40 protein-coding genes and 1 tRNA gene (1 of these 41 running past the window's edge) are annotated in these 57,671 nt (G+C 70.7%); 22 read left to right on the forward strand and 19 right to left on the reverse strand.

Going from position 1 to position 57,671, the window contains the following annotated elements:
• Positions 1–551: 551 nt before the first annotated feature.
• The 3 genes from VFZ09_RS51005 to VFZ09_RS51015 all read right to left on the reverse strand — a co-directional run bounded on the left by VFZ09_RS51005 (position 552) and on the right by VFZ09_RS51015 (position 3,629).
• Complete coding sequence (locus tag VFZ09_RS51005) at positions 552–2,558, reverse strand: HEAT repeat domain-containing protein (protein ID WP_329735156.1); 2,007 nt, start codon at positions 2,556–2,558, stop codon at positions 552–554.
• A gap of 97 nt (positions 2,559–2,655) precedes the next feature.
• Positions 2,656–3,180, reverse strand: coding sequence for a DUF3592 domain-containing protein (locus VFZ09_RS51010; protein WP_329735214.1), 525 nt, complete (start codon positions 3,178–3,180; stop codon positions 2,656–2,658).
• Complete coding sequence (locus VFZ09_RS51015) at positions 3,180–3,629, reverse strand: response regulator (RefSeq protein WP_329735157.1); 450 nt, start codon at positions 3,627–3,629, stop codon at positions 3,180–3,182. Before VFZ09_RS51015 ends, VFZ09_RS51010 begins: the two co-directional genes overlap by 1 nt.
• Before the next feature lie 241 nt (positions 3,630–3,870).
• Between VFZ09_RS51015 and VFZ09_RS51020 the strand changes: the two genes are divergently transcribed.
• Positions 3,871–5,082 (forward strand): cytochrome P450, encoded by a 1,212-nt coding sequence (locus VFZ09_RS51020; protein WP_329735158.1) that lies wholly within the window; start codon positions 3,871–3,873, stop codon positions 5,080–5,082.
• Positions 5,083–5,136: 54 nt separating this feature from the next.
• A complete protein-coding gene (locus tag VFZ09_RS51025) occupies positions 5,137–6,006 on the forward strand; it encodes a YIP1 family protein (RefSeq protein ID WP_329735159.1) in 870 nt (289 codons plus the stop codon).
• A gap of 13 nt (positions 6,007–6,019) precedes the next feature.
• Here the strand turns inward: VFZ09_RS51025 and VFZ09_RS51030 are convergent, their stop codons facing one another.
• A complete protein-coding gene (locus VFZ09_RS51030) occupies positions 6,020–7,072 on the reverse strand; it encodes a hypothetical protein (protein ID WP_329735160.1) in 1,053 nt (350 codons plus the stop codon).
• A 208-nt stretch (positions 7,073–7,280) separates the two neighbouring features.
• Here VFZ09_RS51030 and VFZ09_RS51035 point away from each other — a divergent pair, with 208 nt between their 5' ends.
• Positions 7,281–10,985: a patatin-like phospholipase family protein gene (locus tag VFZ09_RS51035; RefSeq protein WP_329735161.1), complete on the forward strand. Its 3,705-nt coding sequence runs from the start codon at positions 7,281–7,283 to the stop codon at positions 10,983–10,985.
• On the opposite strand, the gene VFZ09_RS51040 is transcribed toward VFZ09_RS51035, so the two are convergent.
• Complete coding sequence (locus VFZ09_RS51040; protein ID WP_329735162.1) at positions 10,982–13,732, reverse strand: VWA domain-containing protein; 2,751 nt, start codon at positions 13,730–13,732, stop codon at positions 10,982–10,984. The two genes, VFZ09_RS51035 and VFZ09_RS51040, sit on opposite strands and share 4 nt — an antisense overlap.
• Positions 13,733–14,186: 454 nt before the next feature.
• On the opposite strand from VFZ09_RS51040, the gene VFZ09_RS51045 reads away from it, so the two are divergent.
• A complete protein-coding gene (locus VFZ09_RS51045; protein WP_329735163.1) occupies positions 14,187–18,152 on the forward strand; it encodes a serine/threonine-protein kinase in 3,966 nt (1,321 codons plus the stop codon).
• Here the strand turns inward: VFZ09_RS51045 and VFZ09_RS51050 are convergent.
• The 9 genes from VFZ09_RS51050 to VFZ09_RS51090 all read right to left on the reverse strand — a co-directional run bounded on the left by VFZ09_RS51050 (position 18,149) and on the right by VFZ09_RS51090 (position 28,460).
• Positions 18,149–18,334 carry a hypothetical protein gene (locus tag VFZ09_RS51050; RefSeq protein WP_329735164.1) on the reverse strand — a complete coding sequence of 62 codons (186 nt, stop codon included), beginning with the start codon at positions 18,332–18,334 and terminating at the stop codon, positions 18,149–18,151. The two genes, VFZ09_RS51045 and VFZ09_RS51050, sit on opposite strands and share 4 nt — an antisense overlap.
• A gap of 40 nt (positions 18,335–18,374) precedes the next feature.
• A complete protein-coding gene (locus VFZ09_RS51055) occupies positions 18,375–19,013 on the reverse strand; it encodes a class I SAM-dependent methyltransferase (protein WP_329735165.1) in 639 nt (212 codons plus the stop codon).
• A gap of 118 nt (positions 19,014–19,131) precedes the next feature.
• Positions 19,132–20,865 (reverse strand): BatA and WFA domain-containing protein, encoded by a 1,734-nt coding sequence (locus VFZ09_RS51060; protein ID WP_329735166.1) that lies wholly within the window; start codon positions 20,863–20,865, stop codon positions 19,132–19,134.
• Complete coding sequence (locus tag VFZ09_RS51065; protein WP_329735167.1) at positions 20,862–21,728, reverse strand: DUF58 domain-containing protein; 867 nt, start codon at positions 21,726–21,728, stop codon at positions 20,862–20,864. Before VFZ09_RS51065 ends, VFZ09_RS51060 begins: the two co-directional genes overlap by 4 nt.
• The gene (locus tag VFZ09_RS51070) at positions 21,725–23,233 is read right to left on the reverse strand and encodes an ABC transporter permease (protein ID WP_329735168.1); all 1,509 of its coding nucleotides are present in this window, start codon (positions 23,231–23,233) and stop codon (positions 21,725–21,727) included. The genes VFZ09_RS51065 and VFZ09_RS51070 overlap by 4 nt, the downstream gene beginning before the upstream one ends.
• Positions 23,230–24,210 carry an ABC transporter ATP-binding protein gene (locus VFZ09_RS51075; protein WP_329735169.1) on the reverse strand — a complete coding sequence of 327 codons (981 nt, stop codon included), beginning with the start codon at positions 24,208–24,210 and terminating at the stop codon, positions 23,230–23,232. The genes VFZ09_RS51070 and VFZ09_RS51075 overlap by 4 nt, the downstream gene beginning before the upstream one ends.
• The gene (locus VFZ09_RS51080; protein ID WP_329735170.1) at positions 24,207–26,030 is read right to left on the reverse strand and encodes a hypothetical protein; all 1,824 of its coding nucleotides are present in this window, start codon (positions 26,028–26,030) and stop codon (positions 24,207–24,209) included. The genes VFZ09_RS51075 and VFZ09_RS51080 overlap by 4 nt, the downstream gene beginning before the upstream one ends.
• Positions 26,023–27,018 carry an AAA family ATPase gene (locus tag VFZ09_RS51085; RefSeq protein ID WP_329735171.1) on the reverse strand — a complete coding sequence of 332 codons (996 nt, stop codon included), beginning with the start codon at positions 27,016–27,018 and terminating at the stop codon, positions 26,023–26,025. Before VFZ09_RS51085 ends, VFZ09_RS51080 begins: the two co-directional genes overlap by 8 nt.
• 14 nt (positions 27,019–27,032) lie before the next feature.
• On the reverse strand, positions 27,033–28,460 hold the full coding sequence (locus tag VFZ09_RS51090) for a hypothetical protein (protein WP_329735172.1): 1,428 nt from the start codon (positions 28,458–28,460) through the stop codon (positions 27,033–27,035).
• A gap of 286 nt (positions 28,461–28,746) precedes the next feature.
• Here VFZ09_RS51090 and VFZ09_RS51095 point away from each other — a divergent pair, with 286 nt between their 5' ends.
• From VFZ09_RS51095 to VFZ09_RS51120, 6 genes are all read left to right on the forward strand, one after another.
• Positions 28,747–28,914, forward strand: coding sequence for a hypothetical protein (locus tag VFZ09_RS51095; protein ID WP_329735173.1), 168 nt, complete (start codon positions 28,747–28,749; stop codon positions 28,912–28,914).
• A gap of 4 nt (positions 28,915–28,918) precedes the next feature.
• Positions 28,919–29,476, forward strand: coding sequence for a hypothetical protein (locus tag VFZ09_RS51100; RefSeq protein WP_329735174.1), 558 nt, complete (start codon positions 28,919–28,921; stop codon positions 29,474–29,476).
• A 177-nt stretch (positions 29,477–29,653) separates the two neighbouring features.
• Positions 29,654–31,747, forward strand: a complete 2,094-nt coding sequence (locus VFZ09_RS51105) for a serine/threonine-protein kinase (RefSeq protein ID WP_329735175.1) — start codon at positions 29,654–29,656, stop codon at positions 31,745–31,747.
• A 92-nt stretch (positions 31,748–31,839) separates the two neighbouring features.
• Positions 31,840–32,778, forward strand: coding sequence for a DUF2381 family protein (locus VFZ09_RS51110; RefSeq protein ID WP_329735176.1), 939 nt, complete (start codon positions 31,840–31,842; stop codon positions 32,776–32,778).
• Between the two features lie 362 nt (positions 32,779–33,140).
• On the forward strand, positions 33,141–33,737 hold the full coding sequence (locus VFZ09_RS51115) for a hypothetical protein (RefSeq protein ID WP_329735177.1): 597 nt from the start codon (positions 33,141–33,143) through the stop codon (positions 33,735–33,737).
• 219 nt (positions 33,738–33,956) lie between these two features.
• On the forward strand, positions 33,957–35,123 hold the full coding sequence (locus VFZ09_RS51120) for a serine/threonine protein kinase (RefSeq protein ID WP_329735178.1): 1,167 nt from the start codon (positions 33,957–33,959) through the stop codon (positions 35,121–35,123).
• Between the two features lie 6 nt (positions 35,124–35,129).
• On the opposite strand, the gene VFZ09_RS51125 is transcribed toward VFZ09_RS51120, so the two are convergent.
• Positions 35,130–35,549, reverse strand: coding sequence for a hypothetical protein (locus tag VFZ09_RS51125; protein ID WP_329735179.1), 420 nt, complete (start codon positions 35,547–35,549; stop codon positions 35,130–35,132).
• Positions 35,550–35,640: 91 nt separating this feature from the next.
• Between VFZ09_RS51125 and VFZ09_RS51130 the strand changes: the two genes are divergently transcribed.
• Positions 35,641–35,713: transfer RNA gene (locus VFZ09_RS51130), tRNA-Cys, on the forward strand.
• 80 nt (positions 35,714–35,793) lie between these two features.
• On the opposite strand, the gene VFZ09_RS51135 is transcribed toward VFZ09_RS51130, so the two are convergent.
• Positions 35,794–36,507, reverse strand: a complete 714-nt coding sequence (locus tag VFZ09_RS51135) for a hypothetical protein (RefSeq protein ID WP_329735180.1) — start codon at positions 36,505–36,507, stop codon at positions 35,794–35,796.
• A 191-nt stretch (positions 36,508–36,698) separates the two neighbouring features.
• Between VFZ09_RS51135 and VFZ09_RS51140 the strand changes: the two genes are divergently transcribed.
• The 3 genes from VFZ09_RS51140 to VFZ09_RS51150 all read left to right on the forward strand — a co-directional run bounded on the left by VFZ09_RS51140 (position 36,699) and on the right by VFZ09_RS51150 (position 42,730).
• Positions 36,699–39,704, forward strand: a complete 3,006-nt coding sequence (locus VFZ09_RS51140; RefSeq protein ID WP_329735181.1) for a SusC/RagA family TonB-linked outer membrane protein — start codon at positions 36,699–36,701, stop codon at positions 39,702–39,704.
• Between the two features lie 19 nt (positions 39,705–39,723).
• Positions 39,724–41,109: a RagB/SusD family nutrient uptake outer membrane protein gene (locus VFZ09_RS51145; protein WP_329735182.1), complete on the forward strand. Its 1,386-nt coding sequence runs from the start codon at positions 39,724–39,726 to the stop codon at positions 41,107–41,109.
• Positions 41,110–41,200: 91 nt separating this feature from the next.
• Complete coding sequence (locus tag VFZ09_RS51150) at positions 41,201–42,730, forward strand: Hsp70 family protein (protein WP_329735183.1); 1,530 nt, start codon at positions 41,201–41,203, stop codon at positions 42,728–42,730.
• A 70-nt stretch (positions 42,731–42,800) separates the two neighbouring features.
• Here VFZ09_RS51150 and VFZ09_RS51155 read toward each other — a convergent pair whose 3' ends face one another.
• Positions 42,801–44,573, reverse strand: a complete 1,773-nt coding sequence (locus VFZ09_RS51155; RefSeq protein ID WP_329735184.1) for a M20/M25/M40 family metallo-hydrolase — start codon at positions 44,571–44,573, stop codon at positions 42,801–42,803.
• Positions 44,574–44,836: 263 nt separating this feature from the next.
• On the opposite strand from VFZ09_RS51155, the gene VFZ09_RS51160 reads away from it, so the two are divergent.
• The 8 genes from VFZ09_RS51160 (at position 44,837) to VFZ09_RS51195 (ending at position 56,830) form a co-directional block, all read left to right on the forward strand.
• Complete coding sequence (locus VFZ09_RS51160) at positions 44,837–45,259, forward strand: SET domain-containing protein-lysine N-methyltransferase (protein WP_329735185.1); 423 nt, start codon at positions 44,837–44,839, stop codon at positions 45,257–45,259.
• Positions 45,260–45,326: 67 nt separating this feature from the next.
• Entirely contained in the window at positions 45,327–46,991 is a 1,665-nt protein-coding gene (locus tag VFZ09_RS51165; RefSeq protein ID WP_329735186.1) for an NHL repeat-containing protein, read from the forward strand.
• Between the two features lie 515 nt (positions 46,992–47,506).
• On the forward strand, positions 47,507–50,296 hold the full coding sequence (locus VFZ09_RS51170; protein WP_414640823.1) for a serine/threonine-protein kinase: 2,790 nt from the start codon (positions 47,507–47,509) through the stop codon (positions 50,294–50,296).
• An 8-nt stretch (positions 50,297–50,304) separates the two neighbouring features.
• Positions 50,305–51,576, forward strand: coding sequence for a hypothetical protein (locus VFZ09_RS51175; protein ID WP_329735188.1), 1,272 nt, complete (start codon positions 50,305–50,307; stop codon positions 51,574–51,576).
• 28 nt (positions 51,577–51,604) lie between these two features.
• A complete protein-coding gene (locus VFZ09_RS51180; RefSeq protein WP_329735189.1) occupies positions 51,605–54,538 on the forward strand; it encodes a DUF4215 domain-containing protein in 2,934 nt (977 codons plus the stop codon).
• 323 nt (positions 54,539–54,861) lie between these two features.
• Positions 54,862–55,578 carry a MotA/TolQ/ExbB proton channel family protein gene (locus VFZ09_RS51185; protein WP_329735190.1) on the forward strand — a complete coding sequence of 239 codons (717 nt, stop codon included), beginning with the start codon at positions 54,862–54,864 and terminating at the stop codon, positions 55,576–55,578.
• A gap of 3 nt (positions 55,579–55,581) precedes the next feature.
• Positions 55,582–56,016 (forward strand): biopolymer transporter ExbD, encoded by a 435-nt coding sequence (locus VFZ09_RS51190; RefSeq protein WP_329735191.1) that lies wholly within the window; start codon positions 55,582–55,584, stop codon positions 56,014–56,016.
• 16 nt (positions 56,017–56,032) lie between these two features.
• Complete coding sequence (locus tag VFZ09_RS51195) at positions 56,033–56,830, forward strand: TonB family protein (RefSeq protein ID WP_329735192.1); 798 nt, start codon at positions 56,033–56,035, stop codon at positions 56,828–56,830.
• On the opposite strand, the gene VFZ09_RS51200 is transcribed toward VFZ09_RS51195, so the two are convergent.
• Together VFZ09_RS51200 and VFZ09_RS51205 are read right to left on the reverse strand one after the other, a co-directional pair.
• Complete coding sequence (locus VFZ09_RS51200) at positions 56,831–57,265, reverse strand: hypothetical protein (protein WP_329735193.1); 435 nt, start codon at positions 57,263–57,265, stop codon at positions 56,831–56,833.
• A gap of 311 nt (positions 57,266–57,576) precedes the next feature.
• Positions 57,577–57,671, reverse strand: partial view of a hypothetical protein gene (locus tag VFZ09_RS51205; RefSeq protein ID WP_329735194.1) — the 3' portion only. Its footprint extends 1,129 nt past the window's final position; only the last 95 of its 1,224 coding nucleotides appear in the window; the start codon falls outside the window, past its right edge; it ends in the stop codon at positions 57,577–57,579.

The raw sequence follows: 57,671 nt of genomic DNA on the forward strand, positions 1-57,671 counted from the left end.
CGAGACTTGCGGCGCTTCGGACCGCGCTGAGGCACTAATGGCCTGGAACCCGAGCCCCACGGCTCACACATAAAGAGCTGTGACAAGGAGAGCAGCGTGCGTGGAAGATCAGCATGGGGGTCAGTTGGGCGTAGCTCTCCAGCCCTTCCGCCCCGCCGCCCGGCAACAGCGCCAGCCCGGAAGCCTCCACGCGCGTGAGGGAGTGCCATCCCCCCGCCATGGCGGCAGGGAGCGGTGGCTCCATGGCTCCAGCAGGCGGGTCCTCTGGCCATTCCGCCTGGGAGAGCAGCAACAGCACCAGCAGTGTTGGCGTCATGAGGGCCTCCGGTGGAGACATCCCATGGTACCAGGAGCTTCCCCTCAAACCGGAGAGCCACGACAGAACAGTCAGCAGATGACTTGAGGAGTCGCCGCACCCTACCCACCTCCCAAGCCATATGGGCCGCTCCGGCAATCGCCACTCGGACAGCGCCTGTGGGAGCGGCGAAGTCACCGCCCTGGCGGGGTGCGGAGCCGGCCCCCCGCGGCCTGGGACAGCAGCAGCGGCGGGCTCAGCGGCCCGGGGGCCTCCCCCGCCGCAGGAACTCCAGCCGCTGCCGCGCTCCCCGGTGCTGCGAGTCGAACCGCAGCGCCTCCTCCAGCCGCTCCTTCGCCTTCGGCAGGTCTCCCTGGCGCGCGTACACATCCGCCAGCACCACCAGCATCTCGGCGTTGTACGGCTGCATGTCCAGGGAGCGCTCCAACTCCTGGACACCGGTGGTCAGGTCTCCCCGGCGCAGCGCCAGCTGGCCGAGCATCACGTGCGGCATCGTCAGCCCCTCCGACTCGGGCTGGTGCGCCAGCGCCTCCAGCGCCGCGAGCCCGCGCGAGTCTCCCACGCCCGCGAGCGGAATGGCGGCGGCCTGCCGCACCCACAGCGACTTGTCCTTCAGCAGCGGGGCGAGCACGTCCACCACGTCCCGCGTGCCCGTGGTGGCCAGCGCCTCGGCGATATCCGAGCGCAGCACCGGATCCGTGGCCGTGGCGAGCGCCGCCTTCAGCGCGGGCACCGCCTCCTTGTGGAAGCGCTGGGCCAGCAACTGGGCCGCCACGCCGCGCAGGGCCGGGGCCTCCTTCTTGTCCGCCAGCACCTGCTCCAGCGGCTCGCGGCTGTCCGCGGCCGTCTTCACCGCGATGGCGTCCGCCAGCCGCATGCGCCGTGCCTGCCGCTGCTTCGCGTTGGGCCACCACTTCTCCAGCGACTCCGCCATCGCCTCGGGCGAGGCCTTCTCGTGCGTGTGGCACGCGTTGCACCCGTTGGGGATGTCGTGCTTCACCGTGTTGCGCGGCACCGGCACGTCGATGGCGTGGTCCGCCAGGTGGTCCAGCACGCCCGACACCGTCGGCGGCATGTGGCAGGCCACGCAGTCCTGCGCCTCGACCGAGGTGTGGTGCGTGTGCCTGGAGCCCTCGGCGGCTTCCTTCGCATGGCAGCCCTGGCAGCTCGCCGAGCCCACCGTCACGCCCTTCGCGAGGTGCTTGGGCTGTTTGATCTCATTGTCCCCATGCTCCGCGTGGGGCGCGGTGTGGCAGGTGAGGCACGTGGCGCCGCCCTGCAGGTAGCAGCGGGACTGGGTGAGGGCCTGGTACTCGAAGCTGGATGTCTTCGGGCGCCCGTCCTCGAAGAAGTCGCCGGAGCGCTGGTTGCCCAGCATCACCACCATGGGCTGGTAGTAGTCCTCGTAGCGCTTGCCCGGCTGATACCGGTGCCCCGCGTCCAGCAACGGGAAGAGCGTGCGGTGCGGCCCGTGGCACTGCGCGCACACGGCCAGCGCCTGCTGGGGCGGAAGCTTCGACGGCTGGACGATGTCCTGGGTGAGCTGCGTCTCCACGTGGCGCGCGCCGGGGCCATGGCAGCTCTCGCAGGCCACGCCCGCGTCCGCGAAGCCGGTGCTCCACTTGTGGCTGCCCCGGTCGTAGCGCGTGTTGAGCCCGGTGACGTGGCAGTCCAGACACGAGTGCTGGCTGTTGCGCTGCCAGTTGGCCCAGAAGAAGGGATGGTCCGGCGTCAGCACGCCCTGCTTGGACTCGGAGTAGTCCACCCACTCGCCCTTGCCGGTGACGTGGTAGTAGATGGGCAGCACCTGCCAGCGCCCGTCCGGCATCATCGTGACGGGATCCTGCATCCGCTTGCCGCCCACCACCCAGTCCACCGGGTACACACCGAGCGCGCCGCCCGGCCCCTTCGTGCGCATGGCGTAGTGCGCGTCCTGGGAGATCATCCACGCCTCGCTGGAGTCTCCCTGGTAGTGGGCGTTGCGGAAGTCGCCGACCACGGAGTCCGGGGTGGCCTCCGAGAGCGCACGGGCATGCCAGTCCTTGCGCCACGCGGTGTGCTCGTCGTCATGGCACTCGCCGCACTTCTCCGAGCCGACGTAGCCAAGAGGCGGAGGCAGCAGCTCCGCCGTGGCCTTCCGCGCGGGCGGCATGGCCACGGGCGCAGCGGCTGGAGCAGCGGAGACGGCCGTCCGCGCCGGAGCGGCGGGCGGAGCGTCCGGCGTGGACGGGCGCCGGAGCACGACAGCCCCACCCGCCAACACGAGGAGGACGGCAACCGCGAGGAGGAGCGTACGGGAGCGGGGCATGTGAAAGGGGGGGCTTGGGTGAAACGCCATCTCAACCGCGTGTCGCCTGCGGAGGGGCCGTACCGCTTGGAGGCGACGCCCGCTGACGCCACCGTGCACGAAGGTCGCCGCGCAAAACATCCAGCAGCCCCGAGACGGCGAACAACATCATCGCCGCTCCGGCCGCGGTCACCACGTAGTCCGCCAGGCCCGCCAGTCCGCACTCGATGCAGGCAATCGACGGGTCCGCGGGCGAATAGTGCAGCTCGACGGGAGCGCCCACCGGGAAGCGCCGCACGTACGCGTTCGCCTCCGCCAGGTTGCCCGTGTCCATGGCGGCGAAGGCGATCGTCTCCGCCGTGTAGTGCTCCGCCCCCACCGTGTAGCTGTAGCGCACGTGCGGCCGGAAGCTCACCGAGCGCTTGCTGCGCAGCGTCTCCACCGAGGAGGACAGCACCGAGCCCTTCACCACCGGCCAGTGCTCGCTCGCCTTGGCCCGGTAGAGCATCCGCCCGCCCCCGAGGGCGAACGCGCCTCCGGCCACCAGCATCACCCACCCCAACAAGATTCTCTTCATCACGGCTCCACCTCACTCTTCGGGAGCCCCGGGCCATGGGTCGTGGAAATCTCCCGGCGCACGGTGGCCGTCAGGACCTTCATGTCCACCGGCTTGTCCAGGAAGGCATTCACTCCCAACCGCCGCGCGGCCTCACGCGTCGCGTCATCCGCGAAGGCCGACAGGATGACCACCGGGCAGAAGAGCCCGGCCGCCTGCGCCTGGTTGAGCACGTCCAACCCGGTGGGCCCCGGCATCCGCACATCCGACAGGATGAGATCCGGCGGCAGCAGCGGGCCGCCACACACCTGCGTCAACGACACGTAGTCGGACAGCTCGAAGCCATCCTCCAGCGCGACCACCGCGTAGCCCGCCCGCGCCAACGTCAGCGTGAGGAGCGAGCGCAACTCGGTGTCGTCCTCGGCCAGCAGGATGCGCGGAGGGTGGGGGTCCGAGGGAGGGGAAGACATCACGGCACACCACCCGGGCGGAGAGGGAACTGCCTTCCACAGCATGGCCTGTGCCAACGGGCTCCCCCCCTCACGGAGGGCCGCGTGGCGCCGGGTCATTCTGCCCCACGGGGGGCACTCTGCCCCAGGCCTCCCCACATCGAGAATCCGTCATCTCCGCCACCGCCGCGCACATCACCCGCGCATGGGGCCGCGACAGGCGTTATCCAGGGCCCCCCCTTCTCACCCTGGAGCGTCCATCTTGAGCACGAGCACCAACCGTCACGACCTGTGGGCACAGGAGGCGCGCGCCAACCCCCTGCCCGTCTACGCCCGCATGCGGCAGGAAGCGCCCCTCGTCCGGCTGCTCGACCCCTACTACAAGGTCCCCGTCTGGGTGGCGACCCGCTACAAGGACGCGGTGGAGCTGATGCGCGACCCGCGCTTCACCAAGGACATGCGCAAGCTGCCTGACGACTCACCGTCCAAGCAGCTTCGCTCCGAGGAGAGCGACGTCTTCAACCAGCACATGCTCTCGGCGGATCCGCCGGACCACACGCGCCTGCGCACGCTGGTGTCCAAGGCCTTCACCCCGCGCCGCGTGGAGGAGCTGCGCCCGCGCGTCACCGCCATCGCCCACCGGCTGCTGGACGCCGTGCAGGCGAGCGGCTCCATGGATCTGCTCGACGCCTACGCCTTCCCCCTGCCGGTGACGGTCATCGCCGAGCTGCTCGGCGTGCCCCAGGAGGACCAGGACCAGTTCCGCGAGTGGACGCACATCATCATCAACCCGCCCCTGGATGGAGACATGCAGACCATCCGCAAGGCCGGCATGCAGTTCGCCCAGTACTTCCAGACCCTGATGGCCAGACGCCGGGCCGAGCCGCGGGACGATCTGCTCAGCGCCCTGCTGGCCGTGGAGGAGCAGGGAGACCGGCTCTCGCCCAAGGAGCTCAGCAGCATGCTCTTCCTGCTGCTGGTGGCGGGCCACGAGACGACGGTGAACCTCATCGGCAATGGCGTCTGGGCGCTGCTCCACCACCCGGAGCAGCTGGAGCGGCTGCGCGCCAACCCGGCCCTCATCGAGTCCGCGGTGGAGGAGATGCTGCGCTTCCGCGGCCCGGTGGAGACCAGCACCCAGCGCTGGGCCACGCAGGAGCTCGAGTTCCGCGGCCAGAGGATTCCCGCGGGCGAGAGCGTGGTGGCCTCGCTGCTGGCGGCCGACCATGACCCCGAGCACTTCCCCGAGCCGGAGCGCTTCGACATCACCCGCGAGCCCAACCGGCACATCGCCTTCGGCTTCGGCATCCACTTCTGCCTGGGCGCGCCCCTGGCCCGGCTCGAGGGCACCCTCGCCATCAACCTGCTGCTGGAGCGCATGCCCCGGCTGCGCTTCGCGGAGGACCCGGCCCGGCTGCGCTGGCGCGACGGCATCCTCGTCAACGGCCTGCAGCGCCTGCCCGTGGCCTTCTGAGCCCACGCCTTCCGGAAGCACCGCGCGGGGGGTTCATGCCAGGATGGGTGGCGCATGAACATCCCGTGTCCCTATTGCCAGCATCCCATCACCCCCGGAGCCACGACGTGTCCGGGTTGTGGCACCTCCCTGCTGCGGGAGGCCACGCCGCAGAGCGCCGAGCCCACGTGCGGCTACCACCCCCGGCGCCTGAGCCTGGCCATCTGCGACCGCTGCGGCACCTTCGCCTGCGCCGAGTGCCTGCGGCTCAACTCGCGCCAGGAGGTGGTGTGCCAGCGCTGCCATGCGCTCGAGCAGGACACGCCGCTGCCGTGGGACTTGCGCGAGGAGCTGGGCACCTTCACCGCCTGGTGGAAGACGGTGGTGGCCGTGATGTTCCACCCGGACACCTTCCCCACCTTCCGTCCCGAGGGCAGCGCCGGTGAGTCCCTGCTGTTCGCCGTGCTGTGCGCCGTGCCCACCAGCATCGTGGGGGGCCTCTCCTATATGGGCTTCCTCTCCTTCGTGCCCTACCTGCTCTCCTCGGGGAACCCGTCCAGGGACAGCGTCCCCTCGTGGTTGGGGCCCGCCATGTTCGTGGCCATCATGATCCTCGGCCCGCTGCTCTCCGCGGCCTACACCGTCATCCAGGCGGGGCTCGACCACCTGGTGCTGAAGATGGGCGGCGTCACCCGGGGCTTCCAGGTGACGCTCCGGGCCAACGCCTTCTCCCAGGCGCCCTGGCTGCTCGGCGCGGTGCCGTGCATCGGCCCCTACGTGGCGCCCGTCTGGGGGCTGGTGGCCCGCGTCTTCGCCTACCGCGGGCTGCACCGGACGAGCTGGGGCGTGGCGCTCGCGGGATGCCTGGTCACGCCCCTGCTCTCCTGCTGCCTGTGCGGCGGCATCTACCTCTCGCTGATCCGCACCCTGGGCGGCTTCAACTGAGCCACCGCGTGCCTCAGAGGGCGTAGCTGGCGTAGCAGGTGCCCACCGGGCCGCTGCCCGTGGTGGGCGCGTTCGGCGCCGAGAGCCACGCGCCCTCGGAGCCACACTGGTGCCACTGCAGGTCCCCACTGGACTGCACGCACGTGCGCGCCGGCACCGAGCGGCCCAGGGTGGCGGACGAGCACCACGGCCAGGACGCCGTGCAGGTGGTGGGCTTGGTGGTGGTGCCCGCCGTGAAGGTGCCGTCGGCCTGGCACTGCCGCCAGATGGCGTCCGAGGAGCTCTGCACGCACACGCCCACGGCCACGTTCGCCTCCACCGTGCCCGAGTAGCACGTGACGGTGGAGCCGCCGGTGCCCCAGGCGTACTCGCCCTTGAACTGGTTGTACTTCACCGCCACCAGCGACGAGCCGCCGATGTCCGTGCGGCCGCACTGGATGGCGTACGCGCCCACCCACGGGGTGTACGTGTAGAGCGCCGCGGTGGCTTTGTTGACCGGCTTCACCGAGCACGGGTCCGAGGTGCTCTTCGTCACGCCAGGCTTCCACCCGGAGATGGTGGCCCGGCCCGCGTCCAGGTCCGTGAGGTAGCCGCGCAGCTTCTTCGCCGAGCACTCGATCTGATTGCCGAAGCCCGCGTAGGACACGGTGCACCCGCCGCTGTCCGGGCAGCCACAGCCGGTGGCCTTGGCCAGGTTGGTGGAGGTGCCGCTGGTGATGAGGCTCGACTCCGTCTGGATGCGCGCCAGCATGTACAGCGGGCTGATGGTGTACGCCTTGGAGCGCTCCACGATGAGCGTCGCCGCCGTCTTGTTGCTCCAGGCCGGATCCTTGTAGGTGGCCAGGTACGAGCCCTTCTGCTGCAGGAACGCCTGCACCTGCGCCACCGTGATCCACTGGCCGCCGGTGATGTCCGTGTCCTCCAGCAGCCGGTGCATGTCGTACTCGGTGGTGGCCGGCTCGAGCACCTGGCCCGTGAGCTCGTCCACCACGGCCTCGTCCTCGGACGGGCCGCAGCCCACGGCCCACAGGGCCGGCAACAACCACAGCGCGTATCGCAGCTTCATCGCGTGCCTCGGGGATGGCCGCGCAGCCGGACGGGGGAGGCCCGGCTCCACGGCGGGGGGAGCGCGCGTCTTAGCACCCGCAAAGGCAGCATTTCCTGTTTTTTCCGAATCTTGGAAGAAACCAACACTCGCGTCTGGCCCGGGGGCAATGCCCGCCGCGGGAGGGCGGACCTACCGTGCGAGGGCGGGAACGTGCCCGGAGAGAGCCATGCGCAAGCCATCCAGGCCCACCGGGGAGGAGGGAGCGAGCATCGACAGCCGCCTGCTGGCGCGAGAGCGGCGGTACCTGGACAGGACGCGCGCGAGGCGGCCCCGAGGCGCGAAACAGGGGACGCCGGCGCCGGTGACGCCCCAGCTCGTCAGCGACCGGCGGGACTTGTGCGGCCTGGCGCTCTCGGGCGGAGGCATGCGCAGCGCGACGTTCAACCTGGGACTGTTGCAGGGCCTGCACCAGCTGGGGTTGCTGGAGATGTTCGACTACCTCGCCACCGTCTCGGGCGGGGGGTACATCGGTGGCTTCTGGACGGCGTGGCGGCACTACCACGGCAAGCGGACCCGCCAGGGCCACGCGGCCCGGAGGACGTGGGAGTCCCGGCTCTTTCCCACCACCACCCAGGGCTCTCGCGGGGCGAAGCTCCCCGAGGTCAGCCACCTGCGGGAGTTCAGCAACTTCCTCAATCCCCGGCTGGGCCTGATGAGCCTCGACACGGGGCGGCTGCTCGTCGCGGCCCTGAGCGCCGTCCTCCCCGCGCTCCTCGCGGCCCTCTCGCTCCTCATCCTGGCGCCCCTGCTGTGGCGGCAGCTCGCCCGGTTCCTGCTCGTCGAGTGGTCACCCTGGGACGGGCCGCCGCCCGTGGGGCTGGGCATCTCGTATGCGTTGATGCTCCTGATGACGGGCGGAGGGCTCTTCTTCTTCGAGTGGCTGCTGGCCCGGCAGAACGAGCAGGTGAGGCTCGCCCGGAACATCCCCCCGCCGAGCCAGGAGGACGCCCAGGAGCTCGAGTTCCGGAGGTTCGGCTACTACCTGCCCACCGCCTTGCTGGCGATGGGAGCCGTGTTGCTGCTCTGGTGGGGGCTCGTCCACGGCTACCATGACCGGATCGGCGCGAGGCGCGAGGGCCCCTGGCCGCCGGAGGCGCACACGGGCGACCTGGAGCCGCTCTACGTGTTCCTGCCGCCCCTGGCCTGGGTGGGAAGCATCGTCCTGCTGGTGATGCTCCGGTGGTTCGGCTCGCGCTACGTGACCGAGTGGATGCAGCGGACGAAGCTGGCCGCGGTCGAGCGCGTCATCAGCCGGCTGCTGCTGCTGGCGATCCTCTGGTCCATCTTCGCGGCGCTCTGGGTGGCCGGGGGCAGGTTGCACGGCTTCATCCTCGGGAGCGGAACCCCGGCCCAGGCCTACGCGGGCCTGGCGGGAGCGGTGACCGCGCTCACGGCCCTGCTCGCCAAGGCCCATCAATTCCTCGGGCGGCAGACGAGCAGACCGGTCAGCCCCAGCCTCAAAGAGCGGGTGAAGGCGCACCTGCCCAAGTGGCTGGGGTACGTGACGCTGGCGCTGGTGGCCCTGGGAATGGTGCTGCTCATCCACGCGGCGGAGCACGGGGGCTGGCTCACCGGGCTCCAGGTGGCGGCGGTGACCCTCACCGTGCTCACGCTGCTCCTCTTCGATCCCAACCTCGTGGGCCTGCACGTCTTCTACCGTGGCCGCATCGCGCGGACCTTCATCGGCGCGGCGCACGGAGAGGGACCCGGCCAGACCGAGCCCCACACGAAGGATGACCTGCCCCTGGACGATCTGCGGCCACGGCCCGGGCCGCTCCATCTCATCTGCTGCGCGGCGAACGATCTCTCCTCGGTGGACCCCATGGCCAACCTCTACCGGGGAGCCGACAGCGCGGTGCTCTCGAGCGTGGGCTTCTCCGTGGGCAAGGAGTGGAAGAGCTGGAAGAGGCTGCGCAAGGAGGGAGGCACGGTCCCCACGCTGGCCTCGGCGATGACGGCCTCCGGAGCGGCCTTCAACTCGCACATGGGCGCCGTGTCCATGCGGCTGGGCAAGGCGGTCACCTTCCTGATGACGGCCTTCAACCTCCGGCTCGGCCTCTGGAGTCCCCACCCGACCCGCGCCCACCGGCGCTGGTACGAGCAGCTCTTCGTGGGGCTGCCCTTCTACAAGGAGCTGCTCGGCCGCTCACGGGCGCGCAGCCGGGACGTGCTGCTGTCGGACGGCGGCCACTTCGAGAACCTGGCGCTCTACGAGCTGGTGCGCCGCCACTGCCGGTTCATCCTCGTCTCCGACTGCGGCACGGACTCGGGCACCACCTTCGACGACTTCGCCAATGCCGTGCGGCGCGTGCGCGAGGACTTCGGCGTGGAGCTGCGCATCGACCTCTCGCCCCTGCGCGCCGCGGAGGGAGGACTGTCGCGCCAGCCCATCGTCGTGGGGGACATCGAATACCCGGACGGCGACACCGGGGTGCTGTTGTTGCTCAAACCCACGCTGACGGGGAACGAGCCGCCCGACGTCAGACAGTACAAGGCGCGCAACGTGGACTTCCCGCACGAGACGACGGGGGACCAGTTCTACGACGAGGCGCAGTGGGAGGCGTACCGCCGGCTGGGCGAGCACGCCGCGCTCACGGCCTTCCGGCCCCTGCGGGAGGCCACGGAGCGGAGCAAGGAGCGGGCCGCGCAGCTCTTCGCCCGGGCCCGCTCCGATTGGATGCCCGTGCCCGAGGGCTACCAGGAGCGATTCTCGCGCTTCGTGGCGCGCGCCGCCGAGCTCGACGCCATGCTGCAACAGCAGACGTCCGGAAGGCTGTTCCGCGAGGTCTTCAAGGAGATCAACGAGCTGGACCGGGAGGCCAAGGAGCAGGCCCCGATGCACGGGGGCACGCTGCGCAAGAGGTGGACGCGGCACAAGACGGGGGATGGAGACGGCCACCCGGAGGAGTTCAACCCCACGCCCCAGGAGCTGTCCGAGGCGCTCCACATCCTGCGGCTCGCGCTGCTCTTCATGGAGGAGGTGTTCCTCTCCGAGGATCTCGCCACCCACTACAACCATCCGGCCTACCTGGGCCTGATGAACTACTTCGCGCGGTGGGCCTACTCGTCGCTCTTCCGGGCCTGGTGGCCGCTGCTGAAGACGCAGTACTCCCCGCGCTTCACCTACTTCCTGGAGAAGCGCTTCTACCTGCCGCCCATGGACAGGAAGGACATCGGGCGGCTGTCGCGGGAGGAGCATGGCTTCGCGATGTCCTGCTGGAGGCACCAGAGAGGCCGGCCCGCCCGGGACGAGACGCCCGAGGACCATCAGACGCCGCGTCCGGTCCCCCTCGAGCGGCTCATCTCCTATCAGCTCAAGATGCCCTGTGAGGGAGAGCCGCAGTACTACATCCAGGCCGCCCAGCTCATCGCGCGCACGCACCACGCCAACGGCAAGCCGCTGCTCTGGGATGCCGATGGGAGCGGAGGCCGGCAGGTGATGGTGTGGCAGGGTGACGACTTCTACGTGCCGCCCGGGCTGTGGGGCGCCGGCATCCGCGAGGACTTCCTGCGGCGCATCACCTCGTCCACCGAGCTGTTGGAGAACAAGGCCTTCGACGTCTCGCGCGGGACGCTGATGGCGGTGAGGTTGCTGGTGGACCGGGAAGCCTCGGCCGCCAGGCGGCACCGGTGGGCGGAGGAGGTGCAGTTCTACCGCTCGCATGGTTTCGAGGAGCCCGGGCCCGAGCTGGCGCAGTGGCTCACCACGGACATCGAAAGGGAGCTCACCGCGGATCCCGCCCTGCCCTGGGACAGGAGAGCGGACGTGCACTGGCTGCCGTACTGGCTGGTGCGGACCTACAACCCCGTGGAGGAGCCCTCGCCGCACCCGAAGCCCCGTCCCGAGCGGGAGGGCGCGCCCCTGCACTAACGCCCCATGCGGCGGCGGGCCCGCTCCCGGGCGGCCTCGAGCGCCGAGTCCACGCTCCGCTCCTCGCGCGGCTTCGTCTCGGGCGCGGCGGCGGCCGGAGCTTCCGGACCCGTCCCGGCCGCGGGCCTGCTCGTGGGCGGAGTCGCGGCGGAGGAAGCCGGCATGCCCGGCACCGCCACGGCCGCTGGAGTGGAGGCGGCCACCGCGCGCCGGAGCCTCGGGCCCGACAGGAAGCGGCGCACCCCCACCTCCGCCAGCAGCACCGCCACCGCCAGGGCCACCAGCCAGGGCGCCAGCGCCACGCGGCCCTCGGACTCGGGCGCCTCCGCGAAGAGGCCCGTCATGGAGAGCCGCTCCAGCCCTCCACCCACCGCCGCCACCCCGCGCAGCACCGCCAGGCCCTCCTGGGCACTGCCGGGCTCGAACTCGGGCGCGTAGGGCAGCGTCACCGGAGGCGCCCGCAGCACCCGCCCGCCCAGCTTCACCACCGGGTGCCACGTGCCACTGCCCGGCAGCGTGTACTCGGCCGCCACCCGGTCCTCGTCCTCCCAGCGCATGGGCAGCTCCACCGGCGCGCCCCGCCCGTCTCCCGGCAGCAGCACCAGCGAGGGCAGCGCGCCCGGCAACGCCTCTCCCGGCGCGAAGTCCAGCGTCACCCGCAGCTGGTTGCCCCGCCGCTCCGAGCGCGCCACCGCCTCGCCCGCGTCCCCCGCGCCGCCCATGCTCCAGCGCACCATGCCCTCCAGCGCCGCGCGCAGCCCGCTCCAGGTGCGCAGCTCGCCGGTGAAGGCCCCATCCACCTCCGCCATGAGGGCCACCACCCGCCCCGAGCCGCGCGGCCACAGCGCCAGCACCGGCGCCGCGTTGTCGTCCAGCGTCCGCAGCGCCACGCTCGCGCGCGGCCGCAGGTACGTGAGGTTGTAGCCGCCAATCTGCGGCAGCCCCATCGCCGGCAGCCTGCCGAGCAGCGGCAGGTCCGGCGCCGCCTCCAGCGAGGCGGGCTCGTCCACGAAGGTGGCCCGCGCCACGGCGATGGTCTCCTGGCTGAAGATGCGCGGCAGGCTCATCGCGTCCTCGGCGAAGTAGATGCGGCCTCCGCCCTTCACCGCGATCTCCTCGAGCAGCGCCGCGTCCGGGTCCGACTTCGAGCCCAGGCCGATGACGGACACCGTCACCTTCTGGCGCCGCAGCTCCGCGAGCGTCTTCAGGAAGTCGTCCGGCTCCTCCGAGTCCGCCGCGTCCGAGAAGAGCAGCACGTGCCGCGTGAGCTTGTCGCTGCGAAGAATCTGCTCGCGGCCCTCGCGCAGGGCCTCGCCCACGAAGATGCCGCCTCCGCCGCTGAAGCCGCGCGACACCGCGTCCAGCGGCAGCCCGTTCTCCACGGGGCTCATCGGGAAGATTTCGTGCACCTGGGTGTCCACCATGTGCACGGACACCTCGTCCTTCTCGTTGAGCAGCGTGAGCGCGCCCACCACGCCCTCGGCGGCCACCTCCATCTTCGTGCGCCCGTCCGCCACGGTGGCGCCCATGGAGCAGCTGCAGTCCATCAGCACGCTCATGGCCAGGGCCGTGCGGCGCTGCTCCTCGCGCATCTCCAGCGACACCGGCAGCAGCGGCTCCACCGGCGAGCGGCGGTAACCTCCCTCGCCGAAGCTGGAGCGGCCACCCGTCATCACCAGCCCGCCACCGGCCTGCTCCACGTACGCGGCCAGCACGTTCAGCGCCGGCTCGCCGAGCTGGTTCGCATCCACGTTCTCCAGCACCACCGTGCCCACGCCGTCCAGCGCATCGAGCGTCACGGGGAAGGGCGCGCGCACCTCCAGCAGCAGCCCCGCCGAGCGCAGCGCCCGGGCCAGCGTGCCCTCGGGCTGCTTCGTGAGCAGCAGCACCCGGGGAGGGCCCTCCACCCGCAGCACCGCCTGCCCCACGTCGTTCTCCACCACGCCATCGCCCGGCGCCTCCACCGTCAGCCGGTAGGCCACGAGGCCCGGCTCGTCCACCAGGTCGCGGAAGGGCAGCAGGTTGGGCCCGGCCTGGAAGTCGAAGGGACCCTTCACCCGCACGCGGCCGTTGCGCTCCAGGCGCACCGTGCCGGAGACGGGCGCCGAGGCCACCACCACCCCGCTCATCTGGAAGGGCTCGTGCGCCTTCACCGCGGCGGGCACGTCCAGCGAGAGCACGGCGAGGTCGAGCGGCGAGTCCTCGCGCGCCACGTGGCGGAAGTCCACGGCGATGCCCCGGGCCGCCAGCCTGCGCGCCGCGCCGCGAGCGTCCGCGCCGGTGGCCCGTCCATCGGACACCACCAGCACCCGGCCCGTGCGGCCCGGAGGAATGAGCGCCCCCGCCGCGTCCAGCGCCGCCGACAGGTCCGAGGCCTCCCCGTCCACCGGCCGGGTGAAGCCGCCGAAGCGCCCCGCCTCCGACAGCGGCTGCTCCACCCGCGCCTCACGGCCGAAGGAGATGACGCCCACCCTGTCGCCGGTGCGCCGCTGCGTCTCCAGCAGGCCCACCAGCTCCGCGGCCACGCGCCCCGCGTCGGCCGGCATGGAGCGCGAGCGGTCCACCACCACCACCACGTCACTGCCCGCGTGGCGCAGCACCCACTCGGGGCCGGCCAGCGCGCCCACCACGAGCAGCAGCAGCGCCCACCGCAGCGCCATGGGGGGACCGGGCCGCTGGCCTCGCTTCCACAGGAAGAGGCCCAGCGGGAGGAGGAGCACCAGCGCCTGCGGTAGGGAGAAGCTCATGGAGGAGGTCGCGCCATGCTACCCACCCGGCCCCACCCGGGGAAAGGGGACCCGGGCGCTACGGCACGTCCACCGCGCGCCCCCCGAACGGAGGATCCGCCTGTAGAGCAGCGGGCTCTGGAGCAGGACCTCCTCGTCACTCGAGGGACTTCCTCGACCCGGGCCCGCGCGACCGGAGCGTTGATCACCATCACCTCCGGCACGCCTCCCGACGTGAAGCCGCCGAACTTGAAGCAATCCGTGTCCTCGGCGCTGGTGCACTTCCACACGCCCGGCTCGCTCTCGACGGGCAGACGCGCGCAGACCCCGCTGGCGTCGAGGTCGAGCGTCATCATCCGCAGCGTCCCCTCGAAGTTCTTCGCCGGCAGCGTATACGACTCGGAGTGCGCGGCCCGGGTCTCCCGACTGCCCGGGGGTAGGCTCCCCTGGGAGTCCGGCCCTAGACTCCGCCCCCATGGACAGCACCCTCCTCCGCCGGCCCCCGTCCGAGCCCCCCGCGCCATCGGCCGCGTCGCTGCCGGTGGGCACCGTCATCGCCGGCCGCTTCACCGTGGAGGAGCTCGCGGGCCGCGGCGGCATGGGCACCGTCTACCGCGCCACGGACGCCCTCTCCGGTCAGCCCGTCGCCCTCAAGCTGCTGCGCTCCTTCTCCAGCCCCGACGCCCCCCGCCGCTTCACCCGCGAGGCGGAAGTCCTCTCCTCCCTGCGCCACCCCGGCATCGTCGCCTACGTCGCCCATGGCCAGCACGGGCCGGAGCACCCCTTCCTCGCCATGGAGTGGCTGGAGGGGGAGACCCTCGCCCAGCGCCTCGCCGACGAGCCCCTGCGCCTGGAGGAAACGCTCGCCCTGCTGCGCCACGCCGCCCGGGCGCTCGCCTTCGCCCACCAACAGGGCGTCATCCACCGCGACCTCAAGCCCTCCAACCTCTTGCTGCGCCAGGGCCGTCCCGAGGACGTGGTGCTGTTGGACTTCGGCCTCGCCCGCAACATGCAGCCGTCCTCCTTCGTGACGGCCAGCCAGACGATGCTCGGCACCCCGGGCTACATGGCACCCGAACAGGTGTCGGGGCAGTCCTCGCCCACGCCCAGGACCGATATCTTCTCCCTGGGCTGTGTCCTCTACGAGTGCCTCACCGGCCAGCCGCCCTTCTCCGCGCCGCACCTGGTGGCCACCCTGGCCAAGATTCTCTTCACCGAACCGGCGCCCCTGCGCGAGCTGCGGCCCGAGCTGCCCGTGGCCCTGCTGGAGCTGGTGGAGCGCATGCTCGCCCGGGAGCCCGCCCACCGGCACTCGGATGCCACCCACCTGCTGGGGGCGCTGGAGGAGCTGGGCGCCTCGCTGGACACGGACACGGGCACCGCCTCGGCCCCGGACGTCCTTCCGCCCCGCCTGGCGGCAGCCGGGCAGCAACTCGTCACCGTGCTGCTGGCCGCTCCTCGCCTCAACACGGGGCACTTCCCGGTGGAACAGGACTCCCGGCAGGCACTGCGCGACTCGCTGCGCACCTTGCTGGCCCCGCGGGGCGCCCGGGTGGAGTTGCTGGCCGATGGCGCCCTGGTGCTCACCCTCGCCGCCTCCCTCGGCTCGGCCACCGACCCCGCCTCCCTCGCCGCACGCTGCGCCCTCTCGCTCCTCGAGCGCTGGCCCGAGGCCGTCGTCGTGCTCACCACCGGCCGCGGCTCCCTCGACTCCCACCTGCCGGTGGGCGAGGCCATGGACCGTGCCGGCCAGCTGCTGCGCCAGGCGGAGCCGCTCCCCACCCCCTCCGCCCCGGTACTGCTGGACGAGGTGACGGCGGGGCTGCTCGGGCCCGGCTTCCAGCTCTCCCGCTCCCCGTCCGGCGGCTTCCTGCTGCACGGCGAGCAGCCAGGTACCGACGAGTCGCGCCCCCTGCTGGGCAAGCCCACCCCGTGCGTGGGCCGCGAGCACGAGCTGGCCGTGCTGGAGATCGCCTTCGCGGCCTGTGTGGAGGAGCCGGGCGCCCAGGCGGTGCTGGTGACGGCCCCGGCGGGCACCGGCAAGTCCCGGCTGCGCCACGAGTTCCTCCGCCGCCTGGAGCACCACGCGCCGGCGCCCTTGGTGCTGCTGGGCCGGGGAGACCCCATGAGCGCGGGCTCGGCGGATGGACTGCTCGCCCAGGCCCTGCGCCGGCTGTGCGGCATTCGCGGCGGCGAGCCGCTCGAGGAACGCCGGGCGAAGCTGTCCCAGCGCCTCTCCCAGCACCTGCCCGAGGCGCGGGCCCGGGAGGTGGTGGAGTTCCTCGGCGAGCTGTGCGCCAGCCCCTTTCCCGATGAGCACAGCCCCCGCCTGCACGCCGCGCGTGGGGATCCCCAGATGATGAGCCTCCAGATGGGCCGGGCGCTGGTGGGCTTCCTCGAAGCCGAGTGCGCCCATCATCCGGTGCTGCTGGTGCTGGAGGACCTGCACTGGGGAGACCCGCTCTCGGTGCGGCTGATGGACGAGGCGCTGCGGGAGCTGGCCGAGCACCCCTTCCTGGTGCTGGCCCTGGCCCGGCCCGAGGTGGAGCAATTGCTGCCCGGCCCGTGGGCGCAACGCATGCAGCCCATGCCCCTGCGTGGACTGAGCCGCAAGGCCGGCGCCCGGCTGGTGCGCGAGATGCTGGGAGCGGACGCGCCCGGCGCCCTCGTCGACAGGCTGGTGGAGCAGTCGGCGGGCAACGCCCTCTTCCTGGAGGAGCTCATCCGCTCGGTGGTGGAGGGCCGGGGCGAGACTCCACCCGAAACGGTGCTGGCCATGTTGCAGGCGCGCCTGGCGCGGTTGGAGCCCGAGGCCCGTCAGGTGCTGTGGGCCGCCAGCTTCCTGGGCCGCACCTTCTGGAGGGGCGGCGTGCGGGCGCTCCTGGACGGGGGGATGACGGCGGAGGCGCTGAAGAGCTGGCTCCAGCACCTGGTGGAGCGGGAGTGGGTGGAGCCACAACGGGCCAGCCGCTTCCCCGGCGAGGAGGAGTACCGCTTCCGCCACGCGCTGGTGCGGGACGCGGCCTACGGACTGGTGCCCGACGGCCACAAACCCGGCGGTCACCGTCTGGCGGGCCAGTGGTTGGAGCAGGCCGGAGAGAGCGACCCGCGCGTGCTCGCCGAGCACGCCGTACTGGGCCAGCAGCCCGAGCGCGCCGTGCACTTCCTCACCCGGGCCGCCGAGCAGCACTTCGAGCGCCACGATCTCCCCGCCACGGTGCGGTGCGTGGACGCCGCCCTGGCCCTGGATGCCCGGGGAGCGGAGCTGACGCCCCTGCGCGCGCTCCAGGCCACCCTGGCCTTCTGGCTGGGTGACTTCACCCGGCTCTTCGACATGGGCCCGAAGGTGTTGGCCGAGCTGAGGGCCGGAAGCCGCCCGTGGTACTCGCTGCTCAGCGGGCTGTACCTGGGCCATGCCGTCAATGGGGGGCAGGAGGAGCTCTCGGCACTCGAGCGGGAGTTGCTGCGGACGCGGCCGGAACCGGGGGCCCGGGTGCCCAGCCTGGAGGCGCGCTGGGCCGTGATGTACATGCGCCTGTACAGCAGCGGCCGCCAGGAGGCCTCCGCGCTCCTGGCGCGCCTCGTCGAGCCGGACACCGAGGCCGTGCCCGAGGCGCGCATGGAGCAGGCCTTCAGCCGCTGCGCGGGGGGCTTCTACTCCTTCATCTTCGAGGCCCGGCCGTGGCAGGCCCACGTCTGGCTGGAGCAGGGGTATCGCGGGCTCTTCGAGGTGGGCATGGAACGTCTCGCGATGGGGGCCCAGGTGATGTGGGCGCATGCCCTGGAGGCGCTGGGGGACAGGGCCGGTGCCGAAGCCCTGTTCCGCGACAACCTGGCCCAGGCCCGGCGCTCGAGAATCCACGTCTCGGACATCTACGCACGGTTGAGTCTGGCCCTGTTGCTGGCGGGCAGCACCGACCCGGCCCGGAGAGAGGAGGCACGGGCCCTGGCGGACGGCCAGGAGCTCGCGGGCCGCAACATCCTCCCGGGTCTGGCGCACCTGTTGAAGGCGAAGCTGGCGGAGAACCGTGGCGCACGGGCCGAGGCCGAGACGCGGGCGCGCGAGGCCTGCGAGGTGCTGGCCTCCTTCGTCTTCCACCAGCACACGGCCCGGACGCTGTTGAGCCGGGTGCTGCTCGCCCAGGGGCGGGCGGCCGAGGCACGGGAGGTGGCGGCGCTCGGCGTGCGGCGGCTGGAGCAGGACGGCAGCGAGGGCTCCGGGGCCGTGGCCCTGCGGATGGCCCTGGCCGAGGCCTGCTTCGCCGGGGGAGACACCCACGCGGGCGAGGCGGCACTGCGTGAGGCCCTGCGTTACCTGCGCGAGCACGCTCGTGACATTCCGGACGCCGATGCCCGCGAGCGCTTCCTGCAACAGGTACCCGGGAACGCCCGCACGCTGGAGTGGGCGCGCCAGCGCTGGGGCGAGGCCGGAGTGCTCTAGCGCGCCCTGGCGGATGCGCGCCCTGTCGTGGACGGCTTCTGAATCAGCACGTCCGAGAGGTGGTTGGCGCGCAGCGCCCGCTCGAGCCAGAGGTCGAGCAGGTCCAGGTCGGTACAGCCCAGGATGCGCTGGCGGGACTTGCCATCCACGGACAGGCCGCGGGCGGCGAGGATCCGCAGCACGCTCTCCGCAAGTCCTTCGGCCCGCCCCTCCGCCCGTCCTTCAGCCTTCCCCTCGGCCCTTCCTTGCCGGCGTCCTTCTGCCCGGAGCCGCTGTCCCTCCGTCCACATCAGTTCCTCCGCTCGCTGTTCCCGCATCAAACAGGTTAATACCTGCCGGGTGACTTTTCCAGTCGTCTTCGTCCCCCGTTCCCGGAGGTAGTAGACGACTGCCTCCAGTTCCCGTTCTCCCTCGGGTGAAGCGTGGACTTCTCGGCACCAGCGCAACGAGGTGGCCGCCCGGCTTCAGGCTGTCGTGGATGTTCTGGCACATCCGCTCGAGCGCCTCGGGCTGCCCCGCGTAGTGCAGCAGCCACACGGCGGAGACGAGGTCGAAGTCACCGCCCAGCGAAGCACTGCTCACATCGTGGACGCGGTACTCGATGTCGAGCCCCGCCGCCGCGGCCTGCTGCCGGGCGATCCGGCTCATGTCCTCCGAGAGGTCGGCCCCCACCACGCGGGCCACGCCCCGCTGCCGGAAGAGCCGCGTGAGGAAGCCGCTACCACACGCGAGGTCCAGGACCGACTTCCCACGCAGCTCCCCGAGAAGCTCGAGAACGCGGGGGACCTCGACGAAGATCCGCAGCGGCATCTCCTCGGTGGAGGAGTACTGCTCGGCCACTCCATCGTATTGAGTGCTCATCCCCGGACTCTACTTCTCCCCATCTGGGCGTTGTCGAACAGTGGTACAGCGGCGTGTACGGCGCGAGCCACCAGGTCAGGCCCGCCAGCCTGAGCAGGACTCCGCGATTCAATGAGGCTCACTTCGCCTCGGTTCGCCGCGTGATGTGGAAATCCACGAGCAGCGCCGCGAGCAGCACCAGCAGTGGCCAGCGCGCCCGTCCGGGAGCGGCGCCTCCGTCCTCGTCATCTCCCGCCGCCTGCGCGGGTCTGTCGCCCTCGCCGCGCCCACGCAGGTCCGACTCGCGGGCATCCAGCGGCAGCACCTCCACCGCGTCCACCGGCTCGCCGTCCCGCTCCAGCGTGTAACGGCCGGGCACCGCGGGAGGAGGCAGGCTCAACGCCCCCGCGCCGAACAGGGGCCGCGTTCCCTCCGGACCCTCCAGCGTGTAACGCGAGCCCGGGCGCGTCACCACCGCCAGGGTCTCGCCGAGCGACAGCTGCCGCCGGGGGAAGCCCTCCTGCGAGCGCCGCACCTCGCGCAACAGATTGCCCAGCAGTACCGGCCACGCGGTCGTGCGCTGCACGTTGGAGCGCGCCAGGTCCACGTTGAGGTGCACCTGCCCCTCGGACTCGGAGAGGAGCACCACCGTGCCCGCCGTCATCAGCGCCCGGCCCGGAGGCGCCTCGGCACCGGCCGCCCAGCGCACGCCGCCCAGTTGCACGTCATCCAGCAGCGGGTGGCCCTTCTCCGCGAAGAAGGGGCCCACGAAGGTGCGCACGGCACCGCCCGCCCCCACCGTCACCCGCGCGTCCGAGCCCCGCGGGCCCACCACCAGGGCTCCCTCTCCCGGCCCCTGCTCCACACCGGGCGACACCGCGAGGAAGCGCTCCAGCGTCGAGCGCGCCTGAGCGTCCAGTCCCTCGGCCAGCGCCACGCGCACCCGCCGCTCCGGGGCCGGTGGCAGACGGGCCTCGCCGTCCTCGGGCAGCGCGTCCGCGGGCAGCGCCACCTCCACGTCTCCCGCGTTCTCGAAGGTGAAGCGCAGCGTGGCCGCGCCCTCCTCGGGCAGCCGCACCCGCTCGCGCCGCTCGGTGCCCTCCTTCGCTCCCGGGCCGGGCCGCGCCCGCACGCGCACCTCCGTCTCCTCGGGCCCCGTGCCGAAACGCGCCACCCGCAGCGTCACCGTGGCCGTGGAGCCCTCGTCCCTGCGCCACGCGGACACCAGCGCCACGTTGTCCCGAGGCGCGCCCAGCGCCGTCCACCGCACCGCCGCGGGCACGGCCACCCCTTCCGCGGGCGGAGCATCGGTGAAGAAGTGCACGCGCCGTCCCGGGCCCGCCAGCTCCTGGGCCCACAGCAGCGTGGGCGCCACGTCATGGTCCGCGCCCAGGGCCCGGAAGGACTCCAGCGCGGCCAGGGCGCGCGAGGGCTCCGCCTCCGGCCCCGCCAGCACGCGAGGCACCGTGCCACTGGCCAGCACCGTCACGCTCGTGGCCTTCTCCTCCTCCACGCGCCGGGCCGCCTCCGCGCGCACCTTCTCCAGCACGGAGCGTCCGTCCGCGCCTCGCGCCGACAGTGAAAGGCTCCCGTCCACCACCAGCACCAGGTGCCGGGTCCGGGCGTCCTCGCCCAGGCGCACGTCCGCGAGGAAGAGGGCCGCGGCCACCACCGCCAGCGCCTCCAGCAGCAGCGAGGCCTCGCGGGTGAAGCGCTCGAAGCGGGGGCCGGCCTCGGCGCGGGGGCGGGGCGTGCGCCAGAGGAAGAGGGCGCTCACCACCACCGGCTTCTGCTTGCGCCGCAGGAAGTACGCCGCCACCAGCGGTACGAGCGCGCCCAGCGCCAGCAGTCCCCAGGGAAAACCGAAGCTCATGCCACCCCCGCCGGGAGGAAGAGCGGCCGCAGCGCTCCGGCCACCAGCGTGCGCAGGGCCTGGGGCGCGGGGGCCACCAGGTGCACCGCCCGGGCCCTCGCCGCCGCGGCCCCGAGCGCCTTCTGGTGCTCGGCGAAGCGCCGCGCATAGGCCGCCAGCACCTCTTCCGTGAGGAGCTCCTCCAGCGCCGCGCCGCTCTCCGCGTCCACCAGGCGCGCGCCCTCGCCGCCCGTGGGCTCCAGGTCCTCCGCGTCCAGCACCTGCACCAGGAAGAGGGCCGCGGCCCCCTGCGCCAGCCGCGACACCAGCGCCGGCAGCGGAGCCTCGAAGAGGAAGTCGCTCACCACCACGCGCAGGCCGCATGGGCGCAACGGTGGCAGGCGTCCCAGCGCGGCGTGCAGATCATCCTTCGCGTCGAAGGTGGCGGAGCGCAGGGCGGAGCGGCACACCTGGCCCTGCACGCGCTCGGGACGCGCGCCGCCCACCAGCAACGTGGGGCTGAGTCCCTGGTGGGCGCCCACCTCGGTGGCCAGCAGCGCCAGCTCGCGCGCGCACGCGGCCTTGCGGGGCGACAGCGCCATGCTGCGCGAGCCGTCCAGCAGCACCTCCAGGCGCGGGGACACCTCGTCCTGGCGCACGCGCAGAATCAGCTCGCCGGTGCGCGCCACCGCGTTCCAGTCCATCTGCCGCAGGTCGTCTCCCGGCTGGTACACGCGGAAGTCATGCAGCTCCAGCGAGGAGCCGGCCGAGGCCGCGCGCACCTCGCCCACCCGGCCGCGTTGCGGCGTACGAGGCAGGGCCAACGCGAGGCCCGGGGCCAGCCGGGCCACCTCCGCCTCGTCGAAGTCCGGGGCGGTGCTCATGAGGCGTGGGCCCGGCGCTCGCGCTCGACGAGGGCCCGGTCCGCGGCGAAGGCGGCGAGCACGGCCACCAGCCACACGCAGGCGAGCAACCCCAGGTTCATCTTCGTCTCCTCCGTCGAGTCGTTGTAGTCGCTGAAGTTCGCGATTCCGATGAAGGGGTTGAGCAGGTTGAAGAGCGGGTCATCCACACGCTGATCGAAGAGGACGGAGATCAGCGGCAGCAGCGCCCCGGCCAGGCCCGACAGCGCGAAGAAGAGGACGCGCACCACGGCCGGCGAGGCGAGCTGGTCCGAGCGCGGCATGCGCCCCACCACCAGGGGCAGCGACAGGTAGAAGATGGCATAGGCCGGTGCGGCGAGCACCCCGAGCACATGGGCCTGGGAGGCGGCGCTGGAGCTGCCCTGGGACAGGAAGAACAAGCCCATGCACAGCCCCGTCCAGCCGAGCACCAGCAGCACGATGAGCCGGAAGCCACGCACCGCGCCCGGGCGCAGGAGGGACCAGGGCCGCGTGCGGGCCCGCAGCGCCCGGGCCTGTCCATCCACGTCCGTGGCCACGAAGACGCCGATGACGGCCAGGTGCAGACACCCCATGACACTCGCCACCGCGGCCACTGCCGTCGGGGGGGTGTCCCACAGCCACAGGCCCACCACCCCCGCGCCGGACAGCACCATCTGCACGGTGAGCGCCAGCCGGGGGCCCCACGTGTAGTTCTCCGTGGCCAGCGACAGGCGCGCGGCGGCCGTCTCGAAGAGCAACCACGCGTAGGAGAACATCACCCAGAGGATGATGCCGGTGGCGAGGAGGAAACCATTCTCGCGCACGACGGAGCGGTAGCCCTGCTCGCTCAGGAAGAAGGCGGCGATCAGCGCGTAGATGAGCGCCAGGCCCAGCGCGCCCAGCAGCACGAGGTTCACCAGGGCGCGCCCCATGCGTCCGTCCGCGAGCGTGGCCGCGCACACCGCCACCACGGTGACGAAGACGAGCCAGCTGGCGCCCAGGGCGAGCACCAGGAGGATGGTCGGCAGGTCGATGCCGTTGAGGTAGTAGCTGAAGAGGAGGAAGGGCCCCACGGCGGAGGCGTACAGCCCGGCCTGCACCAGGAAGGACGTCACCTTGCCGCGCAGAATCCGCCGGGGCCCCAGGCCGGTGAGGATGAGCAGCACCCACGTCTCGTCCTCGCGCTCGCGCGCCAGGGAGCGGTAGGCGCTGTAGGGGATGATGAAGAAGTGCACCATCGCCAGGCAGATGTAGAAGCTGAAGAAGAAGCCCTGTCCCTGGGTGGAGAGCCCGTCCTCCCGCGTGGTGGCGTAGGCCACCATGGAGATGATGAAGCAGGACAGCAGCATCAGCCCGAAGCTCACCCAGAAGACGCGCGAGCGCAGGCCCTGGCGCACCTCCTTCACCACCAGCGGGTTGAGCCGGTCCCCCAGCCGCTCCAGCACTCCGGGCCGGGCCGCCTCGCGCGGGGCGGTGCCCGCGGTGTCCGTGGCGAGCGCGCTCACGCCACCCTCCCCTTCGTCACGTGCATGAACGCATCCTCCAGGTTGCGCTCGCGGTGGCTGAAGGCACACACGGGCACGCCCGCCCCCACCAGCACCGCCAGCAGCCGCGCCGCCGACTCGTCCACCCAGGTGCCCGCCGCGCCGCCCTCGTGCTCCAGCCGCACCCGCAGCGCGTCGCCCTCGCGCGCCACCTGCTTCACCCGGGGCTGCTCCAGCAACAGCCGCTCGGCGCGGCCCCACACCGCCTCGCCCTCCTCGCCCGGGAAGAGGCGCACCATCAGCTCCGCCACCGCCGCCCCCGCGGCCTGCGCGAGGATGTCCGCCACCTTGCCCGTGGCCAGCAGCCGGCCCTGCTCGATGATGGCGCAGGTGTCACAGATTTCCGCCAGCTCGGTGAGGATGTGGCTGGAGATGAGCACCGCCTTGCCCTGGTCCGCGAGCGCGCGCAGCAGCTCGCGCAACTCGATGCGGGCACGGGGATCCAGGCCGTCCGCCGGCTCGTCGAGGATGAGCAGCTTGGGGTCGTGCAGCAGCGTGCGCCCGAGCGCCACGCGCTGCTTCATGCCCTTGGAGAGCGCGCTGGTGAGCTTGTCCTGGAGCGGCAGCAGCCCGGTGAACTCCATGACCGAGGCCACGCGCTTGTCCCGCTCCTTGCCGTGGAGGCCGTAGGCGCGCGCGAAGAAGTCGAGGAACTCGAGCACGGTGACGTCGTCATAGGTGCCGTAGCGGTCCGGCATGTAGCCGATGAGCGGCCGCACCTTGTCCGGGGTGTCAACCAGCGAGTGCCCGTCCAGCGTCACCTGGCCCGCGTTGGGCGTGTCCAGGGTGGCCAGTATCCGCATGGTGGTGCTCTTGCCGGCGCCGTTGGGCCCGATGAAGCCCAGGATGGTGCCGGCCTCCAGCTCGAAGGACACGTCGTCCACCGCGCGCAGGGCGCCGTAGTCGCGCCGCAGTCCCTTCACCTCCAGCAGGCTCATGGTCCGTCCACCCTTCCCTGCACGAAGTGCATGCCCTCGTGCAGCTCCACCGGGAGCGCCGACAGGGGCAGCAGTCCCGGTCCCTCCAGCCGCGCGGCGAAAATCCCCTCCGGCAGCGGCTCGTCCAGCAGGCGCCAGGCCACTCGCGAGAAGCGGCGGGTCGCGGACGCGGAGAAGTCCACCACGTGGAGGAAGGACACCTTGTCCTCGGTGGCGGTGGCCAGCGTGGCCTCGCCCTCGGCGCCATCGGCGAGCGCCGGCAGCGCCCACAGCTTGCCGCCGAGCCGCACGTAGCCCGACACCAGTGGTGCGCCGAGCGCGTTCTGCACCCGCAGCCCCTGGCCCTCGCGGCGCACGGTGAGCCGGGCGCGCGAGGGCAGCATCGCCACCTCGCCCCACTCGCGGTAGGTGCGCGAGGGCAGGAAGCCACCCGTCACCGCCATGCCATTCGTCCAGTCCGCCTCGGTGGCCTGCGACTCCCAATCCACGTCCGGCCCGAGCAGCGCGGCCTGCGCGGGAATCCGCACGCCCTCCGGCTCCAGGTTGGCATAGTAGCCGCCGACGCCCACCATCACCGCCCGGTCCCGGTCCCGGTCCAGCCAGATGAGGCTGTAGCGGGAGGCGTGGATGACGAAGCCCTCCACGAGCACGGACCAGGCGACGATGGCCATGCACGTGGCGAGCGCCACCGAGGGCACGGCGATGAGCAGCGCCACGGGCCCCTTGCGCCGGGCGAGCATGAGGCCTCCGGGCCCCACCGCCAGCACGAAGAGGGTGATGAGCACCAGGAAGCGGCCCACCGGCGCCTGGACTCCGGGCAGCAGCGGCGCCTCGCCGTTGTTCAACAGGTGGTTGCTGTTGAAGGGCCCGCGCTGCCAGCTCGGCGGAGGCCCCGCGGGAACGACGACGCTCACCTGGCCCTGCTCCGGCTCCCCCATGAGGTTCACGTCGCCGATCAGCGCCTCGCCGCACGCCTGCGCCTTCGCGCACAGCCGCAACCGGCCGAAGCCGTAGGGCACCTCGCCCGTGGGCGTCTGGGTGAGCAGCGGCAGGCGCGACACCACGTCGCGCGGAGGACGCAGGAGGATCAGGGAGCCACCGGTGGCGGCGTAGGCCTCGAGCGCGCTCCAGGCATCCGCCGGAATCGTGGTGACGTCCCCGGCCACCACCACCATCCGGTGGCCCACGTAGAGGGCGAGCTCGCGCGGCGCGTCCTGCGGCGTGATGAAGCGGACCGACAGCTTCGGCTTGTTCTTCACCCGGGGCAGCTTCGTGCCCGACTGGAAGGCCTGCTCCGAGCCCAGCACGAGCACCGCCTGGCCCGACGGGTCCACCGAGTAGAAGTTGAAGGTCCGGAAGGTGCTGCCCGGGCTGCTCACGCGCACCAGGCCGCCCTGCGCGATGCTGGGAACGGGCACCCAGGCGGAGAGCCGCTGACGAGGCCCCACCTCCACCTGCCGCGTGGACACCTGGGAGCGGCCCACGCGCTGCGACTCCACGCGGATGCTCACGGCCTGAGGCGTGGCACCCGGGTTGAAGAGCACCACCTCCAGCGGGATGTAGCCGCCCGCGGGGCGCAGGATGCTGTTGACCACCGTGGCCTTCAGGGCACCGCCCTCGGTCACCTCCACCGGCTGGCCCGGCATCTCCTCGTAGCCGGGAACCCAGGGCTCTTCGCTCTCCTCGGAGCCCGCTTCCTCCTCGTCGGGCGCCTCCACGGCGACCGCGGTCTGCGCCACCGGGGGCTCGTTGGCCACCGCGAGCGAGGGGCCCGCGCACAGCAGCAGGGCGAGCAGCGCGGCGGGAAGACGCTCACGCACGAGGCACCTCGGGGATGGCCTGCAACAGGGCACGCACCACGTCCAGGGTGCCCACCTTCTCCAGCGAGGCCTCGTAGGCGAGCACCAGGCGGTGGTTGAGGACGGCGGGAGCGGCGGCCACCACCTCGTCGAAGCCCACGTTGGGCTTGCCCCGCATCAACGCGAGTGCCCGTCCGGCCGCCGCCAGCGCCAGCGCCGCGCGAGGGCTGGCCCCATAGCGCACGAAGCGGCGCACCGGCTCCGGCGCACCCGGGCCCCGCGGGTCGCTCGCCTCCACCAGCCGGCCGATGAAGTCCGCCACCGGCACGGGCAGGTGTACCCGGTCCACCGCGGCGAAGAGGGAGGCAAGGCCCTCGGCGTCCGTCGCCTGCGGCAGCACGGGTGGAGTGCCGCGCACGCGCGTGGTGAGCAGGGTGGTGAGCGTCTTCGCGCCCACGGGCGGCACCTGGACGCGGAAGAGGAAGCGGTCCAGCTGCGCCTCGGGCAGCGGGTAGGTGCCCTCCAGCTCGATGGGATTCTGGGTGGCGAGCACGAAGAAGGGCTCGGGCAGCGGGCGCGTCTGGCCGAGCACCGTCACGCTGCGCTCCTGCATGGCCTCCAGCAGCGCGGATTGCGTCTTGGGGCTGGAGCGGTTGATTTCGTCCGCGAGCACCACGTTGGCGAAGAGGGGCCCCTCGCGGAAGGTGAAGTCGCGGCGGCCCTCGCCCTCGAGGACGTAGGTGCCGGTGATGTCACCGGGCAGCAGGTCCGGGGTGAACTGGATGCGGCGGAAGGGCAGCCCGAGCAGCCGCGCGAGCGCCTTGCACAGCTCCGTCTTGCCCAGGCCCGGCAGGCCCTCCAGCAGCACGTGGCCGCGCGCGAGCACCGCCGCCGTCACCTGCTCCACCACCTGCGTCTGGTCGAGCAACACCTGATTCAGCCCCTTCTGGAGCTGCGCCACCCTCTCCGCCGCGCCCTGCACCTCGGCGGGGCTCAACAGTTCCGACACGGCCGACTCCTCTCCTAGGGTTCCCCCCCGAAATACCGCTTCACCAGGTCCCGGTTGCGGGGCAGCAGCGGCCCCGTCGAATGTCCCGCCTCCGCGTCGCCCTGCGCGCCCGTCCCCTGCGCGCCCCCACCGCCACCGCCCTCGCGCCGCTGGGGCTCCGCGGAGCGCAGGCCCCACAGCCCCTGTGCCTCGCCGCCCTGCCCCTTCGGCAGCGGCTTGAAGGCGAGCCGCTCCGGATCCATCTCCGCCTGCTCGCCGAAGACGAGCGGCTGGCTCTCCCCACCCCGTCCCGTGCCGCCCTTGCCCTGGCCCTGCCGCGTCTGGCGGCTCGCGTGGCCGCCCTGGCGTCCCTCCTGCCCCTCGCCCTCGCCTTCACCCTCGCCTTGTCCCTGACGCGAGCCGTTGCGTCCATTGCCCTGGCCGAAGCGCTGCTCCAGCTCGCGTTGGCGGCGCTCGAGCGTCTCGCGCAGGCTGGCCACCTCATCACGCGAGCGCGCACCTCCACTGCCACTGCCACCCGGCTGCCCCTGGGCCTGCTGACCGCGGGTGCCACCATCCCCCGCGCCCGGCGCGCCCCCGCTGTTGCCGGAGGCGGGATTCCCATTCTCCTGGCCCTGCTGTTGCCGCTGCTGGGCGGCGTTGTCGGAGCCCAGCGCCATCAGCGCCTTCTCGAGGGCCTCGCGCTCCCGGGTGGCGGCCTCGGCTCCGGCGGCGGCGTCCAGCGACGCCTCCAGCTCGCGAGCGGCCTCGGACGCGGCGGCCAGCTCGGCGGCGGCCTTGGCGGCGCGGGCCTCCAGCGACTTCTCCAGGCTGTCGGCGGCCTCCCAGTCGGCGCTGTCGAAGCGGCCCTCGGCGACCTCCTCGGACAGCCGGCGCAGCTCCTCCTCCAGCGGGGTGCCCAGCGGCTCCTCGCGGGCGAGCGCCTCGGCCTTGGCCTGCACGGCGGCCACCTTCGCCGCGGCGGCCGCGTTGGCGGGCCGCACCTGGCGCGCGGGCAGCGGCAGGAGGAATCCCACCCCGAGGAAGGCGAGCGCCGCGAGCAACGCTCCCACCGGGCGCTTCCAGGCCACCGGGGGCAACGTCACCGCGCGGGCGAACTGGTTGGCGGAGAGCTCCCACTCGCCCACGGGACGCTCCAGCCGGGTGAGGAGCAAGCCACCCGCCCCGGCCGAGCGATCCGCCAGCACCGCCGCGTGCGTCAGGGACACGCTCCGGGCGCGGGCCCGGACGAGCCACCACGCGCCCGCGGCGAGCAGTGGCACCGGGAGCACCCAGACGGCGGCGTCGCGCAACAACATCCGGACCAGCACGCAGCCCGTGGCGGCGGCCCACACGGGAGCCACCGCCGCCTCGGTCCAGAGGACGGCGTTGAGACGCCGCCGTACGCGCCGGACGGGAGCGAGGACGAGGGCCTGCAGGCGGCGTTCATCGCTGGCGGGCATGAGGGCTCCGAGTCTCGGACACTCGAAGGCCCTTCCACAAGCCACCTGCTCCTGGGCAGAAGGAAGTCCCAGGAGGTTTCTACCGCCCACACCTCCAGGGCGTACGTGTCAAGGGGAGGCCCAGGTCCATACCTGCGCGGGCAGGTAGAGTAGCCTGGGCACGACCATGACGCTTGCACGAGAGCCTGTATGCCTACCGCTCCGGCTGCTCCTTGTGACACTACCCGTTCTCGCGGGCTGCACCCTCAACCACTATCTGCCCCGTCACTTCGACTTCGTAACTGTCGTGGAAAAGACCGAGCCAGGAGCGGATGGCTGGCGTGGTCCTGGCTTTGTTTGTGAACAATTCAAAGCGAAGTTCAACGAAATCCTGGCTCGTGCCGTGCGCGGCTCAATGGTCACGACGTCGTGTCACAAGAAAACAACACCCACCATCATCCAATTCAACTTTTGAGCTCATGCCACTTTCAGCAGAGGAACTGCTGTCCATTGTCCGGAATTATTTCCGTCTGGACAAGGAGTTCAACTACAGGCCAGAAAACAGCCCCGAGGAAGACAGGTTCTCGGAGAAATGGGAGCAAGAGATCAAGAAGATGGAGCAATGGCGGGTATTCCTGCGCGAGCTCAAGGGAGCGCTACCGGATTTTGACATCGGGAACGCCACGGCGACGTGCACTTCCTGCTTCCGTTGCGCAGCTTATCCCAACGCACAGCCGACTGGCTCGGCTGTCGTCGGCTGTGTCAGCATCCTGGCGCCCGTGTACACCGTCTACGGCGTCCAATACACCTATCGCGGCGGGGAGCGGAGCCACGAGGTCTTCCTCGATTCGCTGCCGCCCGGGATGCAGGTTCCCGCCGCCATCATCGCCAGGAGAATCGAGGCGGCGTTCGGGGTCGAGGCCCTTCCCCATGGCATCGCTCAGACGCCCATCCCGCTCATCGTGGAGCCCCAGGAGCCGCCGACGACGACGCTCTTCCATGCCCTCTTCCTCAGCCAGCCGGAGAGAGTCCCTTGAGGAAGGAAGAAGGGCCCGGCAGCCCCCCGGCGCCGGACCGTCCATTTCCCGGGACCGTTCCTCGATGAATCCACTTCCACGTACGTAGAAGTGAAACCCACGCCCCTGGAGCCAGACTTGGGGCGCCTCACCCGGTGACAGGTGGTGTTATGCTGGCCCACCTGGGAGGTGGTGCGCATGGATGGCGTGCAGGCCGGGAAGGTTGGGGACAAGTGGCTCAGGGCCCGGCGGCGCCTCCTGTGGAGACAGGCCGTCCTGGAGCCCCTGGAGCCACAGCTGCCCTTGCCTGGGACGCAGGTAGGGGGCCTGGTGCTGGAGGCGAGGCTGGGCGCGGGCGGCTACGGCACGGTGTACCGGGCCCGGAGCCCGGGGGGCAAACCGTACGCGGTGAAGTTCATCCACCTGCCGCGCGCGGCGGCATGGGCCTGGAGGGAGCTGGAAGTGCTGCTGCGGCTGCGGCGGCTGGGCTGGGTGGCGGTGCGTGGGCATGGGGAGTGGCCGGAGAAGGCGCCGCGCTTCGTCTACCTCGTCATGGAGTACGTGCAGGGCATGTCGCTGCACACGTGGGCCGGGAGGCACAACCCCACGGCGCGGCGGGTGGCGGAGGTGGTGCGCGCGCTGGCGCGGCAACTGGCGGCGGTGCACCGCGCCGGGGTGGTGCACCGCGACGTCAAGTGCGCCAACGTGGTGGTGCGCGAGAAGGACGGGCGGCCGGTGATGGTGGACTTCGGGGTAGGCACCTTCCCTGGCGCCCACCCGGTGACGGGGCCCCGGGTGCCGGGCACCGCGCCCTACCGCAGCCCCGAGGCCGAGGGCCACCGGCAGGAGCGGGGGCCATACGAGGCGCACGCCCGCGACGACTTGTGGGCCCTGGGCGTCGTCCTCTATTGGCTGCTCACCGGCACCTTCCCCTTCCAGGTGGAGGAGACGGGGGACTCACTGGCCGACGCCCGGGCGCTGGGCGAGGCCCTCGTGCACCAGGCGCCCGAGCCGCCCCAGGTGCGCAACCCGCGCGTGCCCGCGGCGCTGGCGGCCGTGTGTCTGCGCATGCTGGAGAAGCAACCCACGGCGCGCTACCCGGACGCGCAGGCGGTGGAGGCCGCGCTCGGGGCGGCACTGGCCGGGGCGGACGCGGCCTGGGACGTGCCCCTGTGCCAAGCGTATGGCCCGGACACCGCCACCACCGAGGCGGAGGAGGAGTTGGAGGACGCGGAGGAGGAGACGCGGTGGCGGCGGCTGGAGGCCTATGAGCGGCGCCACCCAGTGCGCGGCGCTCCCTTCACCCCCGAGGAGCCCGCCACCCCGGCCCCGCCCACCCGTGAGGCGGCGCCTGGCGAGGGCCCGCCTCCCGCCGCGCCCCAGACGCCCGCCCCCGCGCAGACGCCCAGCCCACCCGCCTCCGAGCCGCCGCGCACCCGGGGCACGCCCTGGCGGTGGGGCGCCGTCGTCGGCCTGGGGCTCGTGCTGGGCTTCGGACCCGGGCTCTCCCACCGCCCGTCTCCCGGCGACGCACCCGGGGTGACGTCTCCGGTGGTCGCCGCCCCTCCCACGTCCGGGGTGGGGCCCGTGTCCGGCCAGGAAGTGGCGCCCGGGCACGAGCCACTCGAAGGTGGCGGCGGCGCGGCGCTCGAAGCGACTCCCACCCCCGCGCCCGCCGCCCGTGCGGCGCCTCCCAAGGACACGCGCGTGAAGCGTCCATCCCCCTCTCCCCTCCCCACCACCCCAGCGCTTCCAAGACAGTCGCGCGGCGTGGCCCGCACGGTGGGCGGACTCGCCCTCACCTGCTCGCTGGCCACCGGCTGCCCCGCCCCCACCGCTCCCCAGGTCCGGCCCACACCGCTGTCCCTGCCGGAGGCCCCCTGCCCGGAAGGCTCCCTCCAGGCCATGAAGGAACTGGGCATGCGTGAGGGCAAGTACGGGTCGGTTCTCATCCCTGGTACCGTGAGAGGACCTCGACAGAGAGTCACCGTGCGCTCGGGTCCCAGCACCCTCCTTCATCTAGGAGGCTCGCGCGCTTACTCGTACCCGCTCCCCGACGGCACCGTGTTCTCCGGGGAGCTGTTCGTCGGACCGAAGCGTGTGTACGGCCGCTTCACCCAGGCCCGTACGCCCGAGGGCCACACCTACCCCATGTGCCTGGAGCTCTATGAGTGGATCGAGCGGGGCGTGCTCCGCCATGAGCAGGATGGCACCGCGGATACCGCCACCATCTCCACCGGCGTGCAGCTCCGGACCGTACCGAGGTTCTACGCGGTGCCAGAGCGTGAGTAGCTCTGGGCGGATGGGGAGCAGGGCGGGAAAGGCCGTGGGGCCGACGTGGGAGGTACTTGTCAGTCCGGGCCACTTCGGAAGTACTCCCGCCCATGCTCCCGCCTCTGGCCGTCCTGCCTCTGCTGCTCGCATTTTCCACCCCCCCGCCCGTCGCCCGGCCCGCCACCGGGGAGTGGGATCCGGGGGGTGAGCGCCATGTGGAGCTCACGGCGGATGCCGCCGGGCAGGTGCACACCGTCACCATCGGGCCCCAGCGCGCCACCACGTTCGTGTTCCACTCCCCCCTGCGGTCCGGCACGGTGGCGGTGGAGGCGCGCGAGCTCTTCCTGTCGGTGACGGTGGATGAGGGGGCCGGCGTGGTCAACCTCCTGCCCTCCGGGGCGCTGCCGCCCGGAAGGGAGTTGATGATGACGGCGCGCTTCGCCGATGACGCCGTGCCCGGGTGGGCCCGCTTCCGGCTGGTCGTACACGCCACCCGGGCCGAGCGGCAGGTGGAGGTGTACCGCCTGCCCCGCCCGGCCGAGTCCTACCGGCAGGCGGAGCAACGGGAGCGCGAGCGGGCGGAACGGTGCGAGGCACGGCTGGCCCGGGTGGAGACCGAGGGCCGCTCCCCCGAGAGCCTCACGGACCTGCGCGAGGCCGACCTGGTGGACGGGAACACAGGCGTGGCCGTGAAGCGCATCCTCGAGGACATCACCCAACGCCCCGGAGAGGTCCTGTGGGTGACGAACGCCTGGGGCTACCATGCTGGGAAGATGGAGCGGGTGGCGGTGGAGTTGGAGATGGAGAACACGGGCGACACGCCCTGGATGGCGGAGGGCGTGCAAGGGACGGAGCTGGTGGGCGCCGACGGCGAGCGGCTGCGGATTCTGCGGGTGTGGCAGCCGGCCCCCCTCCTTCCGGGGAGCAGAGGCCCGCTCATGGTGGAGGCGGAAGCCGCACCGGAGCAGACCCAAGGCGCCTTCCTGTTGAAGCTGGGCGAGGCGGGCGGGCCGCGCACCCTCACCGTGCGCGGCGTGACGTTCCCGTAGGCGCCGTATCGCGTCCCGCTGGCTGGACGGTCAGGTGTCAGCGACCCTCCTCACACGGTGCGTGGAAAGGGAGGTCCCATGCATCCGCGGCTCCGGGTCACTGCACGTGGAGTGGTGCTATCGCTGACGCTTCTTGGAGCAACCCTGCTCGCCTGTGTCGGCGGCCACATCCCGCCGTCCAGATAGAGATGCAGCGCATCTTGACGGACAAGAACACCGGCGCCCTCCCTGGTGCGCGAGTCACCGGGTTCCAATGGGACGTCCCGCGGTCGACGTCTCCGTGAGGACGGACCCATGCGCATCCAACAGGTTGGGAGCTCCAAGCGCCTCCCCTTGGACGTCCCCCGGCAAGAAGTCCATTCATGAACCCAGAAACGAAGCCAGAACTGACAGCCGACGCGCTCGTCCGACTCGTCCACCGCTACTACCCGGCGGGGCTGCTCATTGACGATCTCGCGTACAAGGTGTCGAAGGAAATCCAACGGCTCAGGGAACTGCAGGACACTCATGTGCAGCCCTCGGCTACCTGGACGGCCTTCATCACACGACTCCGCCAGGAGTTCTCGGACTGCTCCCTCTGGGATACGACAGTCCCCTATCTGGACCCCTGCTACAGCATCCGTGTCTCCCTGCCCGGCTTCCAGGTAGGTGACCCCCTCTACGACTGCGTCGTCTGTCTGCTGAGCCAGTTCGTCCCGGTATACGCCCTCTACGCCTCCCATACAGACAAGAACGACCCCAGCGAGGAGGGCTACTGGCTGCGCTTTCCGCCGTTTCCCCCCAAGTTCCAGTCCCACGAGGCCAGACTCGCCGCGCTCATCGAGTCCACCTTTGGCTTCACCCGCCTGTCCAACGATGTCCTGCACACCCCCGTGCTGGACCTCGTGCCGAAGTCTTCCAACTTCGTGCTCGGCGAGGCGAAACTCATCGACTGCCTCTTCACACCCCACCGCTGGTGAGTCTCCCGGGTGTGCAAAGCCCCACCGGAACGTCCTGGAATGTAAAGCGCCTTGGCAAGCCCCCCGGCCTCTGAAAAGTCTCCTCGGGCAACCCCCCGGGTCGTTCCCTCCCGCCCCACTCCGGCCGTAACCTTCCTCCCACCTTCGCGCCAGGGCCGGTCCCCGAGCCGTCAGCGGGCAGCCCGGGCCTTTCCACCGCGAAGCGAGGAGATTTCTTCCATGTCTGATGACACGCGTGGGCGCAAGGCGCCCGCCAGCGGCTTGCCCGTGCTCTTCTCCCAGGGCGGTACCGACTATCTGCGCCTCCAGAAACTGGAAGAGGGGCCGTTCGGAGAAAAGCTCTACCTGTGCCGGCCGCGCACCGGACAGATGTACGGCGCGCTGGTGGAGGTCGCCGTGCTCGACCGCCAGGGGCGCCGCATCGGCCACGCCCGGATGATAGAGGCGGCGCGGTTGGGCGCCCTGTTGTCCCACCCGGCCATTCCCCGCGTCCACGGCCAGTACAAACACCGCGGCACGCGTTACCTCGTCACGGAATACGTGTCTGGCATCAGCATGAACATGGCCTGCTCCTCCGCCTGCGTGCGCGACCGGCCCTTGTCCGAGTCCTTCATCCTCTACGTGGCCTCTCGGGTGGCGGGCGTGCTGTCCTACGTGCACGGACTCACGGATGCGGAGGGGCGGCAATTGCGCATCATCCACCGCAACGTCAACCCCTACACCCTCCTCATGAGGGACGACGGCGAGGTGATGCTGGCCCACTTCACCGCGGCCTTCTCGCGGCTGCCCGGGCGCGAGCCGACCACCACCTGGAAGGTGCGCGGGGAGCTCGACTTCGCCGCCCCGGAGCGCCTGTGCCGCGCGGTGGATGCCCCGGTGGATGAGCGCTCGGACCAGTTCTCCCTCGGCCTCGTCATGCTGGAGCTGGCCACGGGGGAACACCTCTACCACACGGAGGAGGTGGAGCGGGCCGCCGCGCACCTGCCCCCGCCCCCCGCTGGAGCCCCGGAGTGCGAGGAGTGGCGAGCCGAGTCGGACAGCTGGACCTCCGTGGAGGAGATGGCCCGGCGTGCCGCGGCCTTCCGTCCCGAGCACGTCTCACACCTGACCCGAGCGGTGTCCGGGCCCTTGCGCTCCATCCTCCACAAGCTCCTCAACCGCCACCCCTCGCAGCGCTACCCCACCGCCGCCGCGCTGAAGGCCGACCTGGACGCCTGCCTCGCGGCGAGCCATCCCACCTACGGTGCGCGGGAAGCCCTCGCGGAGTTGCTGGAGGCGAGGGCCGAGGCGGAGCGCATCGACTCGGAGCTCTTCGCCTCGGACGAAGCCGTGCGGACGGCGGGGGAAGCGCACGCCCTGGCGGAGCACGGGTCGGCCGGCGCCTAGGGCAGGTCAGCCCACGGAGCGCACGAGCTTGGGCTGGAGACCGTCCAGGAGCGCCTCCACGAGCCGCTCCACGTCATCGACGGGCACCCCCTGGATGGTGAGCAGCGTCCTGCCTGCCTGAACGCTCGTCTTGAGTTGCACGCGCGCGCCCTGGGCGAAGTGCCGCGAGAAGCTCTCGCGCATGAAGTCCACGCGGGCCACGTCCGGCGGAGGCATGGACGGCCTCGAAGGACTGCGCTTGTGCTTCACCGCGCTGAGCATCTCCTCCAGGTTGCACTCGGCGAAGGGCTTGGACACCACGGTGCCCCCCTCCTGGGGGACGTCGATGGGCACGGCCCCCACGTCACCGGCCGCGAGCGCGAAGTCCGCCGCCTTGGCGTATCCACGTGCGTGGAAGTGAACCGGAGCGCCCGCGGTGCCCCTCACATGCCTGGCGGAGGTGGCGTGTCAGGACATCACGCGCGCGCCGTCTCTCTTCCCGGAGCGATTCGAGGGACACCCCGGACGCTCCCGATGAGGCCCGTTCCGCCCGGGGCGGCGGCGGTCTGCAAAACCGTTGTTGCCGGGTTCGACTCCCGGACGGGCCTCCACCTCTTCATGAGCACGCCGCGCACGACGAAGCCCCGGCAGCCGAGCCGCCGGAGCCCCGCGATGCCGCCACGTCCCGTGGCTACTGCTGCGGCTGTTGCTGCTGCTGCACGTCCTGGCCGCTCAGGTCCTGGCTGCCGCCCGTGCCCTGCTGCAGGCCGCCCTGGCTCGTCACGTCCACGCGCAGCGCCGTCGGCTCACCGCCCACGTCCTGGTACGAGGCGCGCACCTGGCTGCCCTCGGCGATGTCCGCGCTGGAGTCCTGACGCCCATCCACCATCACCTGCGTCCGCGCGTTGAGCTGCAGGCGGATCTGCGGCTGCCCCGCTCCACCCGCGCTGCTCAGCAGCAGCTCATCCGGGCTCGCGCTCACCACCCGGCCCGTCACCAGCTGTTGAAGCCGCTGGCTCCCCTGCACCTGGGCGTTCTGCTGCTGGGTGCGCGCCCTCTGCTCCTGCTGCTGCGCGGACTGCTGCTGCGCCTGCGCCAGCTCCTGCTGCTGCTGACGCTGGGCCTCCAGCGCCTGCTGCTGGGACTGCTGGACCTCCGCCTGAGCCTGCGTCGCCTGATTGGCGGCCTGCTGCTGGGCCCGCTGGGCCTCCTGGAACTCCTGCTGCGCCTTGGCCTCCGCCTGCTGCAGATCCTGCCGCGCCTTCTCCACGTCCTGGCGCGCGTCGGCCCCCTGCTTCTGCTCGTCCGAGGCCCGCTCCTGCGCATCCTGGGCCTGATCCGGAGTCCCCTCGGGGGGTGCTGCCCTGGCCGCCTGCCCTCCGGACGTGGGTACCGGGCGCGGCAACACCGGGCGTGAACCCAGACAGCTGGGGTGCGAAAATTTCCGCGTCACCGGAAAGTCTGCCCTAGCATACACGGTTTTCCGTTGGATTAGCGACGTTGACGGTAGGCCCTCTTCCCACACACGATTCGCGGCCAACGGCAGCCCATACAGGGGGGCCGCTCCATCCGCAGCAACGTTGAGGTGAAGAGCGAATGACGCTGAAACAAGCGTTGATTTCGGGGTGCGCACTCGCACTCCTTTCCGTGGAAGCCAAGGCTCAGGAGCAGGGCGCTGCCGCCCCGCAGCCCGAGGCTCCGCAGCCGGCCGCCACCGTGGCTCCGGCCGCCACTCCGGCCAACATGCGCAAGATCTCCGGCAAGGTGCTGGACGCGCTGACGAACGATGGCCTGCCGCTCACGCGCGTCATCATCAAGGGCACCACCAAGGGCGTGGAGACGGAGCTGGACGGCTCCTTCAGCCTGGACATCCCCAAGGGGCCGGTCACGCTGCTCTTCTCCAGCCAGGACCACAAGGATCGCGAGGTCGTCGTCGGCGCCAACCGTGACACCGTGACGGTGTCGCTGGACGCCACCTTCGTCGAGGAGATGGTGGTGGTGGGCCGCGCCAGCGAGCTGGCCCGCAAGCACCTGGCCAACTCGGTGGCCTCGGTGAACAACGAGGACCTCAACCGCGCTCCCGCCTCCACGGTGGATCAGGCCCTCCAGGGCAAGGTGGCCGGCGCCAACATCCAGAGCAACTCGGGCGCTCCGGGCGGCGGCATGCAGCTGAGGCTGCGCGGCGTGTCCACCGTCAACGGCTCCAGCGCGGTGCTCTACGTGGTGGACGGCGTCCTCATCAGCGACGTGGCCATCGCCTCGGGCGTCTACCAGCTGACCGAGTCGGTGCGGGGCTCCAACCCCTCGGCCACCCAGGACAACCAGGTCAACCGCATCGCGGACCTCAACCCCAACGACATCGAGAGCATCGAGGTCCTCAAGGGCGCGTCCGCCGCGGCCATCTACGGCTCCAAGGCCAGCAACGGCGTGGTCATCATCACCACCAAGAAGGGCAAGGCCGGCGCGCCCCGGGTGGACGTCACCCAGCGCGTGGGCATGTACGCGCTCTCCAACACGCTCGGCTCGCGCCCCTTCACCTCGCGCGAGGACGTGGTGGCGCGCTACGGCGAGTCCGTGGCGGCCCAGTACTGGACGGGGAAGACCTTCAACCAGGAGGCCCTGCTCGCCGGCCGCCGGGACATCTCCTACGAGACGCTCGCCAGCGTGAGCGGCACCTCGGGAGACACCCGCTACTTCGCCTCCGCGCAGGTGAGGGATGACAAGGGCATCATCCAGAACACCGGCTACCAGAAGCAGTCCTTCCGCCTCAACCTCGGGCAGAAGCTGGGCAGCGACCTCGAGGTGAACGCCAGCGCCAACCTCGTCCACACCCTGGGCAACCGCGGCCTCACCAACAACGACAACACCAACATCACCTACTACATGGCGCTGGCGTCCACGCCCAGCTTCGTGGACCTGAACGCCAACAGCGCCGGCGTCTTCCCGGCCAACCCCTTCGTCTCCAGCAAGGCCAACCCGCTGCAGACGGCCGCCCTCATGACGAACGATGAGGACGTGTGGCGCCTGCTCGGCTCGGCCGACGCGGTGTGGAACGCCTACAAGAGCGAGACGCAGAGCTTCAAGGTGCTCGCCAACCTCGGCGTGGACCGCTTCCAGCAGCAGAACAAGATCTTCTCGCCCAGCACGCTCGCCTTCGAGCTCCCGCTGGACGGCCTGCCCGGCACCTCGCTGCTCGGCAGCAGCGAGGTCCTCAACATCAACACCGGCGTCAACCTGGTGCACAACTACAAGCCCGCCGGCGGCGCCGTGAACGCCACCACCTCGGCCGGCTTCCAGTACGAGCAGAGCGGCGTGGACTCGCTCTACGTGCGCAGCAGCGGGCAGATCGCCGACCAGCAGAACGTGAGCTCCGGCACGCAGCTGAGCGTGCGCCAGAACCGGCAGCTCGTGCGCGACCGCGGCTTCTACCTCCAGGAGGAGATGCTGCTGCTCAACGAGCACCTCACCCTGGTGGGCGCCGTGCGCGGCGAGCAGAGCAGTGCCAACGGCGACCCCAACCAGCTCTTCTTCTTCCCCAAGCTGGCCACCGCCTACCGCTTCGAGCCCTTCCACCCGGCCATCAACGAGTTCAAGGTGCGCCTGGCGTACGGTGAGACGGGCAACCGCCCCACCTACGGCCAGAATTACCGCTCGCTGTCCTCCATCAACAACATCGAGGGCCTGCCGGCCATCCTCGGCACCGGCGTGGCCGGCTCGCCGGACATCCGCCCCGAGCGCCAGCGCGAGTTCGAGCTCGGCCTGGACACGATGCTCTTCAACGGCAACGCCGTGGTGGAGCTGACCCTCTACCAGCGCAACATCTACGACTTGCTGCTGCCGCGCACCATCCCCGGCTCCACGGGCTTCACCACCGAGTACGCCAACGGCGGCGAGATGTTCAACCGCGGTGTGGAGGCCATGCTCCAGGTCACCCCGGTGCGCACCACGGACTGGGAGTGGACGTCCAACACCACCTTCACCCTCAACCGCAGCCAGGTCACCTCGCTGCCCGAGGGGGACGTGCCCATCCCCGTCTTCGGCACCAGCCTGGGCGAGTTCCGCCTCCAGGAGGGCGCCAGCGCCACGCAGATCGTCGGCGACGTGGTGGAGAACGGCAAGTCGGTGCTCAAGAAGATTGGCGACACGGAGCCGGCCTTCCGCATGGGCTTCACCAACACGGTGAAGTACCGCGACTTCAGCCTGTCCTTCCTGCTCGACTGGCAGCAGGGCAGCGACGTCATCAACCTCACCCGCTTCCTGTACGACGCCAACAAGAACTCGGTGGACTACGTGGCGCGCGGCGCCCAGCGCCAGAAGGACTGGCTGACCAACGCCGCCGTGTACGTGGAGGACGCCTCGTTCCTCAAGCTGCGCGAGGTGACGTTCAGCTACAACCTGCCCCAGTCCCTGCTGGCCAAGGCGCCCGTGGTGAAGTCCGCCCGCTTCAACATCAGCGGCCGCAACCTGCTCGTCTTCACCAACTACTCCGGGCTGGATCCCGAGGTGAGCAACTTCGGCAACCACCCCATCGCCCGTAACGTCGACGTGGCCCCCTTCCCGCCCAGCCGCAGCTTCTGGACGTCGCTCGATGTGGGGTTCTAGGACCATGAGGATTCGCGACATGAAGAACATGAAGAAGGTGGTCCTGGCGCTGTGCGCCACGGTGGGGCTTGGCGGGTGCGGAGACCTGACGGTCCCGGACCTCAACAACCCGAGCCTCGAGTCGTTCCAGGAGACCCCGACGCGCACCGCCGTCATCAACGCGTCCACCGGTCTGCTCATCGGCACGCGCGCCGGCATGACGAACCAGAACGGCTACGTGGCCCTCATGGGCGTGCTCGGCCGCGAGGGCATCGTGCTGGACTCGGCGGACCCCCGCTACGTCAACGAGATGCTGCAGGCCGCCTCGCTCAACGGCGGCAGCCCGGCCTTCGGCGGCAACTTCTGGAACAACCCCTACGCCAACATCCGCAACGCCAACACCCTCCTCAACGCCCTGGAGAAGGTGGACGGCGTCACGGAGGCCGAGAAGAAGGCCATCCGCGGCTTCGCCAAGACGATCCAGGCGCTGGACTTCCTGGTCATCATCAACACCCGCGACACCAACGGCGCGCCCATCGACGTGAACCGCCCGTTCGGCAGCGATCCGGCGCCCATCGCGACCAAGGAGCAGGTGTTCGAGCACATCGCGAAGCTGCTCGACGAGGCCAAGGCGGACCTGGAGGGCGGTGGCACCGCGTTCCCCTTCCCGCTGAGCAGCGGGTTCAAGGACTTCGACCCGCGCACGGACGGCAAGGTGATCGACATCACCGTGCCCAACTTCATCAAGGTCAACCGCGCCATCAAGGCCCGGGTGGACGTGTACCGCGAGCGCTGGGAAGAGGCGCTGGTGGACCTGGGCGAGTCGTTCATCACCACCGCCCCTGGCAAGCTCGACCTGGGCGTCTACCACGCCTACAGCACCGGCTCCGGTGACGTGAAGAACACGCTCAACGGCCCCAACATCTTCGCCAACCCCATCCTCCTGCTGGATGCGCAGCGCAAGGCGGACGACACGCTGGATGAGCGCGTGGCGCGCAAGGTGAAGGACGCGGAGAACCCCGGCGAGCTGCCCGGAGTCATCGAGAAGTTCTCGAAGGGCTTCGCGGCGTACGAGTCGGACAACGCCCCCATCCCCATCATCCGCAACGAGGAGCTCCTCCTCCTGCGCGCCGAGGCCAACATCCGGCTGGCTCGGTACCCGGAGGCCAAGACCGACCTCGACGTCATCCGGACCGCCTCCGGTGGCCTGGAGCCGCTCCCCGAGACGCTGGAGGGCGAGCAGGCCATCAACGAGCTGCTCTATCAGCGCCGCTTCTCGCTCCTCTTCGAGGGCGGGCACCGGTGGATCGACATGCGCCGCTACGGGAAGCTGGAGGAGCTCAAGCGCGAGGACCCCGTGGGCATGTCCTTCAACGTCCACTCGAGCTTCCCCCTCCCCACCACGGAGCTGGTCGGCCGCAACTAGTCCTCATTCACCGAGGGAATGAGCGGGCGGGCATCCATGGGATGTCCGCCCGCTTCGTTTTAGAGTGGGCACCCCCCCTATGAGTGCCCCCATGAGCAGCCCCATCCTCGGCATCGACTTCGGCACGACCAACACGGCGGCGGCGTTCTTCGACCGCCAGGGGAAGCTGAAGCTGGTACCGGTGTCGGACAAGAACTTCATCCTGCCCTCGGTCGCCTGGTACCACGCCGCGGACAAGGCCATCGTCGGCCCGGCCGCGCGCCGGCAGATCATCGACGACCCGCGCCACACCCTCTTCGGCAGCAAGCGCTTCCTCGGGCGGCGCTACCAGTCCGAGTACGTGCAGAAGCACCGCGAGCGCTTCGCCTTCAACCTCATCGAAGGCACGGACGGCTACTGCGCCGTGAAGGTGTACAACCGGGTGACGCCGCTCAACGAGGTGGCGCACTTCATCCTCCGGCACATCCTCACGCTGGCCAACCACGCCGCGGGAGAGCCCTTCTCCGAGTGCGTGCTCACCGTGCCCGCCCACGCGAGCATCCGCCAGCGCGAGGCGGTGCGCTTCGCGGCCGAGCGCGCGGGCCTGAAGGTGCGCGCCATCATCAACGAGCCCACCGCCGCGGCGCTCTACTACGCCAACCTGCGCAGCCCGGAACAGACGGTGATGGTGTTCGACCTGGGCGGCGGCACCTTCGACGCCACGCTCATGTCCGTGCGGAACCGGGTGGTGAAGGTGCTGGCCACCGGCGGAGACGCCTTCCTCGGCGGCGCCAACTTCGACGAGTGCATCGTCGAGCACCTGGCCGAGGAGTTCCACCGGCAGCACGGCGTGGACCTGCGCGGCAACAAGATCGTCATGCAGCGGCTCGTCTTCGCCGCCGAGTCCGTGAAGATTCAGCTCTCGCGGGCGGAGGTGGCGGAGTTGCGCGTGCCCTGCATCACGCAGGGGCCGGACGGCGGCTTCCTGGACTTCCACTTCCGCCTCACGCGCAAGCGGCTGGAGGAGATGACGTCCCGGCTCATCGAGCGCACCGTGTCCGCGTGTGACGAGGTGCTGGAGCGCGCGGGCCTGAAGCCCACCCAGGTGGACGAGCTGGTGCTGGTGGGCGGCCAGACGCGCATGCCCGCCATCCGCGAGCGCCTGTCGCACTTCCGCCGCTTCTCCTCGGAGAAGGACGTGCACCCGGAGCTGGGCGTGGCGGTGGGCGCCGCCATCCTCGGCCGCAACCTGTCCCGGCCCGGCGGCACCGGCCTCATGGACGTGGTGCCCATGCCCATCAGCGTCATGCTCCCCGGCGGCGCCACCCACGAGGTCATCCCCGCCAACACCCCCGTCCCCTGCCGCAAGTCCGTCTCCCTGGAGGCCCTGCCCCCCGGGCCTACCCCGCTGCCCGTGCTCGTCTTCGAGTCCCTGGACACCACCAGCGTGGACCGCGAGGTGCTCGGCACCCTCCAGGTGGGCCCCGAGTGGCGCCGCGGCGGCGCTCCCCGGCTCGAGCTGCACATGGGCCAGGACTTCGTCCTCCGCTCCTACCTCACCGCCGCCGATGGCAAACCCGTCCCCGCGCCCATCGTCGACGCGAGCCCTCAAATGAGAACGCCCCGGGCCGCGGCTTCTTGAGCCACGGCTCCGGGGCGGGAAATCCCTCACCCTGTCCCTCTCCCAGGGGGAGAGGGGGGGTGACACGCCGTCACTGCACCGCGAAGATCAGGTCGTCGCGGTCGTCGTACGAGCCCGTGGTGCACGTGCCCGCGGTGCCCTGGTAGCGGAAGTTCGCGCGGATGGCCTGGTTGGCGCCGGCGGGCAGCGTGTACGTGGCGGTGATGGTCCGCGCCCCGGAGCCGCTCGGCTTGTACGAGCCGATGAGCGTCCACGTCGGGCTGCTCGCGTTGGCCGTGTAGTACAGGTCCAGCGTGTCCGCCGTGCTGGAGTAGGCCCACACCGTGGCCGTCACCGTCACCTGCTTGCCGGCCGCAAGGTTCGTCCCGTCGTTGGTGGCCACCTTCAGGCGGTCATTGGACTCGTCCGAGTGGTAGGTGCCCGAGGCGCCGTCCGCGCAGGTACCGCCAAGGGTGTTGGGCTTGTTCACCTCGGGGCCCAGGCCGCCGCGGCCGTTGAGCAGCGTGCCCGAGTCGCAGCCCGCGCCCGACGCCGTGCACCGGGGCGCCTTGAGCGTCGCGTCGAACGTGGCCGTGTTGATGGTGCCACCGGGCGTGCCGCTGTCCACCGGCGGAGGCGTGTTGCCCGTCGTCGCGCCCTTGGCCAGCTCGCCCATGAAGGACACCGCCAGCTTGGCGAACTTCACCGAGTTGGCCGCCGTGCCCCCCATGTACGTCAGCGTGTCGCCCGAGGTGTGGATCTGCGGGTTGTCCGTGCTCATCGTCGCCTCGAAGGGCATCGTGGCCGGGTAGCCCGCGCTGTTCCACGAGGCGTGGTCCGAGCAGCCGTAGCCGCACGTGATGTTGGTCCAGGTCAGCCCCGGCTGGTACGTGGAGATGAGGCTGGTGGTGAAGCTGTTGAGCGTGGCGTTGGTGTTGTCCGTCACCATGCCGAAGTCGTAGCTGGAGCCCTTGTAGTTGGTCATGTCCAGCTGGAGCACGCCCACCACGTTCGTCCCGGCGTTCTTGAACGAGGTGGCGATGGCGTTGGAGCCGTACAGGCCCACCTCCTCGGCGGCGTAGGCCATGAACTTCACCGTGCGCGCCGGCTTGTAGCCATTGGCCACGGCCACCCGGAAGGCCTCGGTGAGCGAGGCCACGCCCGAGGCGTCGTCATCCGCGCCCGGCGCCGCGGCGGTGGAGCCACTCTGGTTGATGGAGTCCAGGTGCCCGCCAATCACCACCACCTCGTTGGGGTGCGTGGTGCCGGTGATGGTGGCGATGACGGACTGCTGCAGCCAGGTGTGCGCGAAGAACGCCACCGAGATGTCCGTGCGCGAGCCGGCGATGGTGGTCCACTGGCTCTTGAGCCACGTGGCCGCGTCCGCGCCCGACTGCACGTTGTAGCGGCGCGTGGTCCAGTTGGTGGACAGCGAGTTGATGGTGTTGCGGATGTTGAGCTCCTGCACCCCGCTCAGCATCGCGTTGACGGACGGGGCGTTGTTGAGGTTGTAGCTCACCAGCGACGCCAGGGACTGCGGCGCGGTGGAGCCCTCCACGGCCGCCAGCGCCTGCTCCTCGGTGTCATGGGCGATGAAGCCCGCGCACCGGTTGAGCTTGTCGTGCATGGCCGCGGCCAGCGTCTCCAACTGCGACTCGCGCACGCGCAGCACCGCCACTCCGCCCTTCTCCAGCGCCGGCGCGGGCAGGGCCAGGCCCTTCTGCTGGAACGAGGCGCGCGCGGGCTCCAGCGCGTCCGTCCCGATGGTGATCCACACCTCCTTCTCCTTCGGGGCGGCCTCCGCGAAGGCGGGGGCGGCACACGCGAGCAACGCGACGACCGTTCCAAACTTCCTGATTGCCATACGCTTCTCCTGGCGCTGGTGCTTCCTCTGGGGGATTCCGAGAACCGTACCTTCCCGGTTCGCGAGAAAGGCAGACTTATCCGCCAACACGCGAACTTATTGTACCCCGGGCGTATCTGGAAATAACTTGGAGTGTCGGGTCGAAAACGGGCCTGGGAAGAGATGCCGCCCTGCGGCAATGCTTTCGGGCTCAACGAATCCGGCCCCGCGGCGGGAGTGAACAGCGGGCCGTTGGCGGTTTTCATTCGTGAGGGTTTCCAAGGATGCAGCCAGGAGAGGCACTCTTCGTCCACCCGGGACTGAAGGTCAGACCATGCGAGTGGGGCTATGGCGTCTTCACGGACGTGGCCATTCCCGAGGGGACCATCCTGGAGGAGTGCCACTACCTCAAGGTGCCCTTCCGCTCCGTGCGCAACTCGACCCTGTCCGACTACGTCTTCAACATCGAGTGGGGCCCGCACGAGGAGGACCGCGGCGGCGAGTGGGTGGCGATCGTCATGGGCTCGGGGATGATCTTCAACCACTCGCAGGACCCCAACGTGTCGTACTACCGGGGCTTCCAGAAGGGCCACTCGCCCAAGGACGTCTTCACCTTCTACGCCCTGCGCGACATCGAGCCCGGCGAGCAGCTGTGCATCAGCTACGGGGAGAACTGGTGGAAGACGCGCGGCCAGGACATGCCCTGAGCCGAGGCCCCGCGCCTCGGGGAGCGCGGCTTGTCGCTCCGTCGGGGCCCGTGACATAAACCCCGGCATGCGCATTGGTCGTCTTGGACTCCTGGGTCTGGCCACGCTGGTGGCCGCATGCGAAGAGAAGCCCCCCGCGGCGTACCGCGTGGGCGGAACGGTCTCCGGCCTCTCCGGTGGCGAGCTCCTCCTCCAGCTCAACGGACAGCAGAGCGTCACCCGGAGCGAGAACGGGCCGTTCTCGTTCGGGACGCCGCTGAAGGAGGGGAGCGACTACGTGGTGACGGTGGCCAGCGCGCCCGTGGAGCAGGAGTGCGCCGTGGAGGGCGGCACGGGCAGGGTGGCCGGCGCGGACGTGAGCTCCATCCAGGTGCGCTGCGGGACGAGGACGTACACGCTCGGGGGCACCGTGGAGGGCCTGCGCGGGACGCTCGGGCTGAGCCTCGGAGGCGAGACGCTCCAGGTGACCGCGACTGGGGCCTTCACCTTCACGACGAAGCTGCCGCGCGGCGGCGCGTACACGGTGGGCGTGGCCACGCAGCCCGCGGGCCAGCGCTGCACCGTCTCGAACGCAACCGGCACGGTGGCCGGCGACGTGACGAACCTCTCGGTCCGCTGCGTCGACTGGTACACCCTGGACACCCACCAGGCCGCCAGCGTCGTCATCGGCCAGAAGGACTTCACCAGCGGCTTCCCCCACCAGGCGGACATCGCCGGGGCCAACACCCTGGATGGACCCTGGGGCAACCCGGTGCTCGCCAACGGGCGGCTCTACGTCTCCGACCAGAACTCCAGCCGGGTCCTCGGCTTCACCGGCGTGCCCGCGGCCAACGATGCCTCGGCGGCCTTCGTCCTCGGACAGCCGGACTTCACCCACACCGGGGAGAACCCCGGGCAGGGCGGCCTGCGCAGACCCACGGGCCTCTCCACGGATGGGACGCGGCTCGCGGTGGTGGACTCCCGCAACCACCGCGTCCTCCTCTACCCGTCGCTTCCCGCCAGCACCGGGGCCATGCCCACGGGAGTGCTCGGCCAGCAGGACTTCGCCGCCACCGGCAACGCGTGTGACGCCCGGTCGCTCTTCCTTCCGGAGGGCGCCTTCATCGGCCACGGCAAGGTGCTCGTGGCGGACAGCGCCAACAACCGCGTCCTCATCTGGAACAGCACGCCCACCACGAACGGAGCCCCGGCGGATCTCGTCCTCGGCCAGCGCTCGTTCACCACCTGTACCCCCAATGACAGCACGGGCGACGGCACCATGGACGCCACGTCCTCCGCGTCCACGCTCTTCAGCCCCACCGGGGTGTGGACGGATGGCATCCGCCTCGCCGTGGTGGATACCGCCAACAACCGCGTGCTCCTCTGGAACAGCTTCCCCACCGGGAACGGACAGGCCGCGGACCTGGTGCTGGGACAGCCCGGCTTCACCTCGCGCGACACGGCCACCACCGCCACGGGCCTGAGAATCCCCTCCTACATCGCCTCCACCGGCCTGCAGCTCTTCGTCGCCGACAGCCAGAACCACCGGGTGCTGGTGTGGAACCAGTTCCCCACCACCAGCGGGGTCGCGGCGGACGTCGTCCTCGGCCAGCCCAACCTCACCTCCGCCGACGCGCCCTCGCCCCCCACCGCCAACGGCTTCAGCCAGCCGGCCGGTATCCTCCTGGCGTGGCCCCAGGTGGTGGTGCCGGACGCCGGCAACAACCGCGTCCTCGTCTTCACCAGCCGCTGAGTCCGCCCGGGAGTCCTACCTCGCCCGTCTGCCCGGCCGCTCCCCTGCCGGGCAATCCCCACTTTCCGAGGAACCGTTGGTTCCTGGGGGTCACGGACTATCCGAATTCCATCCTCCATGTATGATTACGTACAATCACGGGGAGAAAAGGGGATGACGTTGGAAGCTCCCTGAGCCGGAGCTACTGGCGAAGTCTCCTTCGAAGCGCTCCCCGAGCGTGAATGCTTCGTAGGGGACGTCGCCGGATGAAAAAGAACGAAGCAGCTGCCGTGAGTTGGTCCTCCTCGCCCTCCGTGGTGGTGGATGAGGATCTGGACGAGCGGACACTGGCCGCTGACGTGGAGTCGCTCTTCGCTCCCGTGCCGCAGGCACAGCCCCACACCTGGGATGGACCCTCCAGCTCGGGCCACTCCAGCTCCGGGCACTCCAGCTCGGGCCAGTCGAACTCGGGCCTGTCGGGCTCGGGCTTCTCCGGCTCCAGCCCGTCGGGCTCCGGCTTCACGGGCCCCGGGGAGATGGAGGGCCATGGGCTCAAGCCCGGCACCCGCATCCAGCACTACGAGCTGATCCGCGAGCTGGGCAGCGGCGGCATGGGCACCGTCTTCCTGGCGCGTGACACGCGGCTGGGCCGGCGCGTGGCCATCAAGTTCCTGCACACGCAGGACGCGGACGTCACCAGGCGCTTCATCCTCGAGGCGCGCACCACGGCGCGCTGCAGCCACGAGAACATCGTCATCATCTACGAGGTCGGCGAGTCGCAGGCCGGCCCGTTCATGGTGCTCGAGTTCCTCGAGGGCCAGCCGCTGATGAAGGTGATGGGCAAGCAGCGCCTGCCCCCCTCGCGCGCGGTGGAGCTGATGGTGCCGGTGGTGCGCGCCCTGGCGTGCGCCCACGAGCAGGGCATCGTCCACCGGGACCTGAAGCCGGAGAACATCGTCGTGACGAACGCGGGCGCCATCAAGGTGCTCGACTTCGGTATCGCCAAGGTGCTCCAGGGAGACGAGCCCAATGAGGGCCTCATCGCCCAGGGCCACGGCAAGCCCCACCTGCCCTCGGCCGCGGAGCTGGGCGAGGACGTCTCCAACCTCACCCGCCGCGGCGCCATCATGGGCACCATGGCGTACATGGCCCCGGAGCAGTGGGGCATCGGCGTGCCCATCGACCACCGGGCGGACATCTGGGCCGTGGGCATCATGCTGTTCCGGATGATCGCCGGGAAGCACCCGTTGGACCCGCTGCGCGGCCCGCAGCTCATGGTCACCGGCATCCTCGACGAGCCGATGCCGCGCCTGCAGAGCGTGGTGCCGGACGTGCCGCCGGACCTGGCGGCCGTCATCGACCGGTGCCTGCTCAAGGTGAAGGATCAGCGCTTCCCGGACGCCCACACGCTGCTCAAGGCGCTGGAGCCCTTCCTCCCCGGGCGCTACAGCCGCGAGCTGCGCATCGACGAGAGCCCCTACGCGGGCCTCAGCTCCTTCCAGGAAGCCGACGCGGACCGCTTCTTCGGCCGCACGCGGGAGATCGCCGCGCTGGTCAACCGCATCAGTGACCGGCCGCTGCTGGCTGTAGTCGGCCCCTCGGGTACGGGCAAGTCCTCCTTCGTGCGCGCGGGCCTGGTGCCCGTGCTCAAGCGCTCCGGCACGGCCTGGGAGTCGCTCGTCATCCGCCCCGGCCGCAACCCGCTGGCGGCCCTGGCCAACATCGTGGCGCCGCTGGTGAGCTCCTCCACCACCGTGGAGGAGGACATCGCCGAGCAGCAGCGGCTCGTCGAGCGCCTGCAGGCGGAGCCCGGTTACGTGGGCAGCCTGCTGCGCAGCCGCGCCCGCCGCGAGCGCCGGAAGATTCTGCTCTTCATCGACCAGTTCGAGGAGCTCTACACGCTGGTGCCGGACGTGCGCGAGCGCCTGGCCTTCACGGCGTGCCTGTCGGGCATCGCGGACGATGCCACCTCGCCCATCCGCGTCATCCTCTCCATCCGCTCGGACTTCCTGGACCGGGTGCCCGAGGACGAGCAGTTCATGGGCGAGCTGAGCCAGGGGCTCTACTTCCTCACCGCGCCCAACCGCGACGGCCTGCGGGACGCCCTGGTGCAGCCGGCGGAGATGGCCGGCTACCAGTTCGAGAGCCCGGCGATGGTGGACAACATGCTGGAGCACCTGGACGCGAGCCAGGGCGCGCTGCCGCTGCTCCAGTTCGCGGCCACCCAGCTGTGGGAGTCGCGCGACACCAAGAACAAGCTGCTCACCGAGAGCGCCTACCAGTCCATCGGCGGCATCGCGGGCGCGCTCGCCACCCACGCCGACAGCGTGCTCGCGAGCATGTCCAACGCGGAGCGCACGCTGGTGCGCGCCGTCTTCCTGCGGCTCGTCACCCCCGAGCGCACGCGCGCCATCGTGTCGGTGGACGAGCTGCGCGAGCTGACGAAGGACTCGGGGGAGATGTCGCGGCTCATCGACCACCTGGTGCAGGCGCGTCTGCTGGTGGTGCAGACGGGAGGCGGGGCCACGGGCGCGACGGTGGAGCTCGTCCACGAGTCGCTGCTGCACAGCTGGCCCACGCTCAAGCGCTGGCTGGACGAGGGCCAGGAGGACGCGGGCTTCCTCGAGCAGCTGCGCAACGCGGCCCGGCAGTGGCAGGCGAAGAACTTCGACAACAACCTGCTGTGGCGCGGCGAGATGGTGGAGGAGGCGCTGCGCTTCCAGCGGCGCTTCCGCGGGGAGCTGCCGCAGTTGCAGCAGGACTACCTGACGTCCGTCTTCGCGCAGGCGAAGAAGGGCCGGCGCTTGAGGAAGGCGCTGCTCTTCGGCGGCACCACCTTCCTGGGCCTGCTGGTCATCGCGGCGGCGGTGGCGCTGGTGGTCATCAGCAACGCGCAGCGCGAGGCCCAGCGGCAGGCGGAGGTGGCCCTCAAGGCCGAGGCCGTGGCGCGCACCGCCGAGCAGACGGCGCGCAGTGCCGAGGTGGAGGCCAAGCAGCGTCTGGCCGAGGTGCAGGCCAAGGAGCTGGAGCGCCAGAAGGCGCAGCAGGCGGCGGAGGCGGCCAACGCGCAGGTGGCGCTCGCCAACCAGGAGCTGCTCAGCAAGAACGACGAGCTGCTGCTGGCGCTCAAGCGGGCGCAGGAGGCCCAGCTGCGCGCCAAGGGCGCCAAGCGGCGCGCCGAGTCCAGTGCGCGGGAGGCGCGCCAGGCCAAGGAAGAGGCCATCAAGGCGGCGCAGAGCCTCGCCAACCTGCTGCGCCGCGAGCAGGAGCGCGCCCAGCGCCTGCAGTCCCAGCTCGGCAGTCCGGTCATCGAGGTCCTGAAGTGAGAATGGTGATGAACAGGTCCAGGTTCGCGCTCACCCTGTCCGCGGCGCTCCTCGCGCTGTGGACCCTGCCCGCCGAGGCCCAGACGCCCCGCGGCAAGCCGAAGGCCCCCGTGGCGCGCAAGGCCGGAGCGAAGCCGGCCGGCACGAAGAAGCCCGGCGCGAAGAAGCCCGGCTCCAAGCTGTCCGGCTCCAAGCTGAAACGCGGCAAGCAGCGGCCCGTTGCCGAGGAGCAGCCCGCCGACGACACGTCCGTCTCCGGGCTGCCCACCACGTCCGACGCGCCCCTGGACACGGCGAGCCCGCCGCCCGGCCTGACGCCTCCGGCCCCCGACACGCAGCAGGCGAGCTCCGCCCCCGAGGTGCTGGGAGATCGGCCCTGGGCCAAGGGCGTGTCGCCGGAGCAGCAGAAGGCGGCGATGGTGCTCTTCCAGTCGGCCAATGCGCTGCTCAAGGAGTCCGTCTTCGTCCAGGCCGTGGAGAAGTACCGCCAGGCGCTCGAGGCGTGGCCCCACCCGGCCATCCACTACAACCTGGCGCTGGCGCTGATGAACCTGGACCAGCCCGTGGAAGTGCACGAGCAGCTGGTGGCCGCGCTGCGCTACGGCCCCGCGCCCCTGGAGAACGAGAAGTACGAGTACGCCCGCAACTACAAGACGCTCATGGAGCGGCAGCTCGCCCGGGTGGACATCTCCTGCGACACGCCCGGCGCCACCGTGACGATGGATGGCCAGACGCTCTTCGTGGCCCCCGGGAAGTACTCGGGGCTGGTGCGCCCCGGCGCGCACAGCATCGTCGCCACCAAGGAGGGCTTCCTCCCCACCGACCAGAGCCGCACCCTGCTGCCCGGTGAGACGGCGGCCCTCCAGCTGAAGATGTTCACCTCCGAGGACCTCATCGAGTACCGGCGCAAGTGGGCCGCGTGGATGCCCTGGACGGTGGTGGGCGCGGGCGTGGCCCTGGGCGCGGGCAGTGGCTGGCTCCACCTCCAGGCCCGCGACAACCTGCGCGCCCTGGATGCCGGCGTCACCGCGTGCGGTGGCTGCTTCCTGACGCCCGCCCTCGACGCCACCCTCACCCGGGGCAACACCTACCAGGCGCTCGCCATCGGCGGGTACGCCGTCGGCGGCGCCGCGCTCGTCACCGGCGTCGTGCTCGTCTTCATCAACCAGCCCCAGCCGTTCCGCATCGACCCCAACCAGAAGAAGCTGGAGACGGGTATGAGTGTCGCGCCCCTCGTCGGCGGTGGCACGGGCGGCATCCTCACCACCTTCCGGTTCTGACAGTCCCCCCCTCCGAGAGCCCCCCCTTATGAGACGAGAGCAGCCTCTCCAGATGAATGGCCGCATCGCCGCGCTCACCCTGGCGCTCCTGGCCCTCCCCTTCCTCTCCTCCTGCTTCGAGCCCACCAGCGTCCAGTGCCCCTCCGGCCTGTTCTGCCCCACCGGCCAGAAGTGCGCCGCCCGGCAGGACGTGTGCATCAAGACGGACTGTGGCGACGGCATCGTCCAGCAGGGCGAGGCCTGTGACGACGGCAACATCGTCGACGGCGATGGCTGCAACCGCACGTGTACGTCCATTGAAATCTGCGGCAACCTGGTCGTCGACGTGGCCAGGGAGGAGGTCTGCGACGACGGCAACACCCGGGACAAGGACGGCTGCAGCGCCAACTGCAAGTCCAGCGAGCTGTGCGGCAACGGCATCGTGGACCGGGCCGTGGGCGAGGTCTGCGACGACTACAACACCCGCTCGGGTGACGGCTGCAGCGCGGACTGTCTGTCCCTGGAGCAGTGCGGCAACGGCTACACGGACACCGCCAAGAACGAGAAGTGCGACGACGGCAACAACGAGAGCGGTGACGGCTGCAGCTCCGACTGCAAGTCCCAGGAGAGCTGCGGCAACGGCTACAAGGACACCGTCAAGGGCGAGGTCTGCGACGACGGCAACAACGTCAACGCCGACGGCTGCAGCTCCGACTGCCGCTCCAACGAGACGTGCGGCAACGGCATCAAGGACGTCTCCGTGGGCGAGTTCTGCGACGACGGCAACATCGTGAGCGGCGACGGCTGCAGCTCCGACTGTCTGTCCGGCGAGGGCTGCGGCAACGGCGTGCGCGACCCGGAGGAGCAGTGCGACGACGCGGGCGAGTCCGTCAACTGCAACGCCAACTGCACCCTGCGCCTGTGCGGCGACGGCATCCTCAACCGCACCGCCGGAGAGCAGTGCGACACCCGCGGCGAGTCGGCCGAGTGCAACACCAACTGCACGGCGCGCCGGTGCGGCGATGGCATCGTCAACTCCAGCGCCGGCGAGCAGTGCGACAACGGCTCCACCTCCAACACCACCGCCTGCGACAACGACTGCACCATCCCCTACTGCGGTGACCGCCACGTCAACGGCGCCCTGGGGGAGATCTGCGACACCGGCGGCGACACCCTGACGTGCAACGCCAACTGCAAGCCGGCGGCCTGCGGCGACAAGTACCTCAATACCACGGCCAACGAGCAGTGCGACGACGGCCCCAACTCGCCCTACTGCGACAACGACTGCACGCCCCCCCTGTGTGGCGACCGGACGCTCAACACGGCCGCCGGTGAGAAGTGCGACGACGGCAACACCGCCAATGACGACGACTGCCTCGGCACCTGCCAGCCCAACATCTGCGGGGATGGCCGCGTCAACGTCAACGGCCCCGCCCGCACCGAGGCCTGTGACGACGGCAACACCAGCACCGAGCTCGAGTGCGCCTACAACACCCGCACCTGCACCTACTGCAACGGCACCTGCTCCTCCGTCCTCAACCTGACGGGCCGCTACTGCGGTGACGGCTCGAAGAACGACGCGAGCGAGACGTGCGACGACGGCAACAACACCACCGAGACCGAGTGCACCTACGGCACCCGGAGCTGCTCGGCCTGTGACGCGGCCTGCTCGGCGGCGCTCTCCCTCACGGGCCGCTACTGCGGTGACGGTGCGAAGAACGACGCGAGCGAGGCCTGTGACGACGGCAACACCATCACCGATTCCGAGTGCAGGTACGGCGAGAAGACCTGCACCCTGTGCACCGCGGACTGCTCGGCGCCCATCGCGCTCACGGGCCGCTACTGCGGTGACGGTGCCCGCAACGACCCGAGCGAGGCGTGCGACGACGGCAACAACGTCTCCGAGGGCTCCTGCCCCTATGGCCAGGCGAACTGCTCCACCTGCAACGCCAACTGCACCGCCGTCCTCAACCTCACCGGCGCCTTCTGCGGTGACGGCCTCAAGAACCACCCCAGCGAGCTGTGCGACGACGGGGACAAGCTCGACAACACCGAGTGCCCCTATGGCCAGGCGAGCTGCAACATGTGCAACTCGGACTGCACGGGGCTCATCCCCCTCACGGGCCGCTACTGCGGCGATGGCGCGAAGAACGACGTGAGCGAGGCCTGTGACGACGGCAACACCACCAACGAGACCGAGTGCCCCTATGGCCAGGCGAGCTGCAACACCTGCGACTCGACCTGCTCCGCCGTGCGCCCGCTGACGGGCCGCTTCTGCGGTGACGGCGTGAAGAACGACGTGAGCGAGGTGTGCGACGACGGCAACACCACCACGGAGACCGAGTGCCCCTACGGCACCACGAGCTGCCTGCGGTGCGACGCGGCGTGCGCGAAGGCCCTGCCGCTCACGGGCCCCTACTGCGGCGACCGGAGTGTCACCAACGCCGAGGTCTGCGATGACGGCAACGCCGATGCCTGCGGCACCTGCAGCCTCACGTGCAACCGCCCCCAGTTCACCAAGGCCACGGGCACCATCACCACCGCCCCGGGCTCGAGCCTCCGGGATGGTGACAAGTTCACCATCCCCGACGGCATCAACAACACCTCGGCGACCTTCGAGTTCGACCTGTTCGGAGGCGGCGGCGTGGGCAAGAACAACATCGGCATCACCTACAACAACTCGGATACGGCGGCGCAGATCGCCAACCTGATCGCCACCGCCATCAACACGAAGGTGACGGACTTCGCCTTCGAAATCACCGCGGTGGCCAGCGGCAACACCGTGACCGTCACGCACCAGAAGGAGGGCTCGTTCGGCAACCGGGCCATGACCGAGGCCGTCAACGGCACCCTGGACTTCAAGGTCAACGGCATGTCCGGTGGTGGCGGCTACGACTGCCCCTCCGGCACCCGGTGCATGAGCAACGCGGACTGCGACCCCAGCCTGCAGTGCCTGCCCGACGGCACCTGCGGAACGCCGTAGCGTCGTTGTCCCGACAGTGAAGCCGCCGGCACGGCCTGGCGCTCGTCACGCGAGCGCGCCAGGCCGGGGCCGGCGGTCTCGTTTCCGCCCGGATTCCAGACACTTACGGGCGCGGGAGGGACCCCGCACCGCTGGGACAGGGACCCCGACGACCTCCCAACAACCGGCCGGAGCGCCGATTCCCGGACCGCTCGCCGGGCAGGCGGGAAACGGCCCTGTGACAGGCGGGGAGGCAAGGGCCAACGTGGCTGATTCATTTGACTTTCGACGCGATGCGGAAGAATTGGAAGCGTCGCTTCATCCCTCAGCCATCACAGGTCTCCATGACGTCCTTCGTTCTCCTGGCCCAGATGGGCCACACCGAGCAGCTGGGTTGGCTCAGCCGAAAGCTGCTCGGCGTGACGCTCACCAGCGCCGAGTGGGTGCTCTGGGTGCTGGTCATCCTCTCCGTGCTGTCCATCGCGCTGATGTTGGAGCGCGCCGTGTACTTCGCCACGCACCGGCTGCCCAACTCCGAGGAGCTGGCCGCGAGGCTGGCCCGCGGTGAGCTGGAGGCCGTGCGCACCGCGGTGGCCAGGCACAAGGGCATGGAGGCCGCCGTGCTGCGCGAGGCGCTGGCCTCGGTGGACCAGGGCGCGGACACGGTGGAGCAGGTCATCGCCTCCACGGTGGCCCGCGAGCGCCCCCAGTACGAGCGCTACCTGTCCTTCCTGGGCACGCTGGGCAACAACGCGCCCTTCATCGGCCTGTTCGGCACGGTGCTCGGCATCATCAAGGCCTTCAATGACCTGGGCCAGATGAACGTCAAGGGCGCGGCCATGCAGCAGACGGTGATGGCGGGCATCTCCGAGGCGCTGGTGGCCACGGCGGTGGGTCTGGCCGTCGCCATCCCCGCGGTGGTGGCCTTCAACGTCTTCAACCGTCAGCTCAAGACGCTCACCTCGCGCACCAACGCCCTGGGCCACGCCCTGGTGGGCAGCCTGCGCGCCGAGCGCGGCCCGGGCGCCCCTCGCGCCCTGGCGTCCGGGGAGGCTCGTTAGGTCATGGCCGGCGGCGCTCAGGACAACGACGAGGAGATCACCGGTATCAACGTCACGCCGCTGGTGGACGTGGTGCTGGTGCTGCTCATCATCTTCATGGTGACGGCCAACTTCATCGTCCGCGATTCGATGGAGGTGGACCTGCCCCGGGCCGCCAATGGCGGGGAGTCGGTGCAGGGGCTCGTCAACGTGGTGCTGGACAAGCAGGGCAAGCTCTTCTTCGACGGCGCGGAGGTGAGCGAGGACGAGCTGCGGCGCAAGGTGGCCGAGGCCCTGGCGAAGGACAAGGAGACGCGCGCCTTCATCAGCGCGGACCAGAGCCTGCCCTACGCGCGGGTGATCTGGCTCCTCGACCTGGTGAAGGGCCAGGGCGTCGCGAAGTTCGCGCTCAACATCGACAAGGACGTGGCGCCCGCGGCAGCACCCGCGGCGCCCTGAGGGATATCCCAGGGCCATGAGCCAGGCCGCGATCGATCCACCCATGCCCGTCCGCCGCGACTCGTCGCGGGCGGTGCTGCTCTTCCTGCTCGTGTCCCTCGGGGTGCACGGCGCGGGCTTCTTCATGTTGTCGCGTGTGCGGGAGCGCACGCTGCCTCCGGCCCAGCGCCCCTTGGAGATGGTGATGGTGGAGGTGGCCAGGCCGCCCCCGCCGCCGCCTCCGCCCCCGGAGGAGCCCAAGCCGCCCCCGCCCAAGCCGAAGGTGGCGCCCAAGCCTCCACAGGTGAAGGTGGCCCAGGCGGAGAAGCCCCCCCCGCCGCCTCCGCCCGACGCGGCGCCTCCGCCGCCCAACGACGCGCCCCCGCCCGAGCAGCCCTCCAAGCCGGTGCCGCTGGTGGTGGGCATCTCCATGTCCTCCACCACGAGCGCCGGTGGCTTCGCCGCCCCGGTGGGCAACACCCTCTATGGCAAGACGGGGGACAAGGCCGTGGATCCCAAGGAGGTGAAGGCCTACTCGGCGCCCAAGTACGTGCCCGTGTACCAGGTGGACACCGAGCCCAGCGTGGCCTCCGAGGTGAAGATTCCCTACCCCGACGAGGCCCGGCGCGCCGGCATCGAGGGCACGGTGACGCTGTCCATCACCATCGACAACGAGGGCCGCGTGGTGAAGGCCTCCGTCGTGAAGGGACTCGGCTACGGGCTGGACGAGGCCGCGCGCACCGCGCTGATGCGCTTCCGCTTCAAGCCGGCCATCAAGAACGGGGAAGCCGTCTCCACGGAGATGAAGTACTCGTACACGTTCGTGCTGGACTGATCAGAAGTCCGCCCGGACCTGGGCCAGGGTGTACTCCTTGTGGTTGGGGAGCACCGGGCCCTTGCGCTCCACCAGCCACGCGGGGGCGCCTTGCGGCAGGTAGAAGTCCTCCTCGAAGGGGGACAGCCCCAGGTGGCGCAGGTAGTCCTTGAGCATGTCGAAGGTGAACCGGTCCCTCACCCGGCGCGCCTGGTACTGCTCGAGCTGCTCGAAGGGGAAGGGCTCGCCGGATTGATCGAACACCCAGCGGCCCCCGTCATTGGACGCGCCCAGGGTGCGCACGTAGTTGAGCCAGTCCGTCCGGTGGGGTCCGTACACCGAGAGCATCACCGCCCCATAGCGGCCCTTGTCCTTGCGGAGGGTGTTGGGCACGGCAACCACCCGCAGGCCGCGGCAGCCCAGCACCTCGGCCATGTAGGATATGGGGCTCGCCACATCGGTTCCCCTCCACCCGTTATCGACGTACGCCGTCCAGGGGCTACGTGTCGGCATGAAGAGGTACCGCCGCCTCTCCGCATCGGTCAGAGGCAGCAGAGCGGAGAGGGCCTGTTCCAATGGGCCCGGCACAGAACGCACCTCGACGGTGATTCCACGGGATACAAACAGCCCTGCCTGCCACGCCGCGAAGGCACGGGCAGCGTGCTCCGCACCGGTCTCCAGGAATCCCATCTCCGAAGTGACGGGAGCCCAGCGGTCATCCAGGAGCAGTCCCTTCATGTTCTCTGTCATCAGGTAAGCCTCATCCGTCAGGGCACGATCAGCAGGATGATTTTCGCGTCGGGGTCGTTGGACGTGATGCGCGATTGGTGGCCAGGGCCACGGCCCGACGTGGGCGTGTCAT

This window comes from Archangium sp., assembly GCF_036277355.1.
GTDB lineage: Bacteria > Myxococcota > Myxococcia > Myxococcales > Myxococcaceae > Archangium.

Bases quoted from the DNA above. Each gene is read 5' to 3' on its own strand.
- VFZ09_RS51010 (WP_329735214.1), bottom strand. From the start codon at position 3,180: ATGAAGAGAATCTTGTTGGGGTGGGTGATGCTGGTGGCCGGAGGCGCG.
- VFZ09_RS51015 (WP_329735157.1), bottom strand. From the start codon at position 3,629: ATGTCTTCCCCTCCCTCGGACCCCCACCCTCCGCGCATCCTGCTGGCC.
- VFZ09_RS51025 (WP_329735159.1), top strand. From the start codon at position 5,137: ATGAACATCCCGTGTCCCTATTGCCAGCATCCCATCACCCCCGGAGCC.
- VFZ09_RS51030 (WP_329735160.1), bottom strand. From the start codon at position 7,072: ATGAAGCTGCGATACGCGCTGTGGTTGTTGCCGGCCCTGTGGGCCGTG.
- VFZ09_RS51035 (WP_329735161.1), top strand. From the start codon at position 7,281: ATGCGCAAGCCATCCAGGCCCACCGGGGAGGAGGGAGCGAGCATCGAC.
- VFZ09_RS51040 (WP_329735162.1), bottom strand. From the start codon at position 13,732: ATGAGCTTCTCCCTACCGCAGGCGCTGGTGCTCCTCCTCCCGCTGGGC.
- VFZ09_RS51045 (WP_329735163.1), top strand. From the start codon at position 14,187: ATGGACAGCACCCTCCTCCGCCGGCCCCCGTCCGAGCCCCCCGCGCCA.
- VFZ09_RS51055 (WP_329735165.1), bottom strand. From the start codon at position 19,013: ATGAGCACTCAATACGATGGAGTGGCCGAGCAGTACTCCTCCACCGAG.
- VFZ09_RS51060 (WP_329735166.1), bottom strand. From the start codon at position 20,865: ATGAGCTTCGGTTTTCCCTGGGGACTGCTGGCGCTGGGCGCGCTCGTA.
- VFZ09_RS51065 (WP_329735167.1), bottom strand. From the start codon at position 21,728: ATGAGCACCGCCCCGGACTTCGACGAGGCGGAGGTGGCCCGGCTGGCC.
- VFZ09_RS51075 (WP_329735169.1), bottom strand. From the start codon at position 24,210: ATGAGCCTGCTGGAGGTGAAGGGACTGCGGCGCGACTACGGCGCCCTG.
- VFZ09_RS51090 (WP_329735172.1), bottom strand. From the start codon at position 28,460: ATGCCCGCCAGCGATGAACGCCGCCTGCAGGCCCTCGTCCTCGCTCCC.
- VFZ09_RS51100 (WP_329735174.1), top strand. From the start codon at position 28,919: ATGCCACTTTCAGCAGAGGAACTGCTGTCCATTGTCCGGAATTATTTC.
- VFZ09_RS51105 (WP_329735175.1), top strand. From the start codon at position 29,654: ATGGATGGCGTGCAGGCCGGGAAGGTTGGGGACAAGTGGCTCAGGGCC.
- VFZ09_RS51110 (WP_329735176.1), top strand. From the start codon at position 31,840: ATGCTCCCGCCTCTGGCCGTCCTGCCTCTGCTGCTCGCATTTTCCACC.
- VFZ09_RS51115 (WP_329735177.1), top strand. From the start codon at position 33,141: ATGAACCCAGAAACGAAGCCAGAACTGACAGCCGACGCGCTCGTCCGA.
- VFZ09_RS51120 (WP_329735178.1), top strand. From the start codon at position 33,957: ATGTCTGATGACACGCGTGGGCGCAAGGCGCCCGCCAGCGGCTTGCCC.
- VFZ09_RS51140 (WP_329735181.1), top strand. From the start codon at position 36,699: ATGACGCTGAAACAAGCGTTGATTTCGGGGTGCGCACTCGCACTCCTT.
- VFZ09_RS51145 (WP_329735182.1), top strand. From the start codon at position 39,724: ATGAAGAACATGAAGAAGGTGGTCCTGGCGCTGTGCGCCACGGTGGGG.
- VFZ09_RS51150 (WP_329735183.1), top strand. From the start codon at position 41,201: ATGAGCAGCCCCATCCTCGGCATCGACTTCGGCACGACCAACACGGCG.
- VFZ09_RS51155 (WP_329735184.1), bottom strand. From the start codon at position 44,573: ATGGCAATCAGGAAGTTTGGAACGGTCGTCGCGTTGCTCGCGTGTGCC.
- VFZ09_RS51160 (WP_329735185.1), top strand. From the start codon at position 44,837: ATGCAGCCAGGAGAGGCACTCTTCGTCCACCCGGGACTGAAGGTCAGA.
- VFZ09_RS51165 (WP_329735186.1), top strand. From the start codon at position 45,327: ATGCGCATTGGTCGTCTTGGACTCCTGGGTCTGGCCACGCTGGTGGCC.
- VFZ09_RS51170 (WP_414640823.1), top strand. From the start codon at position 47,507: ATGGAGGGCCATGGGCTCAAGCCCGGCACCCGCATCCAGCACTACGAG.
- VFZ09_RS51175 (WP_329735188.1), top strand. From the start codon at position 50,305: ATGAACAGGTCCAGGTTCGCGCTCACCCTGTCCGCGGCGCTCCTCGCG.
- VFZ09_RS51180 (WP_329735189.1), top strand. From the start codon at position 51,605: ATGAGACGAGAGCAGCCTCTCCAGATGAATGGCCGCATCGCCGCGCTC.
- VFZ09_RS51185 (WP_329735190.1), top strand. From the start codon at position 54,862: ATGACGTCCTTCGTTCTCCTGGCCCAGATGGGCCACACCGAGCAGCTG.
- VFZ09_RS51190 (WP_329735191.1), top strand. From the start codon at position 55,582: ATGGCCGGCGGCGCTCAGGACAACGACGAGGAGATCACCGGTATCAAC.
- VFZ09_RS51195 (WP_329735192.1), top strand. From the start codon at position 56,033: ATGAGCCAGGCCGCGATCGATCCACCCATGCCCGTCCGCCGCGACTCG.